This window comes from Pantoea sp. Taur (genome assembly GCF_009830025.1).
Lineage (GTDB): Bacteria > Pseudomonadota > Gammaproteobacteria > Enterobacterales > Enterobacteriaceae > Pantoea > Pantoea communis.
In genome coordinates this window covers 1-57671 of record NZ_SZZZ01000015.1, presented here as the reverse complement: position 1 = coordinate 57671, position 57671 = coordinate 1, and the positions used below count along the sequence as shown (strand labels likewise).

53 protein-coding genes (1 of these 53 running past the window's edge) are annotated in these 57671 nt (G+C 53.7%); 25 read left to right on the top strand and 28 right to left on the bottom strand.

All coding sequences use genetic code 11. The annotated features are described in order from the left end of the window. Positions 1–833, bottom strand: partial view of a 3-phosphoshikimate 1-carboxyvinyltransferase gene (gene aroA, locus FD744_RS18680; protein ID WP_160868949.1) — the 5' portion only. The gene continues 454 nt to the left of window position 1, outside the view; the window shows 833 of its 1287 coding nt (coding positions 1–833); it begins with the start codon at positions 831–833; its stop codon lies off the left edge, out of view. An 81-nt stretch (positions 834–914) separates the two neighbouring features. Beyond that, positions 915–2000 carry a 3-phosphoserine/phosphohydroxythreonine transaminase gene (gene serC, locus FD744_RS18675; RefSeq protein WP_160868948.1) on the bottom strand — a complete coding sequence of 362 codons (1086 nt, stop codon included), beginning with the start codon at positions 1998–2000 and terminating at the stop codon, positions 915–917. 313 nt (positions 2001–2313) lie between these two features. Here serC and ycaO point away from each other — a divergent pair, with 313 nt between their 5' ends. The 4 genes from ycaO to pflA all read left to right on the top strand — a co-directional run bounded on the left by ycaO (position 2314) and on the right by pflA (position 8539). Beyond that, positions 2314–4074 (top strand): 30S ribosomal protein S12 methylthiotransferase accessory factor YcaO, encoded by a 1761-nt coding sequence (gene ycaO / locus FD744_RS18670; protein ID WP_160868947.1) that lies wholly within the window; start codon positions 2314–2316, stop codon positions 4072–4074. A 354-nt stretch (positions 4075–4428) separates the two neighbouring features. Then, on the top strand, positions 4429–5289 hold the full coding sequence (gene focA, locus FD744_RS18665; protein WP_034820596.1) for a formate transporter FocA: 861 nt from the start codon (positions 4429–4431) through the stop codon (positions 5287–5289). Between the two features lie 67 nt (positions 5290–5356). Continuing rightward, positions 5357–7639 (top strand): formate C-acetyltransferase, encoded by a 2283-nt coding sequence (gene pflB / locus FD744_RS18660; protein ID WP_160868946.1) that lies wholly within the window; start codon positions 5357–5359, stop codon positions 7637–7639. A 159-nt stretch (positions 7640–7798) separates the two neighbouring features. Further along, entirely contained in the window at positions 7799–8539 is a 741-nt protein-coding gene (gene pflA / locus FD744_RS18655) for a pyruvate formate lyase 1-activating protein (protein ID WP_160868945.1), read from the top strand. Between the two features lie 47 nt (positions 8540–8586). Here the strand turns inward: pflA and FD744_RS18650 are convergent, their stop codons facing one another. Next, positions 8587–9738: an MFS transporter gene (locus FD744_RS18650; protein WP_058961785.1), complete on the bottom strand. Its 1152-nt coding sequence runs from the start codon at positions 9736–9738 to the stop codon at positions 8587–8589. On the opposite strand from FD744_RS18650, the gene FD744_RS25385 reads away from it, so the two are divergent. Beyond that, positions 9686–9913 (top strand): hypothetical protein, encoded by a 228-nt coding sequence (locus FD744_RS25385; RefSeq protein ID WP_202403600.1) that lies wholly within the window; start codon positions 9686–9688, stop codon positions 9911–9913. The genes FD744_RS18650 and FD744_RS25385 overlap by 53 nt on opposite strands. Positions 9914–10049: 136 nt before the next feature. Here the strand turns inward: FD744_RS25385 and serS are convergent, their stop codons facing one another. The 5 genes from serS to lrp form a co-directional block, all read right to left on the bottom strand. Further along, entirely contained in the window at positions 10050–11342 is a 1293-nt protein-coding gene (gene serS / locus FD744_RS18645; protein ID WP_058961786.1) for a serine--tRNA ligase, read from the bottom strand. A gap of 96 nt (positions 11343–11438) precedes the next feature. Beyond that, a complete protein-coding gene (locus FD744_RS18640; RefSeq protein WP_160868944.1) occupies positions 11439–12785 on the bottom strand; it encodes a replication-associated recombination protein A in 1347 nt (448 codons plus the stop codon). A 7-nt stretch (positions 12786–12792) separates the two neighbouring features. Beyond that, positions 12793–13404 (bottom strand): outer membrane lipoprotein chaperone LolA, encoded by a 612-nt coding sequence (gene lolA, locus FD744_RS18635; protein ID WP_034820613.1) that lies wholly within the window; start codon positions 13402–13404, stop codon positions 12793–12795. Positions 13405–13579: 175 nt separating this feature from the next. Then, complete coding sequence (locus FD744_RS18630; protein ID WP_160868943.1) at positions 13580–17047, bottom strand: DNA translocase FtsK 4TM domain-containing protein; 3468 nt, start codon at positions 17045–17047, stop codon at positions 13580–13582. Between the two features lie 119 nt (positions 17048–17166). After that, positions 17167–17661, bottom strand: a complete 495-nt coding sequence (gene lrp, locus FD744_RS18625; RefSeq protein ID WP_006118610.1) for a leucine-responsive transcriptional regulator Lrp — start codon at positions 17659–17661, stop codon at positions 17167–17169. 520 nt (positions 17662–18181) lie between these two features. On the opposite strand from lrp, the gene trxB reads away from it, so the two are divergent. The 5 genes from trxB to infA all read left to right on the top strand — a co-directional run bounded on the left by trxB (position 18182) and on the right by infA (position 24087). Then, the gene (gene trxB / locus FD744_RS18620) at positions 18182–19147 is read left to right on the top strand and encodes a thioredoxin-disulfide reductase (RefSeq protein ID WP_045834092.1); all 966 of its coding nucleotides are present in this window, start codon (positions 18182–18184) and stop codon (positions 19145–19147) included. 146 nt (positions 19148–19293) lie between these two features. Beyond that, entirely contained in the window at positions 19294–21063 is a 1770-nt protein-coding gene (gene cydD / locus FD744_RS18615; RefSeq protein ID WP_160868942.1) for a cysteine/glutathione ABC transporter permease/ATP-binding protein CydD, read from the top strand. Beyond that, positions 21063–22793, top strand: coding sequence for a cysteine/glutathione ABC transporter ATP-binding protein/permease CydC (gene cydC, locus FD744_RS18610; protein WP_160868941.1), 1731 nt, complete (start codon positions 21063–21065; stop codon positions 22791–22793). The genes cydD and cydC overlap by 1 nt, the downstream gene beginning before the upstream one ends. Before the next feature lie 33 nt (positions 22794–22826). After that, complete coding sequence (gene aat, locus FD744_RS18605) at positions 22827–23519, top strand: leucyl/phenylalanyl-tRNA--protein transferase (RefSeq protein ID WP_097119335.1); 693 nt, start codon at positions 22827–22829, stop codon at positions 23517–23519. A 349-nt stretch (positions 23520–23868) separates the two neighbouring features. Continuing rightward, positions 23869–24087, top strand: a complete 219-nt coding sequence (gene infA, locus FD744_RS18600; protein WP_002211347.1) for a translation initiation factor IF-1 — start codon at positions 23869–23871, stop codon at positions 24085–24087. A 95-nt stretch (positions 24088–24182) separates the two neighbouring features. Here the strand turns inward: infA and clpA are convergent, their stop codons facing one another. Then, complete coding sequence (gene clpA / locus FD744_RS18595; RefSeq protein ID WP_034820660.1) at positions 24183–26462, bottom strand: ATP-dependent Clp protease ATP-binding subunit ClpA; 2280 nt, start codon at positions 26460–26462, stop codon at positions 24183–24185. Between the two features lie 55 nt (positions 26463–26517). Next, on the bottom strand, positions 26518–26838 hold the full coding sequence (gene clpS, locus FD744_RS18590; RefSeq protein ID WP_034820663.1) for an ATP-dependent Clp protease adapter ClpS: 321 nt from the start codon (positions 26836–26838) through the stop codon (positions 26518–26520). A 322-nt stretch (positions 26839–27160) separates the two neighbouring features. Between clpS and cspD the strand changes: the two genes are divergently transcribed. Further along, complete coding sequence (cspD, locus tag FD744_RS18585; RefSeq protein WP_038647847.1) at positions 27161–27382, top strand: cold shock-like protein CspD; 222 nt, start codon at positions 27161–27163, stop codon at positions 27380–27382. 89 nt (positions 27383–27471) lie between these two features. Here the strand turns inward: cspD and FD744_RS18580 are convergent, their stop codons facing one another. Beyond that, the gene (locus FD744_RS18580) at positions 27472–29112 is read right to left on the bottom strand and encodes an ATP-dependent endonuclease (RefSeq protein WP_160868977.1); all 1641 of its coding nucleotides are present in this window, start codon (positions 29110–29112) and stop codon (positions 27472–27474) included. Positions 29113–29247: 135 nt separating this feature from the next. Between FD744_RS18580 and FD744_RS18575 the strand changes: the two genes are divergently transcribed. The 3 genes from FD744_RS18575 to ltaE all read left to right on the top strand — a co-directional run bounded on the left by FD744_RS18575 (position 29248) and on the right by ltaE (position 33044). After that, positions 29248–30144 (top strand): lysine exporter LysO family protein, encoded by an 897-nt coding sequence (locus FD744_RS18575; RefSeq protein ID WP_160868940.1) that lies wholly within the window; start codon positions 29248–29250, stop codon positions 30142–30144. A gap of 110 nt (positions 30145–30254) precedes the next feature. After that, the gene (gene poxB, locus FD744_RS18570) at positions 30255–31976 is read left to right on the top strand and encodes a ubiquinone-dependent pyruvate dehydrogenase (protein ID WP_160868939.1); all 1722 of its coding nucleotides are present in this window, start codon (positions 30255–30257) and stop codon (positions 31974–31976) included. 69 nt (positions 31977–32045) lie between these two features. Further along, the gene (ltaE, locus tag FD744_RS18565) at positions 32046–33044 is read left to right on the top strand and encodes a low-specificity L-threonine aldolase (protein ID WP_034820678.1); all 999 of its coding nucleotides are present in this window, start codon (positions 32046–32048) and stop codon (positions 33042–33044) included. A gap of 229 nt (positions 33045–33273) precedes the next feature. On the opposite strand, the gene FD744_RS18560 is transcribed toward ltaE, so the two are convergent. Beyond that, positions 33274–34098 (bottom strand): N-acetylmuramoyl-L-alanine amidase, encoded by an 825-nt coding sequence (locus FD744_RS18560; protein WP_160868938.1) that lies wholly within the window; start codon positions 34096–34098, stop codon positions 33274–33276. Further along, positions 34098–34418, bottom strand: a complete 321-nt coding sequence (locus FD744_RS18555) for a heavy metal-binding domain-containing protein (protein WP_100702561.1) — start codon at positions 34416–34418, stop codon at positions 34098–34100. Before FD744_RS18555 ends, FD744_RS18560 begins: the two co-directional genes overlap by 1 nt. A gap of 233 nt (positions 34419–34651) precedes the next feature. Here FD744_RS18555 and FD744_RS18550 point away from each other — a divergent pair, with 233 nt between their 5' ends. The 6 genes from FD744_RS18550 (at position 34652) to FD744_RS18525 (ending at position 39216) form a co-directional block, all read left to right on the top strand. Continuing rightward, entirely contained in the window at positions 34652–35191 is a 540-nt protein-coding gene (locus tag FD744_RS18550; RefSeq protein ID WP_160868937.1) for a lipoprotein, read from the top strand. A 239-nt stretch (positions 35192–35430) separates the two neighbouring features. Continuing rightward, entirely contained in the window at positions 35431–36159 is a 729-nt protein-coding gene (artP, locus tag FD744_RS18545) for an arginine ABC transporter ATP-binding protein ArtP (protein ID WP_052127391.1), read from the top strand. A gap of 15 nt (positions 36160–36174) precedes the next feature. Next, the gene (artJ, locus tag FD744_RS18540) at positions 36175–36906 is read left to right on the top strand and encodes an arginine ABC transporter substrate-binding protein (RefSeq protein WP_034820697.1); all 732 of its coding nucleotides are present in this window, start codon (positions 36175–36177) and stop codon (positions 36904–36906) included. 6 nt (positions 36907–36912) lie between these two features. Further along, complete coding sequence (gene artQ, locus FD744_RS18535; protein WP_097119343.1) at positions 36913–37626, top strand: arginine ABC transporter permease ArtQ; 714 nt, start codon at positions 36913–36915, stop codon at positions 37624–37626. A 3-nt stretch (positions 37627–37629) separates the two neighbouring features. After that, on the top strand, positions 37630–38298 hold the full coding sequence (gene artM / locus FD744_RS18530) for an arginine ABC transporter permease ArtM (RefSeq protein ID WP_097119344.1): 669 nt from the start codon (positions 37630–37632) through the stop codon (positions 38296–38298). Positions 38299–38484: 186 nt separating this feature from the next. Next, positions 38485–39216 carry an arginine ABC transporter substrate-binding protein gene (locus FD744_RS18525; RefSeq protein WP_160868936.1) on the top strand — a complete coding sequence of 244 codons (732 nt, stop codon included), beginning with the start codon at positions 38485–38487 and terminating at the stop codon, positions 39214–39216. A gap of 63 nt (positions 39217–39279) precedes the next feature. Here FD744_RS18525 and rlmC read toward each other — a convergent pair whose 3' ends face one another. From rlmC to FD744_RS18475, 10 genes are all read right to left on the bottom strand, one after another. Beyond that, on the bottom strand, positions 39280–40416 hold the full coding sequence (gene rlmC, locus FD744_RS18520; RefSeq protein WP_160868935.1) for a 23S rRNA (uracil(747)-C(5))-methyltransferase RlmC: 1137 nt from the start codon (positions 40414–40416) through the stop codon (positions 39280–39282). Between the two features lie 48 nt (positions 40417–40464). Continuing rightward, positions 40465–40929 carry a YbjO family protein gene (locus FD744_RS18515; protein WP_034820707.1) on the bottom strand — a complete coding sequence of 155 codons (465 nt, stop codon included), beginning with the start codon at positions 40927–40929 and terminating at the stop codon, positions 40465–40467. Between the two features lie 73 nt (positions 40930–41002). Continuing rightward, complete coding sequence (gene potI, locus FD744_RS18510; RefSeq protein WP_034820710.1) at positions 41003–41848, bottom strand: putrescine ABC transporter permease PotI; 846 nt, start codon at positions 41846–41848, stop codon at positions 41003–41005. Next, positions 41845–42801, bottom strand: coding sequence for a putrescine ABC transporter permease PotH (potH, locus tag FD744_RS18505; protein WP_160868934.1), 957 nt, complete (start codon positions 42799–42801; stop codon positions 41845–41847). The genes potI and potH overlap by 4 nt, the downstream gene beginning before the upstream one ends. Positions 42802–42810: 9 nt before the next feature. Continuing rightward, on the bottom strand, positions 42811–43944 hold the full coding sequence (gene potG / locus FD744_RS18500) for a putrescine ABC transporter ATP-binding subunit PotG (protein WP_156102820.1): 1134 nt from the start codon (positions 43942–43944) through the stop codon (positions 42811–42813). A gap of 119 nt (positions 43945–44063) precedes the next feature. Continuing rightward, positions 44064–45173, bottom strand: coding sequence for a spermidine/putrescine ABC transporter substrate-binding protein PotF (gene potF / locus FD744_RS18495; RefSeq protein ID WP_160868933.1), 1110 nt, complete (start codon positions 45171–45173; stop codon positions 44064–44066). 371 nt (positions 45174–45544) lie between these two features. Next, positions 45545–46024, bottom strand: coding sequence for a YbjN domain-containing protein (locus FD744_RS18490; protein ID WP_038647881.1), 480 nt, complete (start codon positions 46022–46024; stop codon positions 45545–45547). An 86-nt stretch (positions 46025–46110) separates the two neighbouring features. Further along, a complete protein-coding gene (rimK, locus tag FD744_RS18485) occupies positions 46111–47013 on the bottom strand; it encodes a 30S ribosomal protein S6--L-glutamate ligase (protein WP_160868932.1) in 903 nt (300 codons plus the stop codon). Positions 47014–47030: 17 nt separating this feature from the next. After that, positions 47031–47753, bottom strand: a complete 723-nt coding sequence (gene nfsA / locus FD744_RS18480; RefSeq protein WP_097119350.1) for an oxygen-insensitive NADPH nitroreductase — start codon at positions 47751–47753, stop codon at positions 47031–47033. 12 nt (positions 47754–47765) lie between these two features. Beyond that, on the bottom strand, positions 47766–48017 hold the full coding sequence (locus tag FD744_RS18475) for a DUF1418 family protein (protein ID WP_160868931.1): 252 nt from the start codon (positions 48015–48017) through the stop codon (positions 47766–47768). Positions 48018–48278: 261 nt separating this feature from the next. On the opposite strand from FD744_RS18475, the gene FD744_RS18470 reads away from it, so the two are divergent. Continuing rightward, complete coding sequence (locus tag FD744_RS18470) at positions 48279–48542, top strand: GrxA family glutaredoxin (RefSeq protein WP_034820748.1); 264 nt, start codon at positions 48279–48281, stop codon at positions 48540–48542. Between the two features lie 33 nt (positions 48543–48575). Here the strand turns inward: FD744_RS18470 and ybjM are convergent, their stop codons facing one another. Further along, positions 48576–48947 (bottom strand): inner membrane protein YbjM, encoded by a 372-nt coding sequence (ybjM, locus tag FD744_RS18465; RefSeq protein ID WP_034820751.1) that lies wholly within the window; start codon positions 48945–48947, stop codon positions 48576–48578. A 255-nt stretch (positions 48948–49202) separates the two neighbouring features. On the opposite strand from ybjM, the gene FD744_RS18460 reads away from it, so the two are divergent. The 3 genes from FD744_RS18460 to ybjG all read left to right on the top strand — a co-directional run bounded on the left by FD744_RS18460 (position 49203) and on the right by ybjG (position 52441). Beyond that, on the top strand, positions 49203–50891 hold the full coding sequence (locus tag FD744_RS18460; protein WP_097119352.1) for an aspartate:alanine antiporter: 1689 nt from the start codon (positions 49203–49205) through the stop codon (positions 50889–50891). Between the two features lie 202 nt (positions 50892–51093). After that, a complete protein-coding gene (locus FD744_RS18455) occupies positions 51094–51855 on the top strand; it encodes a phosphatase PAP2 family protein (protein ID WP_160868930.1) in 762 nt (253 codons plus the stop codon). Next, positions 51836–52441, top strand: a complete 606-nt coding sequence (ybjG, locus tag FD744_RS18450) for an undecaprenyl-diphosphate phosphatase (protein ID WP_160868976.1) — start codon at positions 51836–51838, stop codon at positions 52439–52441. The genes FD744_RS18455 and ybjG overlap by 20 nt, the downstream gene beginning before the upstream one ends. A 37-nt stretch (positions 52442–52478) precedes the next feature. Here ybjG and FD744_RS18445 read toward each other — a convergent pair whose 3' ends face one another. Continuing rightward, on the bottom strand, positions 52479–53684 hold the full coding sequence (locus tag FD744_RS18445) for a serine hydrolase (protein WP_160868929.1): 1206 nt from the start codon (positions 53682–53684) through the stop codon (positions 52479–52481). A gap of 276 nt (positions 53685–53960) precedes the next feature. Here FD744_RS18445 and FD744_RS18440 point away from each other — a divergent pair, with 276 nt between their 5' ends. Next, positions 53961–54617, top strand: coding sequence for an HAD family phosphatase (locus FD744_RS18440; RefSeq protein WP_034820768.1), 657 nt, complete (start codon positions 53961–53963; stop codon positions 54615–54617). 1 nt (position 54618) lies between these two features. On the opposite strand, the gene FD744_RS18435 is transcribed toward FD744_RS18440, so the two are convergent. The 3 genes from FD744_RS18435 to FD744_RS18425 all read right to left on the bottom strand — a co-directional run bounded on the left by FD744_RS18435 (position 54619) and on the right by FD744_RS18425 (position 57267). Further along, a complete protein-coding gene (locus FD744_RS18435; RefSeq protein ID WP_160868928.1) occupies positions 54619–55752 on the bottom strand; it encodes a PQQ-dependent sugar dehydrogenase in 1134 nt (377 codons plus the stop codon). A 105-nt stretch (positions 55753–55857) separates the two neighbouring features. Continuing rightward, positions 55858–56514 (bottom strand): DUF3313 domain-containing protein, encoded by a 657-nt coding sequence (locus tag FD744_RS18430; RefSeq protein ID WP_160832410.1) that lies wholly within the window; start codon positions 56512–56514, stop codon positions 55858–55860. A 117-nt stretch (positions 56515–56631) separates the two neighbouring features. Next, positions 56632–57267 carry a carbonic anhydrase gene (locus FD744_RS18425; RefSeq protein ID WP_058961964.1) on the bottom strand — a complete coding sequence of 212 codons (636 nt, stop codon included), beginning with the start codon at positions 57265–57267 and terminating at the stop codon, positions 56632–56634. Positions 57268–57671: the final 404 nt, after the last annotated feature.

Here is a 57671-nt window from a genome sequence, read left to right as displayed (position 1 = left end):
GCAAAGCGGATGTCGCCCTGAACGCTGTTGCGGCCAATCCCGGTTACGCGAACCGTTCCACCTTTAATGGCTGCGGCGGCGAGGAAATAAGAGGCAGAAGAGGCATCGCCTTCCACCAGATAATCGCCTGGAGATTGATACTGCTGCTGGCCTTTTACCACGAAGCGCTGGTAATTCTGGTTATCAACGTCAACACCAAAGCAACGCATCAGGTGCAGAGTGATATCAATGTACGGCTTGGAGACCAAATCACCTTTGATGGTAATCACAGTGTCTTTCGGTGCCAGCGGAGCGGTCATCAGCAATGCTGTCAGGAACTGGCTGGAAACACTACCGTCCACACTGACATCGCCACCTACAAACCCGCCGTTCAGACGCAGCGGCGGATAATCCGTCTGCTCCAGGTAATCAATATTGGCTCCGCCCTGACGCAACGCATCCACCAGATGACCAATTGGGCGCTCTTTCATGCGGGGTTCGCCAGTCAGCACAATTGATTGTTGGCCTAAGCACAATGCGGCTGCCAGCGGACGCATCGCCGTGCCGGCGTTGCCCAGAAAGAGTTCCAGGGCCTGGTCACTGTGCAGCGGACCTGCATTTCCCACCACTTCGCACACGGTACGATCGGCAGAGAGCGTGTAATTGACGCCCAGCGCCTTCAGCGCATTCAGCATGTGTTTAACGTCATCGCTGTCCAGCAAATTGGTCAGGCGAGTCGTGCCGTTTGCCAGCGCGGCCAATAACAATGCGCGGTTAGAAACGCTTTTTGAACCCGGTAAGTTTACCGTGCCGTCAACGCGAGCAATCGGTTGTAGAGTCAGGGAGTCCTGCATGTGAAACCAAATCTCCAGAAAAGACAAAACCCCGTTATGTAACGGGGCCAGTGGCCAGCCAGGCTGGCCTATGATGAGTAATTAGCCGTGACGACGTTCGAAGTCGATCATGAACTCAGTCAGGGCTTTCACCCCTTCCAGCGGCATCGCATTGTAGATCGATGCACGCATACCGCCAACCACGCGGTGTCCTTTCAGTGCATGCAGGCCTGCCTGCAGAGACTCGTCCAGAAACACTTTATCCAGCGCGGCATCAGCCAGCTGGAATGGCACGTTCATACGTGAACGGTTAGCAGCAGCAACATCGTTACGGTAGAAGCTGCTGTTATCGATGACGCCATAGAGCAGGTCTGCTTTCGCCTGATTGACCTTATCCATCTCAGCAACACCGCCCTTCTCTTTCAGCCATTTGAATACCAGACCAGAGAGGTACCAGGCAAAAGTCGGCGGTGTGTTGAACATGGATTCGTTTTCAGCCAGCACCTTGTAATCAAGGATAGACGGCACATAACGCTGCGCTTTGCCCAGCAGATCCTCACGCACCACCACCAGCGTTAATCCCGCTGGACCGATGTTTTTCTGTGCGCCTGCGTAGATCACACCGTAACGGCTGACATCGATTGGGCGAGACATAATGGTTGAAGAAAGATCAGCCACCACGACTTTGTCACCAAAGTCAGGCTCTGCATCGATAGCAATACCATCAATGGTTTCATTCGGGCAGAAATGCACATAGGCGGCATCATCGTTCAACTGCCACTCACGCATTGGTAACAAAGCACGCTTACCGTCAAGCGTGGTTTTGACGTCGATGGTGTTCGGGGTGCAATATTTTTCAGCTTCTTTAATCGCGCTGTGTGCCCAGTAGCCGCCATCAATATAGTCAGCGGATTTAGCATCACCCAGCAGGTTACCTGGAATAGCCGCGAACTGCGCGCGCGCGCCACCATGGCAGAATAAAACTTTGTAGTTCGATGGGATCTTCAGCAGATCGCGAAAATCCTGTTCTGCTGCTTCAGCGACAGCAATGAACTCTTTACTGCGATGGCTGATCTCCATTACAGAGGTGCCTAATCCGTGCCAGTTTGTCAGTTCTTGTTCTGCACGACGGAGCACTTCTACCGGCAGCATCGCTGGGCCGGAGCTAAAATTATAAACCTGCGTCATTTCCCCTCACCACTGTCATATCGAACGGTTATGAATACCGTATCGGTTTTATCATTGCCTCCGAATGGCTGCAATCATTAATCCGATAGCGATCACAATTCCGGGGCGGGCTCCACCGCAGCTTATGTCATAAATGCAATAAGCCACGGAATTTTGTGAGGGAGATTCCCGATGTAAAATCAGAATGCTGCCAGGTGATGAAATAGCCGTGACAATACCGCGATAAATTTAGACCACTGAATAGCGAAGCAGGCGCAAAACCCGTATCATTGCGCGCTTTACGCCCACCCCATCGACTTGAGAGAGCGCCAACATGACGCAAACGTTTATTCCAGGAAAAGACGCCGCACTGGAAGACTCCATCGCACGTTTCCAGCACAAACTGCAGGACCTGGGCTTCAACATTGAAGAAGCCTCCTGGCTGAACCCGGTTCCACACGTCTGGTCTGTGCATATCCGCGATCGCGACTGCCCGCTGTGCTTTACCAATGGTAAAGGTGCCAGTAAGAAAGCGGCACTGGCTTCAGCGTTAGGCGAATATTTTGAGCGTCTCTCAACCAACTACTTCTTCGCCGATTTCTGGCTCGGTCAGTCCATCGCCAACGGCGATTTCGTTCACTACCCGAATGAGAAGTGGTTCCCATTGACTGACGATGACAGTTTACCAGCAGGGATTCTGGATGCGCGTCTGCATAAATTTTACGATCCAGAAGATAGTCTGAGCGCCTCAGATCTGATTGACCTGCAGTCAGGGAATGTTGACCGTGGTATCTGCGGCCTGCCATTTACTCGTCAATCCGACCAGCAGACGGTGTACATCCCGATGAACATCATCGGCAACCTGTATGTTTCTAACGGCATGTCTGCCGGTAACACCGCGAACGAAGCGCGTGTACAAGGCCTGTCTGAAGTCTTTGAGCGCCACATTAAAAACCGCATTATCGCTGAGTCAATTAGCCTGCCAGAAATTCCTGCTGAAGTGATGCAGCGCTACCCCGGCGTGATTGAGGCGATTGAACGTCTGGAAGCCGAAGGTTTCCCGATCTTCTCTTACGATGCTTCACTGGGCGGCAAGTACCCGGTTATCTGCGTAGTGTTGTTTAACCCGGCCAACGGCACTTGCTTTGCTTCATTCGGCGCGCACCCTGACTTTGGTGTGGCATTGGAACGTACCGTTACTGAACTGCTCCAGGGCCGTGGGCTGAAAGACCTGGATGTCTTCACCCCACCAACCTTTGATGATGAAGAAGTGGCTGAACACGCCAACCTGGAAACCCACTTTATCGATTCCAGTGGTTTAATCTCCTGGGACATGTTCAAAGATGATGCGGATTATCCTTTCGTCGACTGGAGTTTCTCAGGCAGCACGCACGAAGAGTTTGATACGCTGATGGCTATCTTCCGCGCGGAAGATCAAGAGGTTTACATCGCGGATTATGAGCATCTGGGCGTTTACGCCTGCCGTATCATCGTACCGGGCATGTCAGATATTTATCCGGCGGAAGACCTGTTATTGGCCAACAACAGCATGGGCGCGCCGCTGCGTGAAACGTTGCTGGCGCTGCCAGCCAGTGAGTGGGAACCGGAGGCGTATCTGAACCTCATCGAGCAGTTGGATGAAGAAGGTCATGACGACTTCACTCGCGTCCGTGAGCTGCTGGGTCTGGCGTCAGGTAAAGACAATGGCTGGTACACCCTACGTATTGGCGAGCTGAAAGCCATGCTGGCATTGGCGGGCGGAGATTTGGATCAGGCTTTGATCTGGACGGAATGGACCATGGAGTTCAACCAGTCAATCTTCAGCGCTGAACGCGCCAACTATTACCGTTGCCTGCAAACCCTGCTGTTGCTCGCCATGGAAGAAGAACGCGATCCTCTGCAATATCATCGTGCCTTTGTGCGGATGTATGGCGAAGCCGCCGTTGATGCCGCTTCTGCAGCGATCAGCGGTGAAGCGCCATTCTACGGCTTGCAGGCAGTGGACCTCGATCTCAAAGCCTTCCCGGCTCATCAGGCCCTGCTGGCCGCCTATGAAAAACTGCAGGCAGCAAAGCGCAACTACTGGTCTAAGTAATATTCACGAGCGCTTAGCGCAATATTTTTGCTAACGTTGAAAATGGCACTGATTAATCCCGGTGCCATTTTTTTGCTTCAAATTGTCATACTCAACATTGAATATTGATAATTAACAATTCAGTTTCATTGATTAAACTGAATTAACATTAAGTCACTTTCAAAGACCCTTCATTAAACTTATTTTGCATAAATTAAAAATTTTTTAGTTGTTATAATTCAGATTGTTACATGCAAATTCCTTAGTTTAACGCCTCGCTTACCCCGTACCTCCCTGCCATTTATGATCCACATCAATTCCTGACCTATACTCCTTTGTTAGTATCTTTACAGACAATTTCAGGAGAGCGTTAGTGTGAAAGCTGACAACCCTTTTAATGCATTATTACCCGCGGCCATGGCGAAAGTTGCTGAAGATGCCGGCGTCTATAAAGCCACTAAACATCCTTTAACCACCTTCTTCTTAGCCATCACTGCTGGCGTATTTATTTCTATCGCATTTGTTTTCTACATTACTGCCACCACGGGCAGTGGCGCGATGCCCTACGGTATTGCGAAACTGATTGGCGGTATCTGCTTCTCTCTGGGTTTGATGCTGGTTGTGGTATGTGGCGCGGACCTTTTCACTTCGACGGTTTTGATTGTGGTGGCGAAAGCCAGCGGGCGCATCACCTGGATGCAACTCGGCCGACATTGGCTGAACGTCTATATCGGTAACCTGTTTGGTGCGCTGTTCTTTGTCGCGCTGATTTGGTTAGCGGGTGAACATATGGTTGCCAACGGCGCGTGGGGTTTGAACGTCCTGCAAACCGCCGATCACAAAATGCATCACACGTTTATTGAGGCCGTTAGCCTCGGCACACTGGCTAATCTGATGGTTTGCCTGGCCGTATGGATGAGTTACTCCGGCCGCAGTCTGTTTGACAAAATGTTTGCCATGATATTGCCGGTCGGGATGTTCGTTGCCAGCGGGTTTGAGCACAGCATCGCCAACATGTTTTTAATCCCTATGGCCATTGTCATTCGCGACTTCGCCAGCCCGGAATTCTGGCAACTGGCCGGCTCCAGCGCCGCACAGTTCCCCTCTCTCAGCGTTGGCGACTTTATTGTTAACAACCTTATTCCCGTGACAATCGGCAACATTATCGGCGGCGGATTGTTAGTCGGTTTGACCTACTGGGTCATCTATCTTCGTGGTGATGAGCCGGTTCACTAAGCAATTGATACGGGCGTGCTCAAGGGCACGTCATCGTCAGAGTCTCCCTAAATAAGGCAGGTATATCATGTCCGAACTTAACGAAAAAATGGCGTCAGCCTGGGAAGGATTTAGCGCCGGCGAATGGCAGAACGGTGTCAACGTCCGTGACTTTATCCAGAAAAACTACACCCCCTATGAAGGTGACGAATCTTTCCTCGCAGGCGCCACACCCGCCACCACTAAACTGTGGGACAGCGTGCTGGAAGGTATCAAGATTGAGAACCGCACCCATGCACCGGTTGATTTCGATACCGACCTGGCTTCTACCATCACGTCACATGATGCGGGTTATATCAATAAATCGCTGGAGACCATCGTAGGTCTGCAAACTGAAGCTCCACTGAAACGCGCCATTATCCCGTTTGGCGGCATCAAAATGGTCGAGGGCTCTTGTAAGGTTTATGGCCGTGAACTCGACCCAGCCCTGAAAAAAGTCTTTACCGACTATCGTAAAACTCATAACCAGGGTGTGTTCGATGTCTATACCCCTGATATTCTGCGCTGCCGTAAATCCGGTGTCTTAACCGGTCTGCCAGATGCTTATGGTCGTGGTCGTATCATCGGTGACTATCGCCGCGTGGCGCTGTACGGCATCGATTATCTGATGAAAGATAAAGTGGCGCAGTTCAATTCACTGCAAAACGATATGGAAAATGGTGTCAATCTTGAAGCCACCATCCGCCTGCGTGAAGAAATCTCCGAGCAACACCGTGCGCTTGGCCAGATTAAAGAAATGGCTGCCAAATACGGCGCTGATATTTCTCTGCCCGCTACCACAGCGCAAGAGGCTGTACAGTGGACCTACTTCGGCTATCTGGCCGCGGTGAAATCACAGAACGGCGCCGCGATGTCATTCGGTCGCGTATCCACCTTCCTCGATGTTTATATCGATCGTGATATTAAAGCGGGCAAACTGACTGAAGAAGGCGCGCAGGAGTTAATTGACCACCTGGTGATGAAACTGCGTATGGTGCGTTTCCTGCGCACTCCAGAATATGACGAACTGTTCTCTGGTGACCCAATCTGGGCAACCGAGTCTCTGGCCGGTATGGGTGTCGATGGCCGTACTTTAGTCACCAAAAGTACCTTCCGCTTCCTGAATACCTTGTACACCATGGGCCCATCACCGGAACCTAACATGACCATTCTGTGGTCAGAAAAGCTGCCGGTTAACTTTAAGAAATATGCGGCCAAAGTCTCTATCGATACGTCTTCATTGCAGTATGAGAATGACGATCTGATGCGTCCTGACTTTGATAACGATGACTACGCGATCGCCTGCTGTGTGAGCCCAATGATTGTCGGCAAACAGATGCAGTTCTTCGGCGCCCGCGCCAACCTCGCTAAAACACTGCTGTATGCAATCAACGGTGGCGTGGACGAAAAACTGAAAATGCAGGTTGGCCCGAAAGAAGCGCCAATCACTGATGAAATTCTGGATTTCGACACGGTGATGGCACGTCTGGATCACTTCATGGATTGGCTGGCTAAACAGTATGTCACCTCATTGAATATCATCCATTACATGCATGATAAGTACAGCTATGAAGCTTCACTGATGGCGCTGCATGACCGTGACGTCTATCGCACCATGGCGTGTGGTATCGCAGGCTTGTCAGTGGCGGCGGATTCCCTGTCTGCCATTAAATATGCCAAAGTAAAAGCCGTGCGTGATGCGGATGGTCTGGCCGTAGATTTCGAGATTGAAGGCGAGTATCCGCAGTTTGGTAACAACGATTCACGTGTCGATGATATGGCGTGTGACCTGGTTGAACGTTTCATGAAGAAAATTCAGAAACTGCAAACCTATCGTAATGCAGTACCTACCCAGTCGGTGCTGACCATCACCTCTAACGTGGTGTACGGTAAGAAAACCGGTAACACCCCTGACGGTCGTCGTGCAGGTGCGCCATTCGGTCCAGGTGCTAACCCTATGCACGGTCGCGATCAGAAAGGTGCCGTTGCCTCACTGACCTCTGTTGCCAAACTGCCGTTTGCTTACGCGAAAGATGGTATTTCCTATACCTTCTCCATCGTGCCAAATGCACTGGGTAAAGATGACAACGTGCGTAAAACCAACCTTGCGGGCCTGATGGATGGCTACTTCCACCACGAAGCCAATATCGAGGGAGGTCAGCACCTTAACGTCAACGTCATGAACCGCGAGATGCTGTTGGATGCGATGGAACATCCGGAGAAATATCCTCAGCTGACCATTCGTGTTTCCGGTTATGCTGTGCGCTTTAACTCGCTGACCAAAGAGCAGCAGCAGGATGTGATTACCCGTACGTTCACTCAGTCCCTGTAATCCTCCCTGAAATGTAAAGGCTCCTGCGGGAGCCTTTTCTCCACAAGTCTGTTTTGCCAGTTTGCTTTCGCTGGCAGCCTGGCAAAATCGACTTTAATCCAAGAGCACAACACAGATTGTGCCGCCTGTTGTTAAGGCTAACCCGGAGAATACATCGCAATGTCAACCATCGGTCGTATCCACTCATTCGAATCCTGCGGCACCGTTGACGGTCCCGGCATCCGTTTTATCACCTTCTTTCAGGGCTGCCTGATGCGCTGCCTCTACTGCCATAATCGCGATACCTGGGACACCCACGGAGGTAAAGAAGTCACGGTGGATGACCTGATGAAAGATGCGTTGTCGTATCGCCACTTTATGAATGCCTCTGGCGGCGGTGTGACGGCATCAGGAGGGGAAGCGATCTTACAGGCCGAGTTTGTGCGTGATTGGTTCCGTGCCTGTAAGGCAGAAGGCATTCACACCTGCCTGGATACCAACGGCTTTGTACGTCGTTACGATCCAGTGATCGACGAACTGCTGGATGCCACCGATCTGGTGATGCTCGACCTAAAACAAATCAATGATGATGTGCACCAGATTCTGGTTGGCGTCTCTAATCATCGCACCCTCGATTTCGCGCGCTATCTGCAGAAGAAAGGCAAACGTACCTGGATTCGCTTTGTGGTGGTGCCTGGCTATTCCGATGATGATGACTCTGCCCATCGCCTCGGCGAATTTACGAAGGATATGGAGAACGTCGAGAAGATTGAGCTACTGCCCTACCATGAACTGGGCAAGCACAAATGGATTGCCATGGGCGAAGAGTACAAGCTGGATGGGGTAAAACCACCCAGTAAAGAGACGATGGAACGGGTCAAAAATATTCTGGCAGGATATGGTCACGAAGTGATGTACTGACAAAAAAGGGAGCATGTCGCTCCCTTTATTATTCACGCAATCAGATATTAAGCGTGTGCAATTGGCGTGGCATGCTGATCGGCCTTACGCAGCAGCATCACCAGATACACTAACGCGACGGCCGCAATCATCACAAACAGCAAACGGTCTGAGTAATTTTGCATCAGCATCGATGTCATACCCGGCCCGACCAGGCTGCCGATGGTGTAGCTAAACAACAGCGCCTGATTCATGGCAACCAGTTCATGATGAGCAACGGTTTCACAAGCCCAGGACATCGCCACCGGATACAGCGTGAAGCCAGCCAGACCCAGCACAAACAGCGCAGGCGCCATGGCAGTATCGCCCAACATGGCAATCGCCCCTAAAATGACCACAAACACCTGAACGCGCAACACCATCAGACGACCAAAGCGGTCGGCTAGACGGCCCACCGGCCACTGACCGACAATGCCCGAACTCACCAGCAGCGCCATCCAGTATCCGACGTTGGCATCACTCATTCCTCGATGAGACAGATATAACGGCATCAGACCATACAGTGAGCCCAGTACGATACCGGAAATAATGCAGCCGTTGATGCCCAGACGTGAACTGCGACGGCGCAACATGGTCCAGATGCGACCGGTAGAAGCCTCTTCAGTCGCGGAGCTGGCATTAACACGCAGGAAGACCACCGGCAGCACGGCACAGACGATCAGCGCGGTAACCCATGGGATCACCTGCAGGAGCTCAGTCGAAACGCGACTCACCAGCAACTGACCCGCTACCGTGCCGAGATAGTAGATGATCATATAGGCAGCCAACAGTTGACCGCGATTACGCACGGTACCGCTGCACAGCAACGCACTTTCCACCACCACCCAAATCAGCGCACAGCCGACACCCGCGACAAAACGCAGTGCAGTCCAGCTGTAGAAGCCTTCTAACAACACCATTCCCATGGTTGCGACGGCAAACAGGGCGCTGGCCAGATAGAAACAGCGATTAAAGCCATAGCGGTTGATTAACCAGCCCGCCAGCAATGTCCCCAGCAGATTCCCGGTGTAATAGGCTGAGCTGGCCATACCCACCTGCCATGTCGGCAGTTGATCGTGAGTAAGCCAAAGCGGTACCAGCGTATTAAGCACAGCAATAGACACCGTCATGAGCATTAAGCCGCAAAGCAGCAACACGACGGGGCGCGACCAGGTAGACATAGGGATTAAAAACCAAAGAAATGAAGATAATTGCGCGCAGTTTGCCATTCGCTATTTTAAAGTCAACGGGCAAAAAATCACCACAGCACAATTTGCTGCTGAACAATTTATTATTTTTATCTTCAGCAGGTTAGAGGAGATATATCATTATAAAAACTCAATGCTATCTGCATGAATTTATGGATTTTAGTGTTTTAAGCGACTCTACTGACGATAACGTTTATTTCTGATTAATTCTTACTAAAAAATAATCGCTCGCTCATGAAAGTAAAAACCCGGCATTGCCGGGTTTGACTATCAGAAAGCTGGGGTTAACCAATGATTTCCAATCCGCCCATATAGGGGCGCAGCACTTCTGGTACTTCGATACGGCCGTCAGCCTGCTGGTAGTTTTCCAGCACCGCCACCAATGTACGTCCAACTGCCAGGCCTGAACCGTTCAGTGTGTGCACCAGGCGAGGCTTCTTGTCGGTTTTACTGCGGCAGCGAGCCTGCATGCGACGCGCCTGGAAATCCCACATGTTGGAACAAGAAGAGATCTCACGATAGGTATCCTGCGCTGGCAGCCATACTTCCAGATCGTAGGTTTTGGCGGAACCAAAGCCCATATCACCAGTACACAGCAGCACCTTACGGTACGGCAGGTTCAGCAACTGCAGGACTTTCTCAGCGTGACCAACCAACTCTTCCAGTGCGTCCATTGAAGTCTCAGGCGCAACAATGTGCACCATCTCAACTTTGTCGAACTGGTGCATACGAATCAGACCACGCGTGTCGCGTCCGTAAGAACCTGCTTCAGAGCGGAAGCACGGCGTGTGCGCGGTGAGTTTGATCGGCAGATTTTCTTCTTCCACGATCTCATCACGCACCAGGTTGGTCAGCGGCACTTCCGCCGTCGGGATCAGTGCGTAGTTGCTGCTGCCCGCTTCTTCACCCAAAGGCTTGGTGTGGAACAGGTCTTCACCAAACTTAGGTAATTGACCCGTACCAAACAGCGTCTCATGGTTAACCAGATACGGCACGTAAGTTTCCAGATACCCGTGCTGCTGAGTATGCAGATCAATCATGAACTGGCTAAGCGCACGGTGCAGGCGAGCGATTTGACCCTGCATCACGATAAAGCGTGAACCGGTCAGTTTCACCGCGGCAGCGAAATCCAGGCCTTTAACCGCTTCACCCAACTCAACGTGGTCTTTGACCGGGAAATCGAACTGGCGCGGCTGGCCCCAGCGGCTGACTTCCTGATTTTCGCTATCATCTTTACCCAGCGGCACTTCATCGACCGGCAGGTTAGGCAGCGAGAGGGCAAAATCGCGGATGGTGTTTTGCAGTGTATCCAGCTCAACCTTCGCCGCATCCAGGCGTTCGCCCAGCACGTTCACTTCCTGACGCAGTGGCTCGATGTCTTCCCCACGCGCTTTGGCCTGACCGATGGATTTGGATCGGGAGTTACGCTCTGCCTGCAGATTTTCAGTTTCTACCTGCAGTACTTTACGACGCTCTTCGAGCGAGCGCAGCGTTTCCACATCCAGTTTGAATCCTCGGCGTGCCAGTTTTTCAGCGACTGCGTCTGGCTCATTACGCAGCAGATTGGGATCGAGCATGCTTATCCTGTGTAATTAAGGTTGGTTGAACGAATGAAGGGATGCATCCCACTGGAATGCATTGAAATACTTGCTCACCTTACCGTAAGGCGTTTATCAGCGGTAGCGTTTTATCGGGCTATTTTGATCCTGTTCAGCCAACCAGGCGAGTTTTTCGCCGATTTTCCCTTCAAGCCCCCGATTGGTGGGTTGATAGTAGCGCGTTTGCGCCATTTCAGGTGGGAAGAACACCTCTCCGGCAGCGTAAGCATTGGGTTCGTCATGTGCATAACGATATTCTTTGCCCAGCCCCATCTCTTTCATTAATTTGGTAGGCGCATTGCGCAGGTGATCTGGCACATCATAATCCGGGAATTCTCGTGCGTCGCGCATGGCCGCCTTGAAAGCCGTGTAAACCGCATTACTTTTGGGCGCGCAGGCCAGATAGACGATCGCCTGTGCGATGGCGCGCTCACCTTCTGCAGGCCCGACGCGGGTGAAACAGTCCCACGCTGAGATAGCGACCTGCATGCCGCGCGGATCGGCATTGCCCACATCTTCAGAAGCGATCGCCAGTAAACGGCGTGCAACATATAACGGGTCGCCGCCGGCCGTAATAATGCGGGCATACCAATACAGGGCGGCATCCGGTGCTGAACCGCGCACGGATTTATGCAGCGCCGAAATCAGATCATAAAAACGGTCGCCTTTGTTATCAAAGCGCGCCGCTCTTTCGCCGGATACTTCATTTAACAGCTGAGGCGTCAGTTCACGCTGACCTTGCGAGTTGCTCTCTGCCATATCCGCCATCATTTCCAGCGTATTCAGTGCACGACGCGCATCGCCGTTAACCAACTCAGCAATCATGCGCCGGGTGTTTTCTGGCAGCAGAATGTCGCTATTTCCATACCCTCGCGCACTGTCCTCCATCGCCTGGGTGAGCACCTGTTCAATATCTTCCGTGGTGAGCGATTTCAGCAGATAGACGCGAGCACGCGATAGCAGTGCAGAGTTGAGTTCAAAAGATGGATTCTCGGTGGTCGCACCGATAAAGGTGATGGTGCCATCTTCAATATGGGGCAGGAATGCATCCTGCTGGCTTTTATTAAAACGATGCACCTCATCCACAAACAGGATGGTACGGCGGCCCAGTTGACGATTCTGCCGGGCGCGCTCGATGGCTTCACGGATCTCTTTCACGCCGGATGTCACGGCAGAAATGCGCTCAACATCCGCCTTGCCATAGTGCGCAATAATCTCTGCTAGGGTTGTTTTCCCTGTTCCTGGCGGCCCCCACAAAATCATTGAGTGCAGATGCCCGGCTTCAATCGCGCGCGGCAGCGGTTTTCCCGCCGCCAATAAGTGCTGTTGTCCGATGTACTGCTGCAATGTGGCTGGCCGCATACGTGCGGCCAGCGGCTGGAACTCATTTGAAGAGGCGAAATCCAGGGACAGGTTACTCACCGCGACCTCACTGACGTTGATCGTCCACCGTTACCCCTTTTGGCGGTGTAAAGGTGAACTTATCTGGGCTAATCGCACCGTTTTTCTGGCTCTTCAGCTGATAGTCACTGTGCTGACCATCTTGCTCAATCGCACTGAATTTGTTGATGGTGCCGGATGCAGAGACGTTGATGGTGAATTGCTTCAGGTTGCCATCGCTACTTTTTGGCGTCAGTTCGAAATTATCACCCTGCTGCTTGATGTTGTACTGCTGCCAGTCGCTTGGCTGATTTCGGGCAATCAGCATAAACGGCGTATTGCTGGTGGCGTTCTGCAACAGGCTAACGCTGGCTTGCTCGACAAACGGATTATAGAACCAAAGGTTTTTACCGTCGGAGATAATCACGCTTTCGTCTGGCGCGGTCATATGCCAGTTGAATAAGCTTGGGCGTTTAACCCACAGCTCACCTTCACCATCCTGCACATTTGCACCGCTGCCATCTGTCACTTTCTGGCTAAAGCTGGCATGGAAGCTGTTCACTTTGTTCAGACGCTGCTGCAAATCGCTCGACGCATCCGCCAATACCGACGAAGAAACAAAACCGGCCAGCAGGCCGCAGGCAATAACGCGTAATTTCATCTGATTCGATTCCTTATTCATGGTTTCCCGACACTTACTGCATTAAACGTAGTTGCCGCTCTGTCTGTTCGACAGAAGAAAAAGCCGAAAGCTCCCAACGATATGGGGATCGTTCTGCAGATAAACAACGGGCCAGTGTTAACTGGCCCAGAAGTAAGTCATGGCGTGCGCTAGATTACATCTCGTGCGGCGGCGGTGATAGCACTTCGCGGTTACCATTATGGCCCGGTTCAGAAACAATACCCTGCGCTTCCATCTGTTCAATGATGCGCGCTGCACGGTTGTAACCAATACGGAACTGACGCTGCACACCGGAGATGGAGGCGCGACGTTTCTCCACCACGAACGAAACAGCCTGATCGAACAGCGGATCAAGCTCTTCATCACCATCAAGACCGCCCGCTGTGCTCTCGCTCTCTTCACCCGCGGTAATGCTGTCGATGTATTGCGGACGTCCACGTGCTTTCCAGTCCTGCACCACCGCATGCACTTCCTGATCGCGCACGAAGGCGCCGTGGACACGCACTGGCATTGAGGAGTTAGGCGGCATGTACAGCATGTCACCCATCCCCAGCAGTGATTCCGCGCCGCCTTGATCAAGAATGGTACGTGAGTCAATTTTACTGGACACCGTAAAGGCGATACGCGTTGGGATGTTGGCTTTGATCAAGCCGGTAATCACATCCACCGACGGACGTTGGGTTGCCAGCACCAGGTGAATACCCGCCGCACGCGCTTTCTGTGCCAGGCGAGCAATCAACTCTTCAACTTTCTTGCCCACCGCCATCATCAGATCGGCGAATTCATCGACCAGCACCACGATATACGGCAGTTTTTCCAGCACTGGCGGCGTAGTTTCCATGCTGTCACCCGGCTTCCAGAACGGGTCTGGAATTGGACGCCCCATGGCAGCAGCCTGCTCAATTTTCTCGTTGTAACCGGCAAGATTACGCACGCCCAGCGCAGACATCAGTTTATAGCGGCGTTCCATCTCACCCACACTCCAGCGCAGCGCGTTCGCTGCATCTTTCATGTCGGTGACCACCTCAGTCAGCAAATGCGGAATGCCTTCGTAGACGGAGAGCTCCAGCATTTTCGGGTCGATCATGATAAAGCGCACTTCTTCTGGTGTGGCTTTATACAGCATGCTGATGATCATGGTGTTCACACCAACCGACTTACCGGAACCGGTCGTACCGGCAACCAGCAGGTGCGGCATCTTCGCCAGATCGGCGACCACCGGCTGGCCCGAAATGTCTTTACCCAGCACCACTGACAGCGGTGACGGGTTATCACGGAACTTGTCGCAATCCAGCACTTCGCGCAGATACACGGTTTGGCGATGTTTGTTCGGTAATTCCAGGCCGACGTAAGGTTTGCCTGGAATCACTTCCACCACACGCACCGCGACGGCAGAGAGCGAACGGGCCAAATCGCGCGACAGGTTAGAGATACGTGCGGCTTTCACGCCAGGAGCAAGATCCAGCTCAAAGCGGGTGATAACCGGGCCAGGCGAGATGCCCACCACCTCAGCCTTCACACGATAATCGGCCAGACGCGCTTCAACCAGACGTGCTGTCTGCTCAAGCGCGAACATATCCACCGGTTCCTCTTCCGAAGGCGGAGAGGTCAGCAAATCAAGCGTCGGCAGCGGCGTAGAAGGCTTTTCCAGCGGACGTTCATGACGAACCAGGAACGGATGGAACAGGCTATCTTGCGCAGGTGCGACCGGTTGAGGCGCTTCTGCTGGCGCAGCATAGCTTTCGGTCTCGGGTGATGACCATGGGCTATTGTGCTCATTCAGCGATGGCATGGCTTCCGGCTGCGGTGCTGCAGGTTGTTGCCACTGCGCAGGTGCTTCAGATTGCGGTGCGGCAGGCTGCTGCCACTGCGCAGGCGCTTCAGGTTGCGGTGCGACAGGCTGCTGCCACTGCGCAGGCGCTTCCGGCTCAGGCGTGGCAGCGATGGTAAACAATGGCTCGCTTGGGCCGTCATCGACCAAATCTTTCATTGGCGAAAAATCAAAGGCTGATGAAGTATCAAGGTTAAATACTGGGCCTTCATTGGTTTCAGATTGCTGATAGCGTTGTTGCTGCTGAGCTGCAAACTGATTAGCCAACTGCGCCTGATGTAAAGCCTCTTCATCTTCTTCGACTTGATGCTGTCCGGTCTCTGCATAGCGCTGCTGTTGCTGAGACGCAAACGCTTCGCGCAGGTGTGCTTCCTGCAACGCGGCATCCTCTTCATGATCCTGTAACGGTTCATGATAGGTCGCAGTCATTTCAGGCAGTTGCTGTTCGGCTTCTTCGCGCGCTTTGTCTTCAGCCATACGCTGTGACGGCAACTTAATGCCGTAAGAAGCCAGTTCACGACGTGTTGGCAGTTTAACTTTGTTCGGACGCGGCAATTCAGGGCCAATACCCTGCTTCACCTGCGGGTTGTAATCGCGCTCCGGCACCACATCGAAAGCGGGTGTATACGCAGAAGCCGTTTTCGCAGCAGCTGCCCCCACTGCTGCGGCTGCCGCAGTGTTCAGAGAAGCAGATGATTGAGCGGCATCCTGCCAGTTCCCCATGCGTGGCCCTTCATCGTCATCAACGGGTGAAAACGCTGAAGGTGCAGGTTCGCCCGGAACTTCAAAGCGATACAGCGGCGGTGCGGGTTGAATAACCGGTTCAGGCGCAGGCGGTACCGCAGCAGGTGCTACTGCCGCTGAAACCTCAGGGGTATGAACAACAGGTGCCGCTTCGGCTGGTGCATTGAACACGGGGGAAGGCACAACTGGCGCCTGGTGTGCTGCTTCGGCGGTCACAGCAATGGCTGCAGCTGTCGCGGCACTGGCTTTGGCTAGCAGAGGATCATCCGGCAGCTGTTCGGCGATAGGCTCAGCCACCTTACGCGGCTTAGCCAGTAGAACGTCATCATCGTCATCATGCGATTGCGCAGCACGCAGTTGAGGCGCAGAATGTTCGGCATGCTCTTCCTCTTCTTCGTACTCATCTTCTTCCTGCCAGGGTTCGTCATGACGAGAGCGGTTGCTGGCGAAGGTCAGCACGCCCATCACCACGCTCCCGATTTTTTCGGCGATCGTCAGCCACGACCAGCCTGTGTACAGGGTTATGCCTGCCGCCCAGACGCAGATCAGCGTTAAAGTACCGCCGGCAGAACTAAACCAGGGTGCCATCGCATTACTGACGAGGCTGCCAATCACACCGCCCGAAGCAAAGTACCAGATGTCATCGACGTTCAGCGCGGCTAAACCACAAGTGGTCACCACCAGCGCCAGCACGCCAATCAGGCGTAAGCCCACCGCAAAGTAATCGATGTAATCCTGGCGATCGCGCTGACGGAATGTAATCCAGCACAAACCAATGATGACCGGAGGTATGGCATACGCCATCACGCCGAAAATGAATAAGAGCGTATCCGCCAGCCATGCGCCGACACTACCACCCAAATTATGGATCGGTTCATGCCAGGCGGTCTGAGACCAGCTGGGATCGGAAGGGTTGAAGCTAACCAGCGACACCATCAAATAGATGGCGAACAGGGCCACAAGGATGAGCAACGCTTCCAGCAGCCTGCGTCCACTGCTCAGCGGTTGTAACGAAACGTCTTTATCTTCTGTATATTCCTGGCTCAAGAGAACTCTCCAGGTGCCTGTAAATTAAGAAGGCAACAGCGCCGGGCAAGCCCGACGCTGGTCCTGTATGAATTCACAGGAGTGTACCGAATTCCTGCAAGTTTTGCACCTGCCCTGCATTACCGGGTTTTGATCACCAGACGATTGCTCTGTTTGACCTCTTCCATCACCACGTAAGTACGGGTGTCGTTAACGCCCGGCAGGCGCAGCAAGGTTTCACCCAAAAGCTTACGGTAGGCGGACATGTCCGGTACACGGGTTTTCAACAGGTAGTCAAAGTCACCGGAAACGAGGTGACACTCTTGAGTTTCCTCAAGTTTTTGCACAGCGGCGTTAAATTGTTCAAACACATCTGGCGCACCACGATTCAGAGTAATCTCAACGAATACCAGCAGTGAAGCATCCAGATAATGTGGGTTCAGTTGTGCGGTGTAACCCAAAATGAAGCCCTGACGTTCCAGGCGACGCACACGCTCAAGACACGGCGTAGGTGATAAGCCAACACGTTTTGAAAGCTCAACATTAGAAATACGGCCGTCTTTTTGCAATTCATTCAGAATGTTTCTGTCGATACGGTCCAGATCTTTTCCGGGGCGTTTCTTATTGTCTACCATTATTATTGTCTCTCTTAATTCCTTCCCTTTACCTGCCACACCCTGAAAACGCTCATTGTTCAGGGCCTTACTGAAGTGAAGACGATAAGTCTGTGCAGTAATGCTTCCATCCGTATGACGCATGTTGTCTGTCCACATCATGCGTCATTACCAATGTCAGACTGAGTTTATCCGGCAAAAACGTGCAAAACAGAAATGAAATTCTGTTTTGAACCGCTAAATATTCTCCGCTTCTGGTAATGTTTTCGCAAAACAGCAGGCGATTGTCAAAGTAAAACATCCAAATTCAGTACAAGATGCCAGATAGAGTTCTGGGTTGCTGTTTTTAAATGAGAATTTTTATGCTGCTGCACCAGAATTTGCCGAGCATTGCCCCCTTTTGGCGCAATCGACGTGCAGAATTTGCACTCATCGACTACGCCGCTTGCAGCGATTGTTATCAAAATTGCTGAAACCTTTTTTTGCTGCGCTAATTTCCCTACAATCAAAAACTATGTTGTCGCAAAAAACTGAGGAACGCATGAGTACGGCCAAACACAGTAAGCTGCTCATTTTAGGCTCCGGCCCTGCCGGATATACTGCGGCAGTCTATGCCGCCCGCGCTAACCTGAATCCGGTTTTGATTACCGGGCTGGAAAAAGGCGGTCAGCTCACCACCACAACTGAAGTGGAGAATTGGCCAGGCGATCCGAACGATCTGACAGGCCCGGCGTTGATGGAACGTATGCAAGAGCATGCCGAGAAATTCAACACCGAAATTATTTTCGACCATATTCATACGGTAGATTTGCAGAATCGCCCGTTCCGTTTAACGGGGGACAGTGGCGAATACACCGCTGACGCGCTGATCATTGCTACTGGCGCCTCCGCACGTTATCTCGGCCTGCCCTCTGAAGAAGCGTTCAAAGGCAAAGGCGTTTCCGCCTGTGCGACCTGTGATGGTTTCTTTTATCGCAATCAAGAAGTCGCGGTGATTGGTGGCGGTAATACCGCGGTGGAAGAGGCCCTTTACCTGGCAAATATCGCGGCGAAAGTCCATTTGATTCACCGTCGTGATAGCTTCCGTGCGGAAAAAATCCTGATCGATCGTCTGATGGATAAAGTGCGCAACGGCAACATCGTATTGCACACCGATCGCACACTGGAAGAAGTGGTCGGCGATCAGATGGGTGTCACCGGTGTGAAACTGCTTTCCACCAAAGGTGAAGAGCCGGAAACGCTGGATGTTGCCGGGCTGTTTGTGGCGATTGGTCATAGCCCGAATACTGCCATTTTCGACGGCCAGCTGGCGCTGGAAAACGGCTATATCAAAGTGCAGTCCGGTCTGCAGGGCAATGCGACCCAGACCAGCATTCCTGGCGTGTTTGCGGCGGGTGACGTGATGGATCATATTTATCGCCAGGCGATCACCTCTGCCGGCACCGGCTGTATGGCGGCGCTGGATGCAGAACGCTATCTTGACGGGCTTGTTAAAACCGATCTGTAACTTGTTAATAAGCTGATCATAATTGCAAAGAGGCGACCTGTTTAGGTCGCCTTTTTTATAGCCTGCATGCTAAAGTTCATGCGCTTACTATTTCCGGATACTTTATCCGGCTTTGCCTCTCTCCATCAGTGATCAAACGGCTTCGCATGGAAAAATCACGGCAGCAACATCTTCTTCGCTGGCTCCGCCAGCAACGTCTTCATGGCGCACGAAGTTTACGTGCCGCATCGCTATTCGGTTTTGCCGGTGCACTGGTGATTATTGCTCAAGCCTGGTTGCTGGCCTCGCTGCTGCAGAATCTTATTGTCGCCCAACAACCGCGCGGTGCCCTGCTGACTGATTTCATCCTGCTGCTGTTGTGCTTTGCTCTTCGCGCAGGTCTGCACTATGCACGAGAAATGGCAGGTTACCGTGCTGGCGTTGCCATCCGTCGCGCTCTGCGCAAGCAGGTACTGGATAAGCTGAATGATTTAGGTCCTGCCTGGGTTCAGGGCAAACCAGCGGGAAGCTGGGCAACGCTGCTGCTTGAGCAAATTGAAGAGATGCAAGAGTATTACGCGCGGTATCTGCCACAGATGTCACTGGCCGTTTTTATTCCCTTCGCCATCCTGATAGCCATCTTCCCGATTAACTGGGCGGCAGGATTGATCCTGCTCGCGACCGCACCGCTGATTCCGATTTTCATGGCGATGGTCGGCATGGGTGCCGCCGATGCAAACCGTCGCAACTTCCTCGCACTGGCACGTCTGAGCGGCGATTTTTATGACCGCCTGCGCGGGCGTGAAACCTTGCGCCTGTTCTACAGGGCTGCCGCTGAACAGCAGGCGATTGCTGAAAGCACCACGGATTTTCGTCAGCGCACCATGGAAGTGCTGCGCCTTGCTTTTCTCTCTTCCGCAGTGCTGGAATTCTTTGCCTCACTGGCGATTGCCGTGGTCGCGGTCTATTTCGGCTTCTCCTATCTTGGCGAACTCAATTTTGGTCATTACGGCACTGGCGTGACCTTGTTTGCTGGATTCCTGGCACTGATATTGGCGCCTGAGTTTTTCCAGCCGCTGCGCGATCTGGGTACTTTTTACCACGCTAAAGCGCAAGCTGTTGGGGGCGCCGATGCACTGGATCGTTTTCTTAACGAAAGTCCGGAAATCCCAGCTTCCGCCTCCAGCCTCTCAGTCGCTTTCGATACCCCTTTAAGCCTTGAAGCACAAGATTTGGTGGTGATGACAGCCAAAGGTGAAGCGTTATCACAGCCGCTGAATTTTACGCTTGAGGCGAATAAACGCGTGGCGCTAGTGGGTCAGAGTGGAGCGGGTAAATCAGCACTGATGAACGTGTTGCTCGGCTTTCTGCCCTATCAGGGATCGCTGCGGGTCAATGGGCATGAACTGCGGGATATCAGCCGTGATAGCTGGCAGCAGCATCTGGCGTGGGTCGGTCAAAATCCCCATTTGCCCGCGACCACGTTGCGCGAAAACCTGTCTCTCAACAGCAGCATGGATGAAGCAACACTGCGCAGCGTTTTGCAACAGGCGGGCGTGGATGAGTTTCTCGCCCGTTTACCGCAAGGCCTCGACACCCCCATTGGCGATGGAGGAATGGGCCTTTCTGTTGGCCAGGCACAACGCGTCGCCGTTGCGCGTGCACTGTTGAAACCGGCACAACTACTGCTGCTGGACGAGCCCGGTTCAGGTCTTGATAGCCAAAGTGAACAGCATGTGTTGCGCGCATTAAACCAGGCAGCCACACAGCAAACCACCCTCATGATCACCCACCAACTTCACGATCTTGCCAGTTGGGATGAAGTTTGGGTGATGCAATCCGGGCAACTGGTGCAGCAAGGGCAGTGGCAACAACTGATTGCTCAGGACGGGCCGTTGCGTGCCATGGTGCAGCATCGCCAGCAGGAGATTGTCTGATGAATCCACTATTGCCGTTTCTGCGCCTGTTTCGTCGTCATCCCTGGCGTTTAGGTCTGGGCATCGTGTTAGCCATTGCGACTTTGCTCGCCAGTATCGGCTTGCTCACCCTATCTGGCTGGTTCCTTGCCGCCTCATCGCTGGCTGGCGTGGCTGGCCTTTACAGTTTCAACTATATGTTGCCCGCAGCAGGGGTGCGTGGCGCGGCCATCACTCGCACTGCGTCGCGTTACTTCGAACGCTTAGTCAGTCACGATGCCACTTTCAGGGTGTTGCAGCATTTGCGTGTGTTCACCTTTAGCAAACTGATCGCACTGGCCCCCGAACAACTGGCCTGTTTCAGACAGGGCGAACTGCTTAACCGCTTTGTCAGTGATGTCGATACGTTAGACCATCTCTATCTGCGCGTCATTTCACCGCTGGTCGGCGCGGCGGTAGTGATAGTGGTAGTCACTTGCGGTCTGGCGATATTGGATGTGCCACTGGCGCTGCTGTTGGGCGGGATGATGTTGCTGACGCTTTTGCTCATGCCGCCGCTGTTCTGGCGATTAGGCACCTCAGCCGGGCATCGCATCGCCCAGCACCAAGCCAGTTGGCGTTTGCAACTGACGCAGTGGGTAACCGGACTGGCTGAACTGCAAATTTATGGTGCTGCGGCCTTATGGCGTCAAAAACTGGATGCGGAGGAAATGCGCTGGCAGCAGGCACAGCAGCGTCAGCATCGTCTGCAAGCGCTGGCGCAAAGCCTGTTATTGTTAATCAGCGGGTCAACCGTCGTCTTGCTACTGTGGATCTCCGCAGCGGGCGTGGGCGGCGATAGCGCACCTGGCGCATTCATCGCACTTTTCGTGTTCTGCGGCCTGGCGGCATTTGAAGCGCTGGCACCGGTAGCAGGCGCCTTTTTGCCGCTTTCGCAGGTCACTGGTGCGGCGCAACGCGTACAGGAAATCATTGAGCAAGCGCCTCTGATTCGTTTTCCATCCTCGACCGTGCCCTCTGATTCGGGCATCAGCCTGACGCTGGAAAAAATCACTTTCAGCTATCCGCAGCGACCGGAACCGGTACTCAGGCACTTCTCGCTGACACTGCGAACCGGTGAGCATCTGGCACTGCTCGGCCCCACCGGCTGCGGCAAATCCAGTTTGCTGGCACTGATCACGCGCGGCTGGCAGGCGCAGCAGGGTGACATTCGACTGAATAATATTCCCCTTGCTGAGTGGGACGAAAAAAGTCTGCGTAAACGTATCAGCGTGGTCACGCAGCGCGTGCATCTGTTTAGTCAGACGTTACGCGATAATTTACTGCTGGCACACCCTGCCGCCAGTGATGAACAACTGAATGCAGTACTGCATCAGGTTGGACTCACCCATTTGGCGGAACATGATGAAGGGCTCAACGCATGGATGGGTGAAGGTGGCCGCCCGCTGTCGGGAGGCGAACTGCGCCGCCTGGCCATTGCACGCGCCCTGTTGCACAACGGCGATCTATGGTTGCTTGATGAGCCCACCGAAGGCCTGGACGCCACCACCGAACAGCAGATATTGACGCTGTTGCGCCAGGTCAGTCAGGGTAAGACGGTTATCATGGTGACCCATCGCCTCAGCGGCCTGGCAACAATGGATCGTATTTGCGTGATGGACCAGGGACAGATTATTGAGTCGGGCACGCATGACGAATTAATCTCAAAAGCAGGACGCTATTGGCGTTTCCACCAGCGCTTTGCGCTATAGTCTTAGCGAGCAGCCCGAAGGGTAATTGACGCAATGAGACTGGTACAACTTTCACGGGATTCATTAAATTTTCCTCCGCCGGAGATGGCGCTGCGCGAGCCGAATGGATTATTGGCGATGGGCGGCGACCTCTCCCCTGCCCGACTGATGAACGCCTATCAGCGCGGCATTTTCCCCTGGTTTTCGCCCGGCGACCCGATTCTATGGTGGTCGCCCGATCCGCGTGCCGTGATGCTTCCTGAATCTTTTCATCTCAGCCGCAGCATGGCGCGTTTTCATCGCCGTTCACCTTTTCGCGTTACCATGAATCATGCTTTCCCGCAGGTACTGGAAGGCTGTGCCAGCGGCAGACAAGAAGGCACCTGGATTACCTTTGAGGTGAAACGCGCCTGGCTTCGTTTGTACGAGCTGGGTCACGCGCATTCGATTGAAGTCTGGAATGACAATCGGCTGGTAGGCGGCATGTATGGTCTGGCGCTTGGGCAGATTTTTTGTGGCGAGTCGATGTTTAGCCGCCAGGAAAATGCGTCAAAAACTGCGCTGTGGGTGTTCTCTCAGCATTTTCTCGCTCATCAGGGACGCTTGATTGATTGCCAGGTGCTTAACCCACATACGGCTTCGTTGGGCGCCGTTGAAATCCCGCGTGTCGATTATTTACAGTACGTGCAAACACTGGCGTGGCAGCCTGTTTTAAGCGGTTGCTGGCAAACACAAACCCTTTTTTGACCCTGCTCGCAGATGTTTTGCACACAATTCCCGACAAAAGTGATACAATAAGCGAGTTTGGTATGTCGTCCGCGCTTCGCTGTGGCGAGCCGGAATTGCCAGGTTGGGAATCTCATCCATTTCCCGAAGCTGTTACCGTTGTGCACTTGATGCCAATTGCGACAACTTCTTAGCCCGCTAATCCCCCGCAGACGTCAATAAAAACACCCGAATTTTTCCGTAATGCACGCGCAATGGCGCGACGCACGGCGAAGCGTTGGCAAAATCGCCAACGCTTCTTTACATAAATCATGGAATTCGGCATTATCTTGCCGGTTCAACAGTTTGGTAGTTCACCCCAGAGGATTCGATGGCCAAAGAAGACAATATTGAAATGCAAGGTACCGTACTGGATACGTTACCTAACACCATGTTCCGCGTAGAACTTGAAAACGGGCACGTGGTTACCGCTCATATCTCCGGTAAAATGCGCAAAAACTACATCCGCATCCTGACGGGCGACAAAGTGACTGTCGAGTTGACCCCGTACGACCTGAGCAAAGGCCGCATTGTCTTCCGTAGTCGCTAAGTTGTTGTCCACATCTCGCGTTTGTGGCAATTAACTGAGCGCGAAAAAAAAGGCCGGATTTTCATCCGGCCTTTTCTTATCTGCAACTCAGCACATCAGTGCACAGTCCCTTCGGTTTTCCGTTTTTCCGCACTCAGGAAATGGTAGGTCAGCTGGTTTTTTTCTTTATCCAGCGCCACCGAGACTGAACCGCCATCCACTAATGAACCAAACAGCAGTTCGTTAGCCAGTGGTTTCTTCAGATTCTCCTGCACGGCACGTGCCATTGGACGGGCACCCATCGCTTTGTCGTAACCTTTATCCGCCAGCCAGTCACGAGCATCATCACTGACTTCCAGCGAGACGCCTTTTGCATCCAGTTGCGCTTGCAACTCGACGATGAACTTATCCACCACCTGATGGATCACCGCGGTATCCAGATGACGGAACCAGATAATGTTATCCAGACGGTTACGGAACTCAGGCGTAAAGATCTTTTTGATCTCTTCCATCGCGTCGGTGCTGTTGTCCTGCTGAATCAAACCAATCGACTTACGCTCAGTTTCGCGAACACCGGCGTTGGTGGTCATCACCAGCACCACATTGCGGAAGTCCGCTTTGCGGCCGTTGTTATCGGTCAGCATGCCGTTATCCATCACCTGCAGCAGCAGGTTAAAGACATCCGGGTGCGCTTTCTCGATTTCATCCAGCAGCACCACCGCATGCGGATGCTTAATCACCGCATCGGTGAGCAAACCACCCTGATCGAAACCAACATATCCCGGAGGTGCACCGATCAAACGGCTAACGGTGTGGCGCTCCATATACTCGGACATATCGAAACGCAGCAGCTCAATCCCCAGGGCCTTCGCCAGCTGAACCGTCACCTCGGTTTTACCGACGCCAGTTGGACCAGCAAACAGGAATGACCCCACGGGTTTACGATCCTGACCGAGACCGGCACGGCTCATCTTGATCGCTTCAGTCAGTGCTTCAATCGCGTTATCCTGGCCAAACACCAGCATTTTCAGACGATCGCCGAGATTTTTCAGCGTGTCGCGATCGGTGGCTGACACGCTTTGCTCTGGGATACGCGCAATACGTGCCACCACAGATTCAATATCCGACACGTTGACCGTTTTCTTACGCTTACTCACCGGCACCAGACGCGCACGCGCACCGGCTTCATCTATCACGTCAATCGCCTTATCCGGCAGATGACGATCGTTGATGTATTTCACCGCCAGTTCCACGGCTGCACGCACTGCCTTCGCGGTATAACGCACATCATGGTGAGCTTCATACTTCGGTTTCAGTCCGTTAAGAATCTGCACGGTTTCTTCGACAGAAGGTTCGGTAATGTCGATCTTCTGGAAACGACGCGCCAGCGCACGGTCCTTCTCAAAGATGTTGCTGAACTCCTGATAGGTGGTTGACCCCATCACGCGGATTTTTCCGCTGGAGAGCAACGGTTTGATCAGGTTAGCGGCATCCACCTGTCCACCGGAAGCGGCACCCGCACCGATAATGGTGTGAATTTCATCGATAAACAGGATGCTACTGGTGTCTTGTTCCAGCTGTTTGAGCAGCGCTTTGAAACGTTTTTCAAAATCACCACGGTATTTGGTACCCGCAAGCAGCGAACCGATATCCAGCGAGTAGATGGTGCAATCTTTCATCACTTCCGGAACATCGCCCTGCACAATGCGCCAGGCCAGCCCTTCCGCAATCGCGGTTTTGCCCACGCCAGATTCACCCACCAGCAGCGGGTTATTCTTACGGCGACGGCACAATACCTGAATGGCACGCTCCAGCTCTTTATCGCGGCCGATCAGCGGGTCGATTCCGCCGACACGAGCAAGCTGATTAAGATTGGTGGTGAAGTTTTCCATACGTTCCTCCCCGCCTGCTTGCTCTTCGTTAACCGGATTCTCCGCATTGTTCTGCGGCTGGCCCGGCTCATCTTTACGCGTACCATGGGAGATAAAGTTCACCACATCGAGGCGGCTGACTTCGTGTTTGCGCAGCAGGTAAGCCGCTTGAGACTCCTGCTCGCTGAAAATGGCGACCAGCACGTTCGCGCCTGCCACTTCGCTGCGACCGGATGACTGGACATGGAATACCGCACGTTGCAACACGCGCTGGAAGCTGAGCGTTGGTTGAGTATCACGCTCCTCTTCACTGGCTGGCAGCACCGGCGTGGTTTGTTCGATGAAGGCTTCGAGTTCCTGTCGCAGAGCCACGATATCCACCGTACAGGCTTCCAGTGCCTCTCTGGCCGACGGGTTGCTAAGCAATGCCAGCAACAGATGCTCGACGGTCATAAATTCATGACGGTGCTCGCGCGCTCTGGCGAAAGCCATGTTTAAACTGAGTTCCAGTTCTTGATTGAGCATTTGGCACCTCCCCCAATTATCGCTCTGACGACCTTTCCCCTATATGGAGACGGGCTCAGGCTTTTTCCAGCGTACACAGCAACGGATGTTCATTCTCTCGTGCGTAATTGTTCACCTGGGCGACTTTGGTTTCCGCCACTTCTGCAGTGAATACACCACAAATCGCCTTTCCGTGGTAGTGAACTTTCAACATCAGTTGCGTTGCACGTTCAACATCATAAGAAAAGAACTTTTGCAGAACGTCAATAACAAATTCCATAGGTGTATAATCGTCATTATTCAGAATGACTTTATACATCGAAGGCGGCTTTAACCCTTCGCGTACTTTATCTTCGGCTAGATGTTCAAAATTAAGCCAGTCGTTTGTGTTTGCCATAATGTTCCGTCGAAATTCTGCGTTACGATTGCGCGCATTGCTGCGCCCATTCCTAAGTTTAACATGTCTGTCAAGCCACCTTTCCCTTAAGAAAAAACGGCCCTAAAAGCCCATGCGCGACCTGTATCACAAAATTTGCAATAGCGTTAACTGCCTCAAATTTTGATGAATTTCTCCCCGTGCGCCAGGGCCGTTTGCTTGACGATAAGGACCGTTTCTCTACATTCTACTTACACAAGCTGATTGAGTTTTAAACAAACTCGACTCACAGCTTCAATGACCTCACCTACTGTTCAAAATGTCTTGCGAGGGAAGTAAAAGCATGGAGACGGGTACTGTTAAATGGTTCAACAACGCCAAGGGCTTCGGCTTTATCTGTCCGATTGGCGGCGGCGACGATATCTTCGCACACTACTCCACGATTCAGATGGAGGGATACAGAACGCTGAAGGCCGGCCAGCAGGTTCAGTTCGATGTCCATGAAGGGCCAAAAGGCAATCACGCCAGCTTGATTGTGCCCTGTGAAGTCACGCAAGTCGCCTGACGCGCGCCTCTTCATTCATTCTGACCACTCCCGAAAAAAAATGCCAGCCGCAGACGCTGGCATTTTTCTTTTGCGGATTTTCCCGCCCCTCAATCTGCACGTCCGCGAGCTAACCACATCACGCGAGCAAACAGCTGATCCAGTAACGAGGGAATCGCCTGCGGCCCACGCTCTGCCGCCGCCATGGCTACCGCTATCGCCAATTCGGGTTTCGAGCTGTGATGAATCGCTTTAGTAATAATACGCCGCGCATTCATCGGCACGTTTAACGGCAGGTGCGCCATGTCGTGATAAACGTCGCTGAACCCCTGCTTATAGAGAAAATGTTCTATATCCGGGGCCGGGAACTGCGTCAGATGATCGTCTTGCTGCTCATGCTCCTGCAGTTGGCTCCGTGCGCTGGCTGCATACTTATTGCCCGCTTCGTCGCCGTCAGTCAACACATGCCAGGCAATGCCCATGCGTCTGGCAAACTTCAACAGCGGCTTAAGACCAGACTGCGCAAATTCGATGACTTTGACCCCTTCGGCCGCAAAATGGTAACCGCGCTGGCGCGCCAGTTCATTGATGATCCACACTTCCGTCTCCCCCTCCACCAGCAACCAGCAGCGGGCAAAGAGTGCCGAGGGGCGATTCACGCGGATATGAAAGCCAATACGGCGGCTCTCCTCAGCGCTCAATCCTTCAGGACCAATCCGCCATGCCGCAACGCGTGTAGGTTCACGCACCAGGCGACAAATATTCTCTAACGGCACCTGAGATAACAGCTCCCCCGAATTGGTGGTGGTGATTTTTTGCAGCGGCATTAAATCCAGCAGATTCCACGCCACTGACAGCATAATTGGATGCAGTCGCGTTTCCGGATCCTCCACCAGCAACAATGGATGAGCGCCCGGCGGCAGCGCTTCATTGCCGTGCGCCTGAATCAGTAAAGAGAACATGCGCAATAAAATGACCTGCCGACTGCGTGATTCCGTTCCCGCAATCAGGTGGTTAAGCTTGTCGAGTGAACGCCAGCCTTGCGAACCATCGCGTAATTCAGGTGCGACACGCGCCGCGCTGACCCCCGGTTGCTGCACTAGGAAGTAGTGCTCCAGCAATTGCTGCATGGTGTGCAAGCCCTGACGCAGTAAATCGTCGCTCAGATTCTGCGGCTGCACCACCAAATCCCGGGTTAATTTCTCGACTTCCTGTGACAATTCACTCAGCGTCGTGGCCCGGCGGTCCGCATCGTTGCTGCTGTGCCGTCCACGCCGGCCAAAGCGCGCATCGCGCAGTCTGAGCACGGGATAAAAGGCACGCAGATGGGCCAGCGCCGCTTCAGTGCCTTCCATCGCCAGCACATCGCCATTTTGGTCGATGAAGCGCCAGGTGGTTTTCACACCATGCTCGTTGCGGCGCGCACGGGTGCTGAAGCGGATAAAGCGCCCGTTTTCATCGCGCTGCCAGAAAGGCTGGAAGACCGCTTCGTCATCTCCCGCTTGTGCTCGAAAGCGAAACACCAGTTGCAGCTGGCGCAGGCGTGCTTCCAGATTGCCCGGTGGGAAGTGAAAATCATGTTCGGTAAACTGATAAGGTTCAGCCGCAGGCGCCAGTAATAATGTCAGCGCATCCAGCAAGCTGGATTTACCCCAGGCATTTTCACCAATCAGCAGATTGGTATCAGTGAGCGGCAACGACAGCCGATTGATGCCACGAAAACCGCGAATATCGATATGTTCCAGAAACATCATGCTATCCCTTGAGTGCTTTGCCTGAGCATGGTTCGCCTCGTTAAGTTGGTCAAGTTAATGCACGGGTAAAAGGTTTACACTTCAACTGTTTTCCGATAGTTTGCGGCCCTCTCCCACGGATGGAAACGCTCTATGTATGGCTTGATCATCATTCTGCTGCCACTGATTGCTGGCTATTTACTGCATGTGACCCGTGCCAATCTGCTGCGCGGCGTCGCCCGCATGCTGAGCGCACTGGTGTACATCATCCTGTTTTTTATGGGCACCAGCCTCGTTTTCCTCGATAACCTCAGCAGTAATCTGCTCACCATTTTTCATACCGCGTTGATCAGTATGCTGTGCATTCTCGCCTGTTCTCTGCTGGCTTTCTGGCTACTGGAGAAGCGCGTGCCGTGGCATCACCCGCACAAGCAGCAAGCCCTGCCTTCACGTCTGCACATGGCGCTGGAATCCCTCAAGCTGTGCGGCTCGGTACTGGGCGGATTCCTGTTGGGATTAAGCCAGTGGTCAATTCTGCGCCACGCATCAACCATCAGTGAATATGCCCTGATGCTGATGTTGTTTCTGGTCGGTATTCAACTGCGCAGCAGCGGCATGACCTTGCGTCAAATCACGCTCAATCGTCGCGGCATGCTGGTAGCCGCGGTGTCGCTATGCAGCGCCTTGATCGGTGGAATGCTGGCCGCATTATGGCTCGATTTGCCAATCAAAACCGGCCTGGCGCTTGCCAGCGGCTTCGGCTGGTACTCGCTGTCCGGTATTCTGATGACCGAATCCTTCGGCCCGGTGATTGGCAGCGCGGCCTTCTTTAACGACCTGCTGCGTGAGCTGATCACCATCATGCTAATTCCGCTACTGATCAGCCGTCAGCGCAGCATGACGCTGGGATTGAGTGGTGCCACCTCAATGGATTTCACCCTGCCGATTCTGCAACGCACTGGCGGCATGGAGATTGTTCCAGCGGCGATCGTGCACGGTTTTATCATGAGCTTATTAGCGCCGATTCTTATCGCGTTGTTCTCCGCCTGACCGCAGAGCGCATTTTTTCACGGCTGCGCCCCGTCTCCATCGTCTACGCTTTCTGACTGACACGTTTCCGCCATCGGGATGGATGGCCAAACACCAGAAAGGAGCGAACGATGAAGCAAACTGTGGCGGCACTGCTGGCCAAAACCCTGGAAAATGCGGGCGTAAAGCGCATCTGGGGCGTGACGGGCGATTCGCTCAACGGGCTGAGCGACAGCCTCAACCGCATGGGCACCATTGAATGGATGCCCACGCGCCATGAAGAAGTGGCGGCTTTTGCTGCCGGTGCTGAGGCACAAATCAGCGGTGAACTGGCGGTATGTGCCGGTTCCTGTGGCCCCGGAAACCTCCATCTGATTAACGGACTGTTCGATTGTCATCGCAATCACGTTCCGGTACTGGCGATTGCCGCACATATCCCTTCCAGCGAAATCGGCAGCGGCTATTTTCAGGAGACGCATCCGCAGGAGCTATTCCGCGAATGCAGCCATTACTGCGAATTAGTCTCTAACCCTGAGCAGTTGCCGCAGGTTTTGGGGATTGCGATGCGCAAAGCCATCCTTAATCGTGGCGTATCCGTGATTGTTATTCCCGGCGATGTGGCGCTGAAACCGGCACCAGAAGGCGCACGCAGTGAATGGTATCCACCGCAGTTGCCGCATATTGTGCCCAACGCCAACGAGATTGCCCGCCTGGCTGAAACGCTGAACGGCGCAGAAAATATTACGTTGATGTGCGGCAGCGGCTGTGCCGGCGCGCATGCAGAAGTGGTGAAGCTGGCAGAAACGCTGAAAGCGCCCGTGGTGCATGCCATGCGCGGCAAAGAGCACATTGAGTACGATAATCCTTACGACGTCGGCATGACCGGTTTAATCGGCTTCTCATCCGGTTATCACGCCATGATGAACGCCGACACGCTGGTGCTGCTGGGTACACAGTTCCCTTATCGCCCGTTTTATCCGGCTGATGCCAATATCATCCAGATTGATATCAATCCCGCCAGCCTTGGCGCACACAGCCATGTCAATATGGCGCTGATTGGGGATATCAAAGCCACATTGCAGGCGCTGCAGCCGCAGCTCAACAGCAAAAGCGACCGTCATCATCTCGACAGCGCGTTAGAACACTATGTGGATGCGCGAAAAGGTCTGGATGAGCTGGCCACCGCCAATGATAAACAGGCGATTCATCCGCAATATCTGGCGCAGCAAATCAGCCATTACGCAGCTGAAGATGCCATTTTCACCTGTGATGTCGGCACGCCCACCGTTTGGGCCGCACGTTACCTGAAGATGAATGGCAAGCGCCGTTTGCTGGGATCGTTCAACCACGGTTCGATGGCTAACGCGATGCCACAGGCGCTCGGCGCTCAGGCAATCGATAAGCAGCGTCAGGTCGTGGCGCTGTGCGGTGATGGCGGCTTCAGTATGTTGATGGGCGACTTTATTTCGGTGGCACAACTGAAACTGCCGGTGAAGCTGGTGATCTTCAATAACAGCGTGCTGGGCTTCGTGGCGATGGAGATGAAAGCCGGTGGTTACCTTACCGACGGCACCGATCTGGAGAACCCGGATTTTGCCGCCATTGCCACCGCCTGCGGCATTAAAGGCATTCGCGTCGAGAAAGCCTCTGAACTCAACAGCGCGCTGGAACAGGCGTTTGCGCATGATGGCCCGGTACTGATCGATGCGATCACTGCTAAGGAAGAGCTGTCGATGCCGCCGCAGATCAAAGCCGAGCAGGCCAAAGGATTCAGCCTGTATATGCTGCGCGCGATTCTGAATGGGCGGGGTGATGAGATTGTTGAACTGGCGAAAACCAACTGGCTGAGGTAAAACGGATAACCAGGCCAGATAACTCACAACGCGGGCGCTTAGCCCGCTTTTTTGTTTCAGGAGAGCGATGTGATCGATTTACGCAGTGATACCGTAACCCGCCCAAGTGCCGCCATGCTGGATGCGATGATGGCCGCCGAAACTGGCGATGATGTCTATCGTGACGATCCCACCGTCAATGCGCTGGAACTCGAGGCCGCCCGCCTGAGTGGCAAAGCCGCAGCGCTGTTCTTCCCGACCGGCACGCAAGCCAACCTGGTGGCGCTGCTGTGTCACTGCCAGCGCGGCGATGAATATATCGTCGGTCAGCAGGCACATAACTACAAATACGAAGCGGGTGGCGCGGCGGTACTGGGCAGTATTCAGCCACAACCGATCTCGCACGCCGAAGATGGGTCGCTGCCGCTGGCGGATATCGTTGCCGCTATCAAACCGGATGATATCCACTTTGCGCGCACGCGCCTGCTGAGCCTGGAAAACACCCATCACGGCAAAGTGCTGTCGCAGAGCTATCTGGAACAAGCGTGGAAGTTAACGCGCGAACACAAACTGGCGCTGCACATTGATGGTGCCCGCATCTTCAACGCCGTGGTGGCGCAAAATGTTGAGCTAAAGGATATCGCGCGTTATTGCGACACGCTGACCATCTGCCTGTCCAAAGGACTCGGCACCCCGGTGGGTTCACTGCTGTGCGGCGATGAAGCCTACATTGAGCAGGCGCGTCGCTGGCGTAAGATGACCGGTGGCGGCATGCGTCAGGCGGGCATTCTGGCGGCGGCGGGTCTGTACGCGCTGAAGCACAACGTCGCGCGCCTGAAAGAAGATCATGACAATGCCGCGTGGCTGGCTGAACAGCTCAGTGCCATTGGGGTTGAGGTACTGAATCAGCACACCAATATGTTGTTTGTGAAAGTACCGGCGGATCAGGTTGACGCACTGAAAAGCTGGATGCACTCCGGCGATGTGCTGATGAGCGTGGGTCCGGTCACGCGCATTGCCACCCACCTCGATGTCAGCCGCCAGGATTTACAACGTCTGGTTGCGCACTGGCAGGCGTTTTTAGCGTAACAGGGCGCAGGTTGCCTTGTAGGGACGGCCTTCGGGCCGTCCATAAGCTCACCAACGCGAGCCCTTACTTCAGCCGAACCGTATTTCGCCAGCAGCGCCTGAGCTATCGCCAGCGTTTATGCATCGGCGGTGTCATACACCCTCTCTTCACTGTGCTGCACCGTATTTCGCCAGCAGCGCCCGAGCTATCGCCAGCGTTTCCGCATCGGCGATGCCATACACCGTCTCTTCACTGCGCTGCGCCGTATTTCGCCAGCAGCGCCTGAGCTATCGCCAGCGTTTCCGCATCGGCGATGCCTCGATAATCTCGCGCACGGAAGTGCATCTGAAACGCCGCGATCAGCTTACGCTGCATGGGTGGGGTATTCGCTGAATTGACGTTATAACCATAGCGCTGCAGCGCATCCAGCAGTTCGGCCTGATCGATGGGCGCATCAGCCGCATTCCCGTGGAGATAGCGCTGCACAGTGGCGGGATCGGGCCATGCGCCCAGCCCCTGCTCCGCCAACTGCTGCCACGGGAACAACGGGCCAGGATCCTGTTTCCGCTGCGGCGCGATATCGCTGTGCCCCACCAGATTTTCAGGCGTGATGGCATAACGCTGCGTGATATCTTTCACCAGCGCCACCAGCACGCTGATTTGCGCTGGCGTAAACGGCTGCCACTTCACGCCGGTTAATGTCCGCGTGTAGCCACGATTGACGATCTCAATACCGATCGACGTGTCATTGATACGGGTCGCACCGCGCCAGAAACTCGGCCCGGCATGCCACGCCAGTTCGCGCTCCGGCACCAGTTGCCAGATGACACCCTGGCCGCCTTTTTGCGCCGGCTGCTGCGGGATCAAATAGTGGGCACTGACTTCACGATCGGTGAGCGTGGCCAGCGAGGATGGCAGATCTTCGGCGGTATAATGGATCACCACCACTTTAATGCGAGGCCGCGCGCCCTGCGCCGGATGCGCGGTATCGACCCAGTAGCCGTTGCGCGGCTCAACAGACGACTGACAGGCACTCAGTAAAAACGCCAGCGCCAACAGAACAGCAAAACGCATTAGCGAATAATCACTGCGGTACCGGTCACACTGACCATCAGCATGCTGCTGTCTTTGCCAACGGTTTCATAATCGATATCAATGCCCACGACCGCATTCGCACCCAGCGCCTTTGCCTGCTCTTCCAGCTCTTCAAACGCGATCTGTCGCGCTTTGCGCAGCTCTTTTTCATAAGCACCGGAACGACCACCGACGATATCGCGAATCCCGGCAAAGAAGTCGCGGAAAATGTTGGCCCCGAGAATCGCTTCACCGGTAACCACACCGCAATATTCAGTGATGCTGTGCCCTTCTAAGGTGGGCGTGGTGGAAAATTTCATCGCGGTCTCCTTGTTTGAGTGAGTTCAATTTATACCCTAAATAATTCATGAGGCAGGAAGGCGGCAAACAAGAGAGTCCCGATGAACTTACCCACGTAAGTGATTCGGGCGAATGCGTGCAGCCAACGCACCTGCCTGATGAAGTATGACGGGTACAGCTCGTACGGCGTAAAAGCAAGACTATACTCTATGCTAAAAATGACGCTTTGCCAGTGAACAATAAGGAAATCGAGATGAGAAACAATGCCTTTGCGCTGCTTGTTCCCGCTGCGTTACTGCTCAGTGCCTGTACCACCGTTGAACCGGTGATCAAGGATAACGGACCGCGCACTGCCAGCTGTGTTGACGGTGGTCCAGATAGCGTCGCGCAGCAGTTTTACGATTTACGCATCAGACAGCCCGGTCAGGGTCTGCCCGATAGCACCACGCTGGCAAAATATCGCCCTTACCTGAGCGATCGCCTGTATCAAAAACTGCTGAGCGCCAGCACGCAGAGCAATAAACCTGCCTCGTGGAGCCAGGGCGATCTGTTCTCCAGCCTCGCACAGGGTCCCACGTCCGCCGATGTTGCCAGCGCCTCAACCATTCCTAATCGCGATGCACGTAACATCCCACTGCGCGTCGATTTGAGCCGTGATGGCAAAAGCTGGCACGACGAGGTATTGATGATTCACGAAGGAACCTGCTGGGCGGTGGATGATATTCGTTACGTCGGTGACTGGCCGCACGCAGGCGGCGGATCGCTCAGCCAGCTGCTGGAAGAGAAGAAATAGCTGTTCAATTTTACAGCATTCAGTTCTAAACATAAGCGCGCCGCATCTTTGCGGCGTTTTTTGTTAATTTTTCATCAATAAATTGCAGCCAGCGAGCCCTTCCCGGCGTTGACCTGCGCGATATTGTGCTACGCTTTTGGGACTTCACTGCTGTTTAATAAATTTTAACCCACCACAATTGCATAACTATTCTGGTGACGTTAAGATTCGCGGCACTAATTACTATTCATTTTTAGCGCATGAGTATTCAACTAAACGCCATAAACTGTTTTTACGGTGCCCATCAGGCACTGTTCGATATCAACCTGGCTTGTCCGCAGGGAGAGACGCTGGTGTTGCTCGGGCCGAGTGGCGCGGGTAAAAGTTCGCTCCTGCGCGTCCTCAATCTGCTGGAGCAGCCGCGTTCCGGCAGCCTGCAGATTGCCGGGAATCACTTCGACTTCAGCAAAGCGCCGTCAGACAGCGCAATCCGTGAACTGCGCCAAAACGTGGGCATGGTGTTCCAGCAATACAATTTGTGGCCTCACCTCACCGTGGTGCAGAATCTGATTGAAGCGCCGTGCCGCGTGCTCGGTCTCAGCAAAGACGCCGCACGCGCGCGCGCCGACAAACTGCTGGAGCGTCTGCGTCTGACCCCCTTTGCCGATCGTTTTCCACTGCATCTATCCGGTGGCCAGCAACAACGTGTGGCGATTGCCCGCGCGTTGATGATGGAGCCGCAGGTGCTGTTGTTCGACGAACCCACCGCCGCGCTCGACCCTGAAATCACCGCGCAGATCGTCAGCATCATTCGTGAGCTGGCACAAACGCAGATCACTCAGGTTATTGTGACCCACGAAGTCGAGGTGGCGCGCAAAACCGCCAGCCGTGTGGTGTACATGGAGAACGGCCATATCGTTGAGCAAGGCGATGCCAGCCACTTTACACAGCCGCAAACCGAAGCGTTTGCACATTATCTTTCGCACTAAGTCAGGATGCATCTAATGAAAAAAGTCGTACTTGCTGCACTGCTTGCCGGTCTGAGCCTGAGCGCTTCTGCTGCGCAAACCCTGCGTTTTGCCACCGAAGCTTCATATCCTCCATTTGAATTTGTGGATTCTGACAACAAAATTCAGGGCTTCGATGTCGATCTGGCCAATGCGCTGTGTAAAGAGATTGATGCGACCTGTACCTTCACCAACCAGGCATTTGACAGCCTGATCCCCAGCCTGAAGTTCCGTCGTTTTGACGCGGTGATGGCGGGTATGGATATCACCCCAGAGCGTGAAAAGCAGGTGCTGTTCTCCAAGCCTTACTACGATAATTCCGCGATCTTTATTGCCCAGAAAGGCAAGCTGGCGAATGTGGATGCGCTGAAAGGTAAACGCGTTGGCGTTCAGAACGGCACCACGCACCAGAAATACCTGTCTGATAAACACAACGACATCACAGTTGTGCCTTATGACAGCTACCAGAACGCGGTTCTGGACCTGAAAAATGGCCGTATTGATGCGGTATTCGGTGACACCGCCGTGGTGAACGAATGGCTGAAACAGAATGCCAACCTCGCACCACTGGGTGAGAAAGTGACCGATAAAGATTACTTCGGTACCGGTCTGGGTATCGCCGTCCGTCAGGGCAACACTGAGCTGCAGGGCAAATTCAACACCGCTCTGGAGAAGATCAAAGCTGACGGCACTTACAAAACCATCTACAACAAATGGTTCCAGCAGTAATCTCTGATGAATGAAATGATTCCACTCGCAAGCGCCGCCGGCATGACCGTCGGGCTTGCTGTTTGTGCACTGATCGCCGGCCTTGTGCTGGCGATGATTTTTGCTGGCTGGGAAACCGTCCGCTGGAAACCGCTGGCGTGGATCGGTACCGGGCTGGTGACACTGATCCGTGGCCTGCCGGAAATTCTGGTGGTGCTGTTTGTTTACTTTGGTGCCTCACAGCTGCTACTGACCTTATCCGATGGCTTCCATATCAATCTGGGCTTGTTTAGCATTCCCGTGCAGGTTCAGATTGAAAACTTCGACGTCAGCCCTTTCCTGTGCGGCGTCATTGCCCTGGCAATGCTTTACTCGGCCTACGCCTCCCAAACGCTGCGTGGCGCGCTGAAAGCCGTGCCTGTCGGCCAATGGGAATCTGGCCAGGCGTTGGGTATGAAGAAATCGGCGATTTTTTTCCGTCTGATCATGCCACAAATGTGGCGTCATGCGCTGCCTGGTCTGGGCAATCAGTGGTTGGTGTTACTGAAAGATACTGCGCTGGTGTCGCTAATTAGCGTGAATGACATCATGCTGCAAACCAAAAGCATTGCCACACGCACCCAGGAACCTTTTACCTGGTATCTGGTGGCTGCGGCCGTCTACCTGATCATCACGCTGTTCAGTCAGGCGATACTGCGCCGTATTGAATCACGCACCACGCGTTTCGAGCGGGGGGCCTGACGCATGCTGGATTACTTACCCGAACTCCTGAAAGGGCTGCACACCAGCCTGACCTTAACCATCGCGTCACTGATTGCCGCGCTGGTGCTGTCGCTGCTGTGTACCATCGTGCTCTCACTGAAAGTCCCGGTGCTGAACTGGCTGGTGAAAGGCTACATCACGGTGTTCACCGGCACGCCGCTGCTGGTGCAAATCTTCCTGATATATTACGGTCCCGGCCAGTTTCCCAGCATTCAGAACGTGCCGTGGTTATGGCATCTGCTATCACAGCCCTGGCTGTGCGCGCTGATTGCACTGTCGCTCAACAGTGCGGCCTATACCACTCAGCTGTTCTACGGTGCAGTACGCGCCATCCCCTCCGGGCAGTGGCAATCCTGCGCTGCGCTGGGGATGAACCGTAAAGACACGCTGCGTATTCTGCTGCCGTATGCGTTTAAACGCGCCCTCTCCTCTTACTCTAACGAAGTCGTTTTAGTGTTTAAGAGCACTTCACTGGCGTACACCATTACGCTGATGGAAGTGATGGGCCATGGGCAATTGCTGTATGGCCGCACTTATGACATCACGGTGTATGCTGCTGCCGGGCTGATCTATCTGGTGGTCAACGGTTTGCTCACGCTGATGATGCGTTTAATCGAAAAGCGCGCATTGGCATTCGAACATCGTAATTGAGTGTTGTAGTGGCGCGAAGTATCGCGTTTGTCTGAGGTGAAAGTGCTGCGGACAAACGCGTCATATCTCGCGCTGCTACGCCCCAATAACGCATGTAATTTTTTAATCATATTATTTGCATATAAATTCATTTACTGGCATCGTGTAACTCGTTCTATCTCTGGCATGGTTTACAGGAGTCACATAATGAAAAAATGGATTGTTGCTGCGGCGCTGGCAACACTGGCAATGAATGCTTATGCGGTGGAAAAAATCCGTTTCGCCTCTTCTGCGACCTATCCCCCGTTTGAATCCCTCGACCACGACAACCAAATCGTTGGCTTTGATATCGATCTGGCTAAAGCGTTATGCCAGCAAATGAAAGCGGATTGCACCTTTACCAATAACGCGTTTGACAGTCTGATCCCTTCGCTGAAGTTCCGTCGTTACGATGCGGTTATCTCGGGTATGGATATTACCGCCGAGCGCAGCAAACAGGTCGATTTCACTCAGCCTTACTACGCAAACTCCGCGATTGTGATTGCACATAAAGACCAGTACACCGACTTCAGTCAGCTGAAAGGTAAGCGTGTCGGCGTTGAAAATGGCACCACGCATCAGAAATACCTGCTGGAGAAACATCCTGAAGTGATCGCCGTGGCCTATGACAGCTATCAGAATGCGATTCTCGATCTGAAAAATGGTCGCCTGAACGGCGTATTTGGCGATAGTGCGGTGGTCAATCAGTGGCTAAAAGCCAATGAAGACCTCAGCCCAGTGGGTGAACATATCACCGATACCGAATACTTCGGCACCGGCTTAGGCATTGCGGTGCGTAAAGGCAATGCAGCGCTGTTAAAAGAGATGAATGACGCGTTGGTGGCGTTGAAAGCCGATGGCACCTGGCAGCAAATCAACCAGAAGTGGTTCCCGGAATAAGCATTATGGAGCCTCGTGGCGTGCCACCTGACAGGTTCTGCACGTCCTCCGTTCAGGCGGTGGCTACGTGGCTCCACCCTTCTTAATCAGTAATGTCAGCACTTCAAAATGTGCGGTGTGCGGGAACATATCAAACAGCTGGACGCGGCTCACCGCGTAATCGGCCAGACGTGCAATATCCTGCGCCATCGTGCTGGGATTGCAGCTTGAATAGAGAATGTAGTCTGGCGCCATTTCACTGAGATAAGCACACAGCTCAGCACCAATCCCGCGACGCGGCGGATTGACCAGCACCAATTGTGGCACCTGCTCACGCGATGTGGCGAACTGGGTCGAATCCAGCGCGGCGAAACTCACCTTATCGAGTCCTAACTGTTCAGCCGACTGCTGCGCACAGGCAATGGCTTCCGCACTGATCTCAATACCGGTCAGTTGCATCTCTGGCGTGGCACAGTGCAAGCCGAAACCGCCCACGCCGCAGAACAGATCCCACATACTGGTCACCGGCAGCTCTGCGACCCAATCACGCGCCGTGGCATACAAATCGGCGGCGACCTGCGGGTTAGTCTGGAAGAAACTCTGTGGGCGAATATACAGCGGCACCTGATTGAAACACTCCGCCAGCGCTTGATCCGGCGTCAAAGCAATCTCTTCATCCCCTTCCAGAATCGCCATATGCACTGGCTGGATGTTGGCGGAGATCACTTTCAGTTGCGGCAATTGCTGCTGCAGCCAGGGCAAGGCCGCACGCAACTGCTCCAGCTTGCTGGTGGAACGCAGCACAAACCGCAGCATCATGCCACCTTGCGAACTCTCGGTCAGCAGCAGGAATTTTAGTTCACCGCGTTTACGCGCCACGTTGTAGGGCGTTAATCCGGCGCGGGCAATAAAAGGTTTCAGCACCTCGAACACCGGCGCAAAGCTGGCGGGATAGAGCGGGCAATCGCACAGATCAACCGGTTCGCCATCACGCGCCACCATGCCAAAAATCGGCCGCTCTACGCTGCCGCTCACCACCATTTTGGCTTTATTACGAAAACCCTGCAGCGCGGAGGTCACCGGCGGTAAATACTCAGCCACCGCGGTCTGTGACAGTAACTGCTCGAGCAGCGACTGCTTCTCGCTGAGCTGCTGCGGATAGGGTTTATCCAGCCACTGGCACGAACGACAGCGACCGGCATCATAAAGCGCGCAATGCATGGAAAGGCCTGTATTCAGAATCGGGAGAAAAATCGGGGGCAGATTGTATCACCGGGCGCGGAAAAATGCGCGACTGCTGGCCGGCACAAACAACAGCAGTAACACCAGCGCATCCGGTACTTTCTGCATCAGCGTGTGGTGGATGATCTGTGCATTAGTTTCACCGGGAATACTGAAGATTTCCGGGTAGATCCATCCAACGGACGCCATCAGCATATAACCGAGCACGATAATTTGCGCCATCACATAACCCCATCGTCCGCGATTGCTACCGCGCAACAGGGTAAAGGCACAGCGTAGTTCAAACAGAAAGATTAGCTGACTGGCGATAAAAATCAGCGTGGAATCCCATGCCTGTGCACTGCGGTGGACAAAGTTAGCCATTTCGTCGTAACCCAGTTCATTGGCCAGCATCAGCACGCTGAGACAGCGCGTGGCAATAATGGCGATCCCCGCCACCATCACCGGTGCAGGCGTAGAATTTGCCATCGCATTTTTGAGGGTTTCCGACATGGTTTGACTCCGTAACCATAAAAAAACGGGCCATTAAATCGGCCCGTTATTATATTGGCAAATGTTACGGCTTTCAGCCACGTTTAGCTTTCTGAATATCGCGTAAACGTTGTTTTTCTTCGTGCGCCATAAAGCGCCAGGCGATGAAACCGACAAGGCCGACGACAAACAAAATCAATGAGGCTAACGCATTGATCTCTGGATTGACGCCGCGTCGCACGGTAGCAAAGATCGCCATCGGCAGCGTGGTGGCGCCCGGCCCGGTGACGAAGCTGGCAATCACCAGATCATCCAGTGACAGCGTAAAGGCCAGCAGCCAACCGGTGACAATTGCCGGAGCAATCATTGGCACGGTAATCACGAAGAACACTTTCAGCGGCGTTGCCCCGAGATCCATCGCCGCCTCTTCAATGGAACGATCCAGCTCGCGCAGACGGGAGTTGATCACCACTGACACATAAGCGGTACAGAAAGTGACGTGCGCCAGCCAGATGGTGAGCATGCCGCGATCGCTTGGCCAGCCAAAGGTGTTGCCCATTGCTACAAACAGCAGCAGCAGTGACAACCCGGTGATCACATCCGGCATGACCAAGGGTGCGGTGAGCATAAATGCAAAACCGCTATGCCCACGGAAACGGCCGAAACGCACGATGATCACCGCCGCCATGGTACCCAACACCACCGCCATGGTGGCCGAGAGCGCGGCGATGGTCAGGCTGAGGCCAACGGCATCCAGCATCGCATCGTCCTGGAACAGCACTTTGTACCAGTGGAATGAGAAGCTCTCCCATACGGTGACCAACTGCGAGCTGTTGAAGGAGTAAACCACCAGCAGCAGCATCGGCGCATACAGGAACAGGAAGCATGCGGCCAAAATCGCCGTACGCCATGGAGAGCGAATGGTGGGTAACTGATTCATTCCTTCTCTCCTAACTCACGATTTTGATGCTTGTGGAACCAGATGATCGGCAGAATCAAAATCAACAGAATGATCACCGCCAGTGCCGAAGCCACCGGCCAGTCACGGTTGTTAAAGAACTCCTGCCACAGGATACGGCCAATCATGATGCTGTCCGGCCCTCCCAGCAGTTCTGGGATCACGTACTCCCCTACCGCCGGGATAAACACCAGCATCGAACCGGCGATAATCCCACCTTTGGTCAGCGGCACAATCACGCTAAAGAAGGTTTTCAGCGGACGCGCCCCCAGATCCAGCGAGGCCTCGACCAGCGAGTAGTCGATACGGGTTAGCGCGGTGTAGATGGGCAACACCATAAACGGCAGATAACAGTAAACGATACCGATATACACCGCGGTATTGGTGTAAAGAATCACCAGCGGGTGATCGATAACCCCCAGCCACATCAGGAAGCGGTTAAGAATGCCGTTGTTGTTCAGCAAACCCATCCATGCGTACACGCGCACCAGGAACGAGGTCCAGGAGGGCAAGATCACCAGCAACAGCAGGATGGTGCGCATTGAAGGTTTACTGTGCGCCACCGCCCACGCCAGCGGATATCCGATCAGCAGACAAATCACGGTAGAAATCGCTGCCACCTTGAGCGAAGTCAGATAAGCTTCGGCATACAGCGGATCGTCCGTCAACGTGATGTAGTTACCGAGATTCAGCACCAGATTGAGCTGGTCATCGGCCCAGGTCACCAGATCGGTGTAAGGCGGAATGGCACGCGCAATATCGGCGAAACTGATCTTCAGCACGATCAGGAACGGCAGCAGAAACAGCAGGATCAGCCAAAGATAAGGCAAGGCGATCACCAGCTTGCGACCATGCAGCATTTTAATACGCGTGCCCCAGCGCTGCAGCGGTGTACCCACCATTTCCGGCTCGCTGCGTTGAGAAATCTGGCTCATTACGCCTCCTTAAACCGTCAGAACCACACAGCTGTCGGCGTCCCAGCACAGGCGAACTTCATCACCCCATGTTGGCGCACCTTTGCGGTAGCGATGTGCATTCTGCAGCTGCGCGCTGATCATCTGACCGCTGCGCAGGCGAACGTGATAAATCGACAGGTCACCGAGATAGGCGATATGCACCACTTCGCCGACGGCAAAGTTGCAGCCATCTGCCGGTACCTCTTCGCACAGCATCACTTTTTCCGGACGTAAAGCGACATGCACGGGCACGTTATCGATGATAGAGACATCGGTCTGCACTTTAAGCGGATGTACCAGGCCCGGCGCATCAATGACCACGCCCTCTTCCGTGCGCTCACGCAGCAGGCCATCAAACACGTTAACTGAACCGATAAATTCGGCACTGTAACGGCTGGTAGGATGCTCGTAGATCTCCTCCGGCTCACCAATCTGCACAAATTTGCCACGGTTCATGATCGCGATACGACCTGCCATAGTCATGGCTTCTTCCTGGTCGTGCGTCACCATCACGCAGGTCGCGCCGACGCGCTCCAGAATATCCACCACTTCATGCTGCATGCGGTCGCGCAGTTTCTTATCCAGCGCGCCCATCGGCTCATCCAGCAGCAGCAGTTTGGGGCGTTTCGCCAGGCTACGCGCCAGCGCCACGCGCTGACGCTGACCGCCGGAAAGCTGATGCGGTTTACGCTTGGCAAATTCCTGCATATGCACCAGCGTCAGCATTTCGGCCACGCGGCTGCTGATTTCGCCTTTCGGCAATTTATCCTGCTTCAGTCCAAAGGCAATGTTCTGTTCCACCGTCATGTGCGGAAACAGCGCGTAGGACTGGAACATCATATTGATCGGGCGCTGATAAGGCGGAACGTGCGACAGGTCTTGCCCATCCAGCACAATCTGCCCGCTGGTCGGTGGTTCAAAGCCCGCCAGCATGCGCAGCAAGGTCGATTTACCACAGCCGGAAGCACCCAGCAGGGCAAAAATCTCGCCTTTATAAATGGTCAGGCTGACATCATCTACGGCGTGCTGGCCGTCAAAAGATTTGGTCAGGTTGCGAATTTCCAGCAGCGGCGTTAACGCCTTAGCCGTTTTATTTGGGGGGCGGGGAATCGCGTCGTTCACTAACATTTCTCCGGCGCTAAGCGGTGTAGCGCGGCACAGCCAGCCGCTAAAATGGCACAACAGAGGCCATCACCGCACCTCTGTTGTCGTCTTCAGGTAACGAATTCGTTTAGAACGAATTACTTACCACTTTTTACTTTAGTCCATGCACGGGTGCGCGCACGATCCAGTTTCGGATCCTGGACTTTGAGCACAAACAGCTTGGCCATCGCATCCGGCGTTGGGAAGATGCCCGGATTGTTACGCACATCCGCATTAATCAATGGCAGTGACGCCTTGTTGCCGTTGGCGTAGTTCATCTTGTTAGAGACATCCGCGATCACTTTTGGATCCATGATGTAGTTCAGCCACTGATAGGCTGCGTCGAGGTTTTTCGCGTCTTTCGGAATCGCCATCATGTCGAAGAAGGCCAGAGCGCCCTCTTTCGGCACGCTGTAACCCAGGTGCACGCCGTTGTTGGCTTTGGTTGCACGATCTTTCGCCTGCAGGATATCGCCAGACCAGCCGATCGCCACACAGATGTTGCCATTCGCCAGGTCGTTAATGTACTGAGACGAGTGGAAGTAGCGGATATTAGGACGCAGCTTCAGCAGCAGATCGGTCGCGGCGCCGGTGTAATCTTTAGCGTCAGAGCTGTTCGGATCTTTGCCAAGGTAGTTCAGCACGGTGGCGAAGATCTCTTCCGGCGCATCGAGGAAGGAGACACCACAGCTTTTCAGTTTTTCCAGGTTTTCAGGCTTCAGCACCAAATCCCAGCTGTTGACGGGCGCATCAGTACCCAGCGCGGCTTTTACCTTATCGATGTTATAGCCGATACCGGTGGTACCCCACAGATACGGAATCGCATATTTGTTACCCGGATCGTGCTGCGCGACTTTCGCCATCAAATCAGGATCGAGGTTTTTATAGTTTGGCAGCTTGCTCTTATCCAGCTCCTGGAAAACGCCGGACTGTAGCTGGCGAGCAAGGAAGCTGGAAGATGGCACCACAACGTCGTAGCCGGTAGAACCCGCCATCAGCTTACCTTCCAACACTTCGTTGGAATCGAACACGTCGTAGACCACTTTGATACCGGTCTGCTTTTCAAAATTCGGCACGGTGTCGGCCGAAATATAATCGGACCAGTTATATACGTGCAGCGTTTTATCTTCTGCCTGAGCACCAGCGGCCGCAGCCATCAGCACACCAGCAACCACACCTGGCAACCATTTTTTACGTTGGTTGAACATGTTTTCCATCCTCCTGAGGGGGTCATCACAACGCTGCATACACGCGATCCGGACGTTGCGTTTTCTGTTTAATCACAGACACACAATGAATCAATATTCAGCGGGAGTTTAATAGCAAAAACCTATACCTGTGCTGAGGTTGCACGTCTCAAGCAGCCCCGCAAGAATAGCCCCCCTGCTTCAGGCGTGCCAGATCCCAGCGTAAAAAACGCCTTTTTGCGATATTTTATGCATGTTTCTGCTATGGGGTTTGGCACTAGCGGCATAAAGCACGACTAATATCTGGCAATAAAGGGCAAAATGCAGAATAAAAAGTGGTAGGGCTAAAATGAAAACTGCCGCAAAAAGCGGCAGTTAGCGAGGCGGGGAACTCAGTGCAGCATCGCGTGGCTGCTGGAGCTAGGTTGGCGCTCCTCTTCTTCGCCCATCATCAGCAAATTATTGGCAAAGGCTTCCATGATCACCATGGAAACGCCCTCTTCACTTTGCTTCATAAAGTGCGAGAACTGACCAAACGTCAATCCGGCAGTGGTACTGATCGACTGGCAGACAATCAGCTTGGGCAGATTGTCATCCTGGATATCGATAAAGGCCTTCACCGTTAGCGAACTGGCATTGATCTGCGATAAGTCGCCGACCAAAGGAATCAATGCTGTGGGTTTCACTTCCGCGAGGGCCGAGAAGAGGATGACGTTGTCCACCAGGTCGATTTTTGCATCAAACACCCCGTCAAAATTCTGCATGTGCGGCAGGTGCAGTGCCTGACAGGCATCGCATTCGAACCAGGTGATATTTTGTTGATCCAGCCAGCGACGCAGGATGTCGATGTCAGGAACGACCAGTGAATCCATCGTTATGTCCTGTGGGGTGAAGAAATAAGCGCCTTAGCTTACGGAAAAAGTCTATCTGATGCCACGAAAACCACGTAAAAGCGCGCCTAGCCCCCGGTTTTAAGACGATAGCCGGGGCAAGCATGCGCTTCTACCCAATGAATCATCATGGAAGCGATGTCGAGGCCGGTGGTGCCTTCGATGCCCTCAAGCCCTGGCGAGGCATTCACCTCCATCACCAGCGGGCCGCGGTTGGCGCGTAAAATATCCACCCCTGCGATTTCCAGCCCGAGCGTGGATGCGGCTTTCACGGCGATTTCCCGCTCTTTGTCGGTGATGGTCACCGCGTGCGCTTTACCGCCACGATGAAGATTTGAGCGGAAATCCCCCTCTTTCGCTTCACGCTCAATCGACGCTACCACTTCATTGCCGATCACCAGGCAGCGAATATCTCGCCCCTGCGCTTCTTTGATAAATTCCTGCACCAGAATATGGGCATTAAGGCCACGAAAGGCATCGATCACGCTCTCTGCCGCCTGGCGAGTTTCCGCCAGCACCACGCCAATCCCCTGCGTGCCCTCCACCAGTTTCACCACCAGCGGCGCACCACCGACCATGGCAATCACATCCTGGGTATCATCAGGCGAAGAGGCGAACCCGGTGATCGGCATATCAATGCCTTCGCGCGCCAGCAGCTGCAGCGATCGCAGTTTGTCACGCGCCCGGGTGATGGCCACCGATTCATTCAGCGGATAGCTGCCCAACATCTCGAACTGGCGCAGCACCGCCGTGCCGTAAAAGGTGGTCGCCGTGCCAATACGCGGGATAACGGCATCAAAGTGGCCCAGCGGTTCGCCACGATAATGCACCGCGGCAGAATCGGAATTGATGTTCATGTAACAGGAGAGTGGATCGATCATCTGCACCTGATGACCACGCTCTTCCGCGGCGTCGCGCAGGCGCTTACACGAGTACAGCGTTCCATCACGCGTGAGAATGGCCATCTTCATTGCAGAATTCCTTGTGCTTAGCGCGTTGCCCAGCCCTGTTGATGCAGATAATCCAGCATAAACGGACGCGTTTCTTTGATGATCAGGCGTTGAATCAGTTCGCTCCAGGTCTCCGAACGCTGGTTGCTGTCACGTTGCTGGTAATAAGCCGTGATTTGGTTATCGTACTGGTCCAGCACGCTTTTATCGACAGATTGATAACGATTTTCATGCACCAGCATCGCCGCTGGCATACGCGGTTTAACATCTGGGGCAGAGGCTGGATGGCCGATGCAGAAGCCAAACAGTGGCAGCACAAATTTCGGCAGTTCCAGCAAATCGGTGACTTGCGCGATGCTATTACGTATGCCACCAATAAACACACCACCCAGCCCCAGCGATTCAGCCGCGACCATGGCGTTTTGTGCCATTAATGCGGTATCGACACAACCCAACAGCAGTTGCTCGGCGCGTCCGAGATGCGCATCCGGGCAAATCTGCTGATGACGATTAAAGTCGGCACAAAATACCCAAAACTCAGCGGCGGCACTCACCCATGGCTGCCCGCCGGTGAGTTGCACCAGCTGATCACGCTTTTCCTGGTCGGTAATGCGAATAATCGAGGAGCATTGTAAAAAACTGGAGGTCGAGGCCGCTTGTGCTGCAGCAATGATCGCGCTGCGCTGAGCATCATCAATGCCCTGCTCGGTAAAGGCGCGAATGGAACGGTGGCTGCACAGTAAATCGATGGTCGGCGTCATAATCCTCTCCGGTTACTTCTTTTTGTGGTTGTGATTGAACAACTGCGGTGCCATCGCTTGCGCGGTACGCCACATCATCAGCCAGGCGGCAGGCAGCATCAGCGCAATGCCAAGGAAAAAAAGCAGCGTCGCCAGCGACTTCTGCGCCAAAAAATCAGGTGCCGCAATCCAGTTATTAACCAGTAATAGCGCACCAATCACCGCGAGCACGCCAAGCACTTCCAGCAGCAAAACCGGTTTCGGCAACGTGGCCAGATTACGCATGGGCGATTTCCTCAGTTGCTCAATAGGTCAGTCGCATTTTAGACCCGAATAATTCGCTCTGCAGCAAGGCATGGCTATCACCAGCAGCTTAACTGAAGCCAAACGCGTCTGCGGAGTGAAGTATGATGGACATAGATTGCGGTCATTAGAGTAACAGGCATTTTCTTCTTTGCTTAAGCAGGATGGGCGGGCATGATGTTAGCCATTATTCACGCTGTAATGTGAAACTGGTCACAAAACAGCAGCGGAAGGAGAGAAGCAATGATTGCAGTGATTTTTGGCCGTTCAAGCTGCCCATACTGCGTACGTGCGAAAGAGTTAGCCACCAAGCTGACCAGCGAGCGCGATGATTTCAACTATCAGTACGTCGATATTCAGGCGACCGGCATCACCAAGGCCGACCTGGAAGCACGTGCCGGCAAACCGGTGACCACCGTGCCGCAGATTTTCCTTGATGACCAGCACATCGGTGGTTACACCGAATTTGCGGCATGGACCAAAGAAAATCTGGGTGTTGAAGCCTAAGCAAACGGGCCTGCGGGCCCGTTTTTGATCGTGCTATTCGGCACGCATCGCCAGCATAATCCTCATCAGGCGGATCAGTAACGCCCCGCATCCAGCCCAAAACAGCGCACTTAAACTCCATGCAACAATCAGCAGCCAACTGTGCATCTGCGTGACGGTGAGCCACATCCAGGCCATACCCAAAAGCGTGCCCACCACGGCGACCCACAATGTACTGACCAGGGGACTATCCGGCTGCAACAGCGCCATTAACATGCCCGGCAATAAAAACAGCAATAATTCAGGCTGTCCGCGCATCGCTTGTTCCGCGGCAACGGCCCAAAAATGGTGTGCAAAAATAAACACCAGCGTATAAAGCATCATACCCAGAACCGATGCTGGCCAGCGATTATTGCGCTGCAACATAACCATCCTCAACTTTGTTGTTAACAATATTGAAACGTTTACTGCCCTGATGCGCACAAGTGGAAATAAAAAGAAACAGCCGCTGGCAGAAGGATTAAAAACTGCTGATAGCTGAGGAAGTTATTTATGATTAGAATGACGCCGTTTTAAATAATGGTCTGCATCTTCCTGGCGGCAAGGACACTCACAGCTGCCACAAGATAGCGAAAAAAGGCCCTTTCATCAACTTGTTACAGGTAAAGAAGAAGTTAAACCGTGAACATTAACGTCGCAGAATTGTTAAGCGGAAATGACGTTCTGTTATTATTTGTCGTCTTAGCCCTGGGGCTGTGCTTAGGCAAATTACGTCTCGGCTCGGTACAGCTAGGAAATTCCATTGGTGTCCTCGTTGTTTCATTGATTTTAGGTCAGCAGCACTTTGCGATAAATACCGACGCACTCAGTCTCGGCTTTATGTTGTTTATTTTTTGTGTCGGTGTTGAAGCCGGACCTAACTTTTTCTCGATCTTTTTCCGCGACGGTAAAAACTACTTCCTTCTTGCCATTGTTATGGTGGTCAGCGCCCTGCTCGTTGCGTTGGGACTCGGCAAAGTGTTCGGCTGGGATATTGGTCTCACGGCAGGCATGCTGGCCGGTTCCATGACCTCCACGCCGGTGCTGGTGGGCGCGGGTGACACGCTGCGACAAAGCATCAGTGACAACCATCAGCTCAGCATGATGCAGGATAACCTCAGCCTCGGTTACGCCCTCACCTATTTGATTGGTCTGGTCAGCCTGATCTTTGGCGCGCGCTATCTGCCTCGTCTGCAACATCAGGACTTACCCACCTGCGCGCAGCAGATTGCGCGAGAGCGTGGTCTGGATGCCGACAGCCAGCGTAAAGTGTTCTTACCGGTGATCCGCGCCTATCGCGTTGGCCCGGAACTGGTGGAATGGAGCGGCGGTAAAAACCTGCGCGAGCTGGGCATTCATCGCCAGACCGGCTGCTACATTGAACGCCTGCGCCGTAACGGTATTCTCGCCAGCCCGGATGGGGATGCGATGCTACAACTCGGCGATGAGATCTCGCTGGTGGGCTATCCCGACGCACACGCACGCCTCGATGCCAGCTTCCGTAACGGCAAAGAGGTGTTCGACCGCGATTTGCTCGACATGCGCATCGTCACCGAAGAGATTGTAGTGAAGAACCACAATGCGGTGAATAAACGCCTGAGCCATTTGAAACTCACCGATCATGGTTGTTTCCTTAACCGAGTGATTCGTAGTCAGATTGAGATGCCGATTGATGACAGCATCATGCTGAACAAAGGCGATGTATTGCAGGTGAGCGGTGAAGCGCGCCGTGTGAAAAGCCTGGCGGATCGCATCGGCTTTATTGCGATTCACAGTCAGATGACCGATCTGCTGGCCTTCTGCGCCTTCTTTATCATCGGGTTGATGATCGGCATGATCACCTTCCAGTTCAGCAACTTCAGCTTTGGCATCGGTAACGCCGCCGGTTTGCTGTTCGCGGGTATCATGCTCGGCTTCCTGCGCGCCAACCATCCGACCTTTGGCTACATTCCGCAAGGGGCGCTGACCATGGTGAAAGAGTTCGGTTTGATGGTGTTTATGGCAGGTGTCGGCCTGAGCGCCGGTAGTGGCCTGCAACATGGCCTTGGCAGCGCGGGCGCCTTGATGTTGCTCAGCGGTCTGCTGGTGAGTCTGATCCCGGTGGTGATTTGCTATCTGTTTGGTGCCTACGTGCTGCGTATGAACCGCGCGCTGCTGTTTGGTGCCATCATGGGCGCTCGCACCTGTGCCCCGGCCATGGAGATTATCAGCGATACCGCACGCAGTAGCATTCCGGCACTCGGCTATGCAGGAACTTATGCGATTGCTAACGTTTTGCTGACGCTCGCCGGCACGCTTATTGTGATAATTTGGCCGCTTTTGCCTTTTTAAAAATATTTTTACTGCGTTCAGAACTTTCTATTTGGGGCGCAGTCTGAATAAGTGCCACTGCTTTTCTTTGAAATCCCCAAATTGTGGAGCCCGCCGGTCACTGACTTGCGGGTTTTTTTATGCCTGCAATTCCTGTTGCTTAAGGTTCTCCTAAGCGTAAATTGCGACCCTGCCACTCTGGTTTCGCTATTTTCCAATATTCATGCAACTTTCATCAAAGTTAAACACTCCAACAACCCACGATAAGATTAAGAGCCCGACTATTTATTGTTTGTCTGGTCGCTTTTACGCTATCAACTTTATTTTACTGGCAATTTCGGCACTGGTGTTTATGTGGTGGTCACGCCACGAAAGCCTGGATATCGCCATTAGCCAACGGTGGTTTGACCCACAGACGATGTCATTTCCGTTGCAGCACAATCGCTGGCTGGATCTGATCAATCATCGCTTGTTCAAGGATGTAATCATCGCCGGTGCGGTATTGATGTTGCTGCGCGGTGTGCAGAAGCGCAATGGTCGTCGCGTGCTGGTGGCCCTGCTGTTTGGTATGGGGCCTCTAGTGGTGGGCATTCTGAAGGCGCACAGCGCGCACTCCTGTCCGTGGGATTTGGCGATGTTTGGCGGTAAGGCAGCCAGTTTTGTGCTGCTGGATCCCACTCCGGTCAATAGCGGTCCGGGGCAATGTTTCCCAGGCGGTCACGCTTCCAGCGGCTTTGCCCTGATGGCGCTGTTCTTCCTGTGGTGGCCCGAGCGTCCGCGCCGCGCCGTACTGGCGCTGTTGTTCGGTATCGCGTTGGGCTTACTGATGGGATACGGACAGGTGATGCGCGGTGCCCACTTTTTCTCTCACAACTTGTGGGCTGGCTGGTGGGTGTGGCTGAGCCAGGTTCTGATTTTTGCTGGTGTTTCTTTTTGGGTAGACAAGATGAGGAAAAGCAAACGTGATGGAAGCGCTCAACCATAGCCTGTTTCTATGGATCAACGCCACGACGGATTCACCGCCATGGTTGATTAATCTGGCGACCTTTATCGCCAAAGATGTGATTGCCATTGTCCCGCTGCTGATTGTGGCCTTATGGTTTTGGGGACCGCGCGATCAGGTGCAATCTCAACGCGCGCTGGTACTGAAAACCGGCATGGCGCTGATTTATGCATTAAGCATTTCATGGTGCGTGGGCCAACTGTTGCCGCATCCGCGTCCATTTGCCATTGGCTTAGGGCACCAATTCCTCGCTCACGCCGCCGATGACTCTTATCCCAGTGATCATGGCACCACCATCTTTACTTTTGCGCTGGCGTTTATCTTCTGGCATCGCCTATGGTCTGGCGTCATTCTGCTGGCCGTTGGCAGTGCGATCGCCTGGTCACGCGTCTATCTTGGCGTGCATTGGCCGATGGATATGCTGGGCGGATTTTTGGTGGGCTTGCTGGCGTGTCTGGCTTCGCATATGGCGTGGCAGTTGTATGGCGAACGCATGCTGGCCTTCACCCACCAACTGTATCGCGCCCTGTTCGCTATGCCGATCAAAAAAGGATGGGTACGCGGATAAGGTAAAGGGCGGCTCACTCGGGCCGCCCGATAGGGGACTAGCTAAACCACTTCCCAAACCAGCCATTGAATTTCATCATAATGAAGTCCCAGATACGGCCGATAAATCCGCCCTCCGGCACTGCTTCCATCACCACCAGCGGGCGCTGATCCACGGTTTTGCCATCCAGCTGGAAATCAATGGTCCCCACCACCTGATTCTTCTCCAGTGGCGCTTCCAGCTGCGGTGAGTTCAGGGTGAAACTCGCCTTGAGGTTTTTCATCTGCCCTTTCGGCACGGTGATCGCTGCGTCTTTCGCGACACCGAGATTGACCTGACTCTGCTCACCAAACCATACGCGCTGCTGGGCAAAAGGCTTATCGCTTTTAATCGGTGTCACGGTTTCGTAGAAACGGAACCCCCAGGTCAGCAGCTTCTCACTTTCACGGAAGCGAATCGCATCGGTTTGCGTGCCCAGTACCACCGAGATCAAACGCATGTCTCCGTCCACGGCGGACGCGACCAGGTTATTACCCGCGCCCGAAGTGTGTCCGGTTTTAATCCCATCCACCTTCAGGTTACTGCTCCATAACAGGCGGTTACGATTCATCTGCTTGATGTGATTAAAGGTGAACTCTTTCTCACTGTTTAACGCATACTCTTCAGGCACATCGCTGATCAAACGCTGGCCGATAATCGCCATATCGCGCGCGGTACTGTATTGCCCATCGGCATCCAGCCCGTGCACGGTCATAAAGTGGGTATTCTGTAATCCAAACGCCTTAACGTAGTTGTTCATCAGACCGATAAACGAGTCCTGGCTACCGGCGACATAATCGGCCAGCGCGATGCAGGCATCATTGCCTGACTGAATCACCACGCCCTTGTTGAGTTCAGAAACCGGAATACGGTCACCGGGTTTGAGGAACATCAGCGAAGAGCCGCGCAGTTTCGGGTTGCCGGTTGCCCATGCATCCTGGCCGATAGTGACCAGGTCATCGTTGTGGATCTTGCCGGCTTTTAGCGCCTGGCCGACCACGTAGCTGGTCATCATTTTGGTCAGGCTGGCGGGGTCCAACCGCTGGTCGGCATTGGACTCAGCCAATACCTTGCCGCTGTTGTAGTCCATCAAAATCCAGGCTTTGGCCTCAATTTGCGGTGCAGCAGGCGCCTGTTCAGCCTGAGTGGTGATGGGAAGGAAAAGCACTAATAATGAAGTGGCAGCCAGCGGCCGCAAGGCAGAAATGACGGAGTTTTTTCTCATGAGCGTGACCAGATTGTCCTTGTTAAATCATGGTTTTCTAGCAGGTAAGACATGTCTTAATAAAAGCTACACGCTTACCACCTGCGAACAAAACCGTCCAACCGTAAAGTTTTATAGAGTTTATTAGAGTAACCCTGGCATCAACCCCGACGCGCTGCCACTTTTACTGTTACGCCGTAGTGGAAAAAGTGAGAGAAATTCCGATTTTTCGCAGAACGGTTAAGCCAGTCACAAAATTCCGCTAACCTGATGCCAATCAGCCCGAGGAGAACCACGATGGACTTAGCCGTTTTCGATCTGGACGAAACCCTGATTTGTGAAGACAGTACCAGCCTGTGGCTGCGCTGGCTGGTCTCACAGGGATTTGCCCCCGAAGCACTCATCTCTCAGGAACAAGCCTTAATGGAGAAATACCATGCCGGCACCCTGTCGATTGAAGAGTATATGAACACAACGCTTTCCCCGCTCGCCGGTATGGCGACCCTGACGGTTGAGGGTTGGGTACGGCGTTTCATCCATCGCGATATTCTGCCACGCGTCTTCCCCGCCGCACGGGAACGCATAAACTGGCATCAGCAACGCGGCGACACCGTGATGATCATTACCGCCAGTGGCGATCATCTGGCGGTGCCGATTGCGCAACGTCTGGGTGTACACGGCGCGTTGGCGATTGGCGTAGAAGTGGTTGACGAGCGCTACAGCGGCCAGATTTATGGCACCGCCACCTATCGCGAGGGGAAAGTCACCCGTCTGAGTGACTGGAAAGCTTTGCAACAGGATAAGCGCTTTGAAAAAACCTGGGCTTACAGCGACTCCATGAACGATTTACCCTTGCTCAACCACGCTGATCACGCCTGGGTCATTAACCCGGATGCGCTGCTGCAGCAGGAAGCGCAGCAGCGGGGTTGGGAAGTATGCAGCTGGGTGCGTTAAGTTAACCACGCGAGGCGCTGGCGGGTTCCGCCAGCCCTACTTTTAACAGCTTGCCGTTGGCTTCATCGGTGAGCACATAGAGATAACCATCCGGCCCCTGACGCACATCGCGAATACGTTCACCGCGATCCTCCAGCAGTCGCTGCTCTTCGACCACTTTCTCGCCGTTCACCCGCAGGCGAATCAGGCTTTTTTCCTTTAATGCGCCGATAAACAGCGAGTTTTTCCACTGCGGGAAACGTGCGCTGTTGTAAAACGCCATCCCGCTGATGGCTGGTGACACTTTCCACCAGAACTGCGGTTGTTCCGTGCCCGCCACGTGCGTGCCCTGCGCTTCCGGCACTTTCTGTCCGCTGTAATCAATGCCGTAGGTGGCCAATGGCCAGCCGTAATTTTTGCCTTTCTGCGGGATATTCACTTCATCGCCGCCGCGTGGGCCGTGTTCACTCTCCCACATTTGCTGCGTCCACGGATTGAAAGCTAATCCCTGTGGATTGCGCATGCCGTAAGACCAGATTTCTCCACGCGCGTCTTTACGTTGTACAAACGGATTGTCTGCCGGGATTTCACCGTTCTGGGTCAGGCGCACGATTTTTCCTGAAAGCTTGTCGAGTTGTTGGGCGCTGAGGCTGGAAAAGTTGTCGCCAAACGCAATGTAGAGATAGCCCTGACCATCAAATGCCAGACGGGTCCCCATATTGGCACCGCTGGAGAGTTTCGGTGTCTGCTCCATCACCACCTTGAAGTCGCTCAATTGACGGTTATCGTCGCTGAGCCGACCATAGCCGACCACTCCGCCCGCTCGCCCCTCAGCATCTGCCGTGGTGTAACTGAGCCACACGCGGCGGCTCTGGGCGAAATCCGGTGCCAGCACCACATCCAGCAAGCCGCCCTGACGATTTGCCCACACTTTGGGTACGCCACTAATGGGTTGCGACAAGCCTTTTCCCGGCTGCCAACTGCGGAGTTGCCCGGAGCGTTCGGTAATTAACAACGTTTGATTGTCAGGCAGAAAAGCCACTGACCACGGATGATCAAGTTTGTCCTGTAGTACCTGAACCTGAACATCTGCAGCCAGGGTCGAATGGGCATAACTCAATGCGCCAAGCAACAGCGCGACAGGCAGTAAACGCATGGGATTCTCCTTTATCACGGTCTGCCGTTAAGGGTAGTCAGCCCGTAAGAAAGGATGTGCAGGATTTACAAAACATTAAGCCCGACATAGCGCCGGGCGACGGGATTAAGGCGCGGAGAAGGCCACAACATCACGAATCATTTCGTCGATGCCCGGACGAAGATCGTTGAGCGTAATTGGCGTACTGTTGTTCGGCAGGGATTTACCAAAGGCTTTGCGCACAACTTTGATCATTGGCTTACCGGTCTGCGCATCGACCGCTTCCACCTCGAGGAACAGCGCACTGTTTTGCGTACGGTGGCCAGTGGCCGCCATGGTGCTCGCTACAACTGCCGCAATCGGCACCACTTCGTAGAACTGCATCCCTTCGTTTTCTGCCGTCACGGCGGTGATGGCGCTTTTCACCCTGAGCGTATGTGCACCAGGCTTGCCCACCACCGGTTTACGTTCTGCGACCGCGCGTTTTAACTGACTATCGGTGTACTGACGGATTTGATCCAATGTTTGCTGGCTGATGCGTTCAGTCGGTCTCGCGGCGGGATAGTAAACCACGGGTTCGAACACAACATTGGTGTAATCCGCGCTGTGATAATCCGGCGAGATCCAGCGCAATGTCGGTTTACCGCTCGGTGACTGTTCAGATTTTAACTGGCTGTAATCGCCGAGAAAGCCGGAAAACTGCTGTTTATCCGCAACATGAGAGGTACATCCAACCGCCAGCATGGCTAGCGTTAACGCGGGGATATAAAGACGAAATCGCATGAGAAGGCCCTTATAAGAGGTAAATCGCTTCTCAAGTGTAGAGCGCACGCTGCGCTTTGGCGGGAAATTTTCACAGAATGGGAGAAGAAACCACCTGCATTGCAGGTGGTTAGGGAATCACTCGAAGCAGGTCTCAGGATTCTCAGACAACGAAATGAACCTTTCGCCGCCTTTGGTCAGGGCAATAATGCCGCCGCTCTCAATATCATAAACCCACCCATGCAGACGCACTTTGCCTTTACGCAGCGCCACCGCTACCGAAGGGTGTGTTTTGATATTGTTCAGCTGAGCAATCACGTTCTCTTTGACCATTTCATTGAGACGGGTTTCCACCGCTTCATAATTGCGCTCTTCCACCACAGCTTTAGCTGCATTGGCGTAGTGCAACCAGTGATCAACCGCGGGCATGCTTTCTAAATCCGCATTAGACGCGATGGCGTTCATGGCACCACAGTTGGAGTGACCGCAAATGATGATCTCAGTCACACCCAGCGCAACGACCGCGTATTCAATCGTCGCGGAGACACCACCCGGTTCGGGACCAAACGGCGGCACAATATTACCGGCGTTACGGATCACGAACAGCTGGCCTGGCTCGGATTGGGTGACTAATTCAGGCACCAGACGGCTGTCTGAGCAGGAGATAAACAGGGCTTTGGGATTCTGGTTTGACGCCAGACTTTTGAAAAGATCCTTCCTTTCAGGGAACACATTCTGTTGGAAATTCAGAAAACCTTTAACGATCTCTTGCATTTGTCTGCTCTCACTTTATCCGCATCTGCGCTGGCGGTACGATCTGCACCGTCAGCACGCGTTCAAATTCTTCAGTGCGGTGAATAACTTACAATCACCAACCGAACATTTAAGCAAAACAGGCTGGATTACACAACTCGGATCACCGTTAACGGTTCGCAGTCGCCAGCCTTATCGGCGACGATTTGAACGGATAACAGCTCCATTAAGCATAGCGGGAAACGCCCATTACGCGGTTAAGGAGATTCTTACATCACCTATACATTTTCCCTCGCAACCTCTGTACAATCCCCCGCCTATCCACACTAATTATGATGAATTATTATCCTTATGAGCCATGTCAAAAATCCGCCGCGCGTAGGCTTCGTCTCACTCGGCTGTCCAAAAAACCTCGTCGACTCAGA

Excerpts from the sequence above, each read along its gene's own strand:
- serC (WP_160868948.1), bottom strand. The coding sequence starts at position 2,000 with ATGACGCAGGTTTATAATTTTAGCTCCGGCCCAGCGATGCTGCCGGTA.
- ycaO (WP_160868947.1), top strand. The coding sequence starts at position 2,314 with ATGACGCAAACGTTTATTCCAGGAAAAGACGCCGCACTGGAAGACTCC.
- pflB (WP_160868946.1), top strand. The coding sequence starts at position 5,357 with ATGTCCGAACTTAACGAAAAAATGGCGTCAGCCTGGGAAGGATTTAGC.
- pflA (WP_160868945.1), top strand. The coding sequence starts at position 7,799 with ATGTCAACCATCGGTCGTATCCACTCATTCGAATCCTGCGGCACCGTT.
- FD744_RS25385 (WP_202403600.1), top strand. The coding sequence starts at position 9,686 with ATGAGCATTAAGCCGCAAAGCAGCAACACGACGGGGCGCGACCAGGTA.
- FD744_RS18650 (WP_058961785.1), bottom strand. The coding sequence starts at position 9,738 with ATGTCTACCTGGTCGCGCCCCGTCGTGTTGCTGCTTTGCGGCTTAATG.
- serS (WP_058961786.1), bottom strand. The coding sequence starts at position 11,342 with ATGCTCGATCCCAATCTGCTGCGTAATGAGCCAGACGCAGTCGCTGAA.
- lolA (WP_034820613.1), bottom strand. The coding sequence starts at position 13,404 with ATGAAATTACGCGTTATTGCCTGCGGCCTGCTGGCCGGTTTTGTTTCT.
- lrp (WP_006118610.1), bottom strand. The coding sequence starts at position 17,661 with ATGGTAGACAATAAGAAACGCCCCGGAAAAGATCTGGACCGTATCGAC.
- trxB (WP_045834092.1), top strand. The coding sequence starts at position 18,182 with ATGAGTACGGCCAAACACAGTAAGCTGCTCATTTTAGGCTCCGGCCCT.
- cydD (WP_160868942.1), top strand. The coding sequence starts at position 19,294 with ATGGAAAAATCACGGCAGCAACATCTTCTTCGCTGGCTCCGCCAGCAA.
- cydC (WP_160868941.1), top strand. The coding sequence starts at position 21,063 with ATGAATCCACTATTGCCGTTTCTGCGCCTGTTTCGTCGTCATCCCTGG.
- aat (WP_097119335.1), top strand. The coding sequence starts at position 22,827 with ATGAGACTGGTACAACTTTCACGGGATTCATTAAATTTTCCTCCGCCG.
- infA (WP_002211347.1), top strand. The coding sequence starts at position 23,869 with ATGGCCAAAGAAGACAATATTGAAATGCAAGGTACCGTACTGGATACG.
- clpA (WP_034820660.1), bottom strand. The coding sequence starts at position 26,462 with ATGCTCAATCAAGAACTGGAACTCAGTTTAAACATGGCTTTCGCCAGA.
- clpS (WP_034820663.1), bottom strand. The coding sequence starts at position 26,838 with ATGGCAAACACAAACGACTGGCTTAATTTTGAACATCTAGCCGAAGAT.
- cspD (WP_038647847.1), top strand. The coding sequence starts at position 27,161 with ATGGAGACGGGTACTGTTAAATGGTTCAACAACGCCAAGGGCTTCGGC.
- FD744_RS18580 (WP_160868977.1), bottom strand. The coding sequence starts at position 29,112 with ATGTTTCTGGAACATATCGATATTCGCGGTTTTCGTGGCATCAATCGG.
- FD744_RS18575 (WP_160868940.1), top strand. The coding sequence starts at position 29,248 with ATGTATGGCTTGATCATCATTCTGCTGCCACTGATTGCTGGCTATTTA.
- poxB (WP_160868939.1), top strand. The coding sequence starts at position 30,255 with ATGAAGCAAACTGTGGCGGCACTGCTGGCCAAAACCCTGGAAAATGCG.
- FD744_RS18560 (WP_160868938.1), bottom strand. The coding sequence starts at position 34,098 with ATGCGTTTTGCTGTTCTGTTGGCGCTGGCGTTTTTACTGAGTGCCTGT.
- FD744_RS18555 (WP_100702561.1), bottom strand. The coding sequence starts at position 34,418 with ATGAAATTTTCCACCACGCCCACCTTAGAAGGGCACAGCATCACTGAA.
- FD744_RS18550 (WP_160868937.1), top strand. The coding sequence starts at position 34,652 with ATGAGAAACAATGCCTTTGCGCTGCTTGTTCCCGCTGCGTTACTGCTC.
- artP (WP_052127391.1), top strand. The coding sequence starts at position 35,431 with ATGAGTATTCAACTAAACGCCATAAACTGTTTTTACGGTGCCCATCAG.
- artJ (WP_034820697.1), top strand. The coding sequence starts at position 36,175 with ATGAAAAAAGTCGTACTTGCTGCACTGCTTGCCGGTCTGAGCCTGAGC.
- artQ (WP_097119343.1), top strand. The coding sequence starts at position 36,913 with ATGAATGAAATGATTCCACTCGCAAGCGCCGCCGGCATGACCGTCGGG.
- artM (WP_097119344.1), top strand. The coding sequence starts at position 37,630 with ATGCTGGATTACTTACCCGAACTCCTGAAAGGGCTGCACACCAGCCTG.
- FD744_RS18525 (WP_160868936.1), top strand. The coding sequence starts at position 38,485 with ATGAAAAAATGGATTGTTGCTGCGGCGCTGGCAACACTGGCAATGAAT.
- rlmC (WP_160868935.1), bottom strand. The coding sequence starts at position 40,416 with ATGCATTGCGCGCTTTATGATGCCGGTCGCTGTCGTTCGTGCCAGTGG.
- FD744_RS18515 (WP_034820707.1), bottom strand. The coding sequence starts at position 40,929 with ATGTCGGAAACCCTCAAAAATGCGATGGCAAATTCTACGCCTGCACCG.
- potI (WP_034820710.1), bottom strand. The coding sequence starts at position 41,848 with ATGAATCAGTTACCCACCATTCGCTCTCCATGGCGTACGGCGATTTTG.
- potH (WP_160868934.1), bottom strand. The coding sequence starts at position 42,801 with ATGAGCCAGATTTCTCAACGCAGCGAGCCGGAAATGGTGGGTACACCG.
- potF (WP_160868933.1), bottom strand. The coding sequence starts at position 45,173 with ATGTTCAACCAACGTAAAAAATGGTTGCCAGGTGTGGTTGCTGGTGTG.
- FD744_RS18490 (WP_038647881.1), bottom strand. The coding sequence starts at position 46,024 with ATGGATTCACTGGTCGTTCCTGACATCGACATCCTGCGTCGCTGGCTG.
- rimK (WP_160868932.1), bottom strand. The coding sequence starts at position 47,013 with ATGAAGATGGCCATTCTCACGCGTGATGGAACGCTGTACTCGTGTAAG.
- nfsA (WP_097119350.1), bottom strand. The coding sequence starts at position 47,753 with ATGACGCCGACCATCGATTTACTGTGCAGCCACCGTTCCATTCGCGCC.
- FD744_RS18475 (WP_160868931.1), bottom strand. The coding sequence starts at position 48,017 with ATGCGTAATCTGGCCACGTTGCCGAAACCGGTTTTGCTGCTGGAAGTG.
- FD744_RS18470 (WP_034820748.1), top strand. The coding sequence starts at position 48,279 with ATGATTGCAGTGATTTTTGGCCGTTCAAGCTGCCCATACTGCGTACGT.
- ybjM (WP_034820751.1), bottom strand. The coding sequence starts at position 48,947 with ATGTTGCAGCGCAATAATCGCTGGCCAGCATCGGTTCTGGGTATGATG.
- FD744_RS18455 (WP_160868930.1), top strand. The coding sequence starts at position 51,094 with ATGCAACTTTCATCAAAGTTAAACACTCCAACAACCCACGATAAGATT.
- ybjG (WP_160868976.1), top strand. The coding sequence starts at position 51,836 with ATGGAAGCGCTCAACCATAGCCTGTTTCTATGGATCAACGCCACGACG.
- FD744_RS18445 (WP_160868929.1), bottom strand. The coding sequence starts at position 53,684 with ATGAGAAAAAACTCCGTCATTTCTGCCTTGCGGCCGCTGGCTGCCACT.
- FD744_RS18440 (WP_034820768.1), top strand. The coding sequence starts at position 53,961 with ATGGACTTAGCCGTTTTCGATCTGGACGAAACCCTGATTTGTGAAGAC.
- FD744_RS18435 (WP_160868928.1), bottom strand. The coding sequence starts at position 55,752 with ATGCGTTTACTGCCTGTCGCGCTGTTGCTTGGCGCATTGAGTTATGCC.
- FD744_RS18430 (WP_160832410.1), bottom strand. The coding sequence starts at position 56,514 with ATGCGATTTCGTCTTTATATCCCCGCGTTAACGCTAGCCATGCTGGCG.
- FD744_RS18425 (WP_058961964.1), bottom strand. The coding sequence starts at position 57,267 with ATGCAAGAGATCGTTAAAGGTTTTCTGAATTTCCAACAGAATGTGTTC.